This window comes from Photorhabdus hindustanensis, assembly GCF_002968995.1.
GTDB classification, from domain to species: Bacteria; Pseudomonadota; Gammaproteobacteria; order Enterobacterales; family Enterobacteriaceae; genus Photorhabdus; species Photorhabdus akhurstii.
Genome location: NZ_PUWT01000030.1, coordinates 1 through 57,671 on the forward strand (window position 1 = coordinate 1; position 57,671 = coordinate 57,671).

Annotated in this window: 61 protein-coding genes and 3 pseudogenes (1 of these 64 running past the window's edge); 23 read left to right on the plus strand and 41 right to left on the minus strand. The window is 42.8% G+C overall.

What is annotated here, in order from left to right:
- The 9 genes from C6H66_RS12620 to fkpA form a co-directional block, all read right to left on the minus strand.
- A partial coding sequence (locus tag C6H66_RS12620; protein WP_146111050.1) for a GTP-binding protein occupies positions 1 to 570 on the minus strand: 570 nt, incomplete at its 3' end.
- A gap of 71 nt (positions 571 to 641) precedes the next feature.
- The gene (gene fusA, locus C6H66_RS12625) at positions 642 to 2,750 is read right to left on the minus strand and encodes an elongation factor G (RefSeq protein ID WP_046395806.1); all 2,109 of its coding nucleotides are present in this window, start codon (positions 2,748 to 2,750) and stop codon (positions 642 to 644) included.
- Between the two features lie 81 nt (positions 2,751 to 2,831).
- Entirely contained in the window at positions 2,832 to 3,302 is a 471-nt protein-coding gene (rpsG, locus tag C6H66_RS12630; protein WP_011144816.1) for a 30S ribosomal protein S7, read from the minus strand.
- 97 nt (positions 3,303 to 3,399) lie between these two features.
- Positions 3,400 to 3,774 (minus strand): 30S ribosomal protein S12, encoded by a 375-nt coding sequence (gene rpsL / locus C6H66_RS12635; RefSeq protein ID WP_011144815.1) that lies wholly within the window; start codon positions 3,772 to 3,774, stop codon positions 3,400 to 3,402.
- Positions 3,775 to 3,909: 135 nt separating this feature from the next.
- Positions 3,910 to 4,197: a sulfurtransferase complex subunit TusB gene (gene tusB, locus C6H66_RS12640; RefSeq protein ID WP_046395805.1), complete on the minus strand. Its 288-nt coding sequence runs from the start codon at positions 4,195 to 4,197 to the stop codon at positions 3,910 to 3,912.
- 20 nt (positions 4,198 to 4,217) lie between these two features.
- Positions 4,218 to 4,577 (minus strand): sulfurtransferase complex subunit TusC, encoded by a 360-nt coding sequence (tusC, locus tag C6H66_RS12645; RefSeq protein ID WP_046395804.1) that lies wholly within the window; start codon positions 4,575 to 4,577, stop codon positions 4,218 to 4,220.
- Positions 4,578 to 4,586: 9 nt separating this feature from the next.
- Positions 4,587 to 4,982: a sulfurtransferase complex subunit TusD gene (gene tusD, locus C6H66_RS12650; RefSeq protein WP_046395803.1), complete on the minus strand. Its 396-nt coding sequence runs from the start codon at positions 4,980 to 4,982 to the stop codon at positions 4,587 to 4,589.
- Positions 4,982 to 5,704: a helix-turn-helix transcriptional regulator gene (locus C6H66_RS12655; RefSeq protein ID WP_036779966.1), complete on the minus strand. Its 723-nt coding sequence runs from the start codon at positions 5,702 to 5,704 to the stop codon at positions 4,982 to 4,984. The genes tusD and C6H66_RS12655 overlap by 1 nt, the downstream gene beginning before the upstream one ends.
- A gap of 288 nt (positions 5,705 to 5,992) precedes the next feature.
- On the minus strand, positions 5,993 to 6,757 hold the full coding sequence (gene fkpA / locus C6H66_RS12660) for an FKBP-type peptidyl-prolyl cis-trans isomerase (RefSeq protein ID WP_044467018.1): 765 nt from the start codon (positions 6,755 to 6,757) through the stop codon (positions 5,993 to 5,995).
- A 296-nt stretch (positions 6,758 to 7,053) separates the two neighbouring features.
- On the opposite strand from fkpA, the gene C6H66_RS12665 reads away from it, so the two are divergent.
- Positions 7,054 to 7,272 carry a protein SlyX gene (locus C6H66_RS12665; RefSeq protein WP_036779968.1) on the plus strand — a complete coding sequence of 73 codons (219 nt, stop codon included), beginning with the start codon at positions 7,054 to 7,056 and terminating at the stop codon, positions 7,270 to 7,272.
- Between the two features lie 102 nt (positions 7,273 to 7,374).
- Here C6H66_RS12665 and slyD read toward each other — a convergent pair whose 3' ends face one another.
- The 4 genes from slyD to kefG all read right to left on the minus strand — a co-directional run bounded on the left by slyD (position 7,375) and on the right by kefG (position 10,620).
- Complete coding sequence (gene slyD / locus C6H66_RS12670; RefSeq protein ID WP_105395784.1) at positions 7,375 to 7,953, minus strand: peptidylprolyl isomerase; 579 nt, start codon at positions 7,951 to 7,953, stop codon at positions 7,375 to 7,377.
- 88 nt (positions 7,954 to 8,041) lie between these two features.
- Positions 8,042 to 8,245 carry a YheV family putative zinc ribbon protein gene (locus tag C6H66_RS12675; RefSeq protein ID WP_036813523.1) on the minus strand — a complete coding sequence of 68 codons (204 nt, stop codon included), beginning with the start codon at positions 8,243 to 8,245 and terminating at the stop codon, positions 8,042 to 8,044.
- A 14-nt stretch (positions 8,246 to 8,259) separates the two neighbouring features.
- Complete coding sequence (gene kefB / locus C6H66_RS12680; RefSeq protein ID WP_105395785.1) at positions 8,260 to 10,065, minus strand: glutathione-regulated potassium-efflux system protein KefB; 1,806 nt, start codon at positions 10,063 to 10,065, stop codon at positions 8,260 to 8,262.
- 3 nt (positions 10,066 to 10,068) lie between these two features.
- The gene (kefG, locus tag C6H66_RS12685) at positions 10,069 to 10,620 is read right to left on the minus strand and encodes a glutathione-regulated potassium-efflux system ancillary protein KefG (protein ID WP_046395800.1); all 552 of its coding nucleotides are present in this window, start codon (positions 10,618 to 10,620) and stop codon (positions 10,069 to 10,071) included.
- Between the two features lie 121 nt (positions 10,621 to 10,741).
- Here kefG and C6H66_RS12690 point away from each other — a divergent pair, with 121 nt between their 5' ends.
- Positions 10,742 to 12,667: an ABC transporter ATP-binding protein gene (locus tag C6H66_RS12690; protein ID WP_036813518.1), complete on the plus strand. Its 1,926-nt coding sequence runs from the start codon at positions 10,742 to 10,744 to the stop codon at positions 12,665 to 12,667.
- Between the two features lie 207 nt (positions 12,668 to 12,874).
- Here C6H66_RS12690 and C6H66_RS12695 read toward each other — a convergent pair whose 3' ends face one another.
- The 11 genes and pseudogenes from C6H66_RS12695 to C6H66_RS12735 all read right to left on the minus strand — a co-directional run bounded on the left by C6H66_RS12695 (position 12,875) and on the right by C6H66_RS12735 (position 18,084).
- The gene (locus C6H66_RS12695) at positions 12,875 to 13,765 is read right to left on the minus strand and encodes a LysR family transcriptional regulator (protein WP_105395786.1); all 891 of its coding nucleotides are present in this window, start codon (positions 13,763 to 13,765) and stop codon (positions 12,875 to 12,877) included.
- Between the two features lie 540 nt (positions 13,766 to 14,305).
- Positions 14,306 to 14,708 (minus strand): annotated as a pseudogene (locus C6H66_RS12700) (DUF1240 domain-containing protein).
- A gap of 47 nt (positions 14,709 to 14,755) precedes the next feature.
- Positions 14,756 to 14,854, minus strand: coding sequence for a DUF1240 domain-containing protein (locus C6H66_RS27445; protein ID WP_339416696.1), 99 nt, complete (start codon positions 14,852 to 14,854; stop codon positions 14,756 to 14,758).
- A complete protein-coding gene (locus C6H66_RS27450; protein ID WP_339416698.1) occupies positions 14,844 to 15,014 on the minus strand; it encodes a DUF1240 domain-containing protein in 171 nt (56 codons plus the stop codon). Before C6H66_RS27450 ends, C6H66_RS27445 begins: the two co-directional genes overlap by 11 nt.
- 161 nt (positions 15,015 to 15,175) lie before the next feature.
- Positions 15,176 to 15,578 (minus strand): annotated as a pseudogene (locus tag C6H66_RS12710) (DUF1240 domain-containing protein).
- A gap of 47 nt (positions 15,579 to 15,625) precedes the next feature.
- Positions 15,626 to 15,850 (minus strand): DUF1240 domain-containing protein, encoded by a 225-nt coding sequence (locus C6H66_RS26805; protein ID WP_248000667.1) that lies wholly within the window; start codon positions 15,848 to 15,850, stop codon positions 15,626 to 15,628.
- Positions 15,851 to 16,078: 228 nt separating this feature from the next.
- Positions 16,079 to 16,479 (minus strand): annotated as a pseudogene (locus C6H66_RS12720) (DUF1240 domain-containing protein).
- Positions 16,480 to 16,526: 47 nt separating this feature from the next.
- Entirely contained in the window at positions 16,527 to 16,625 is a 99-nt protein-coding gene (locus C6H66_RS27455) for a DUF1240 domain-containing protein (RefSeq protein ID WP_339416702.1), read from the minus strand.
- Positions 16,615 to 16,821 carry a DUF1240 domain-containing protein gene (locus tag C6H66_RS27460; protein ID WP_339416741.1) on the minus strand — a complete coding sequence of 69 codons (207 nt, stop codon included), beginning with the start codon at positions 16,819 to 16,821 and terminating at the stop codon, positions 16,615 to 16,617. Before C6H66_RS27460 ends, C6H66_RS27455 begins: the two co-directional genes overlap by 11 nt.
- Positions 16,822 to 16,921: 100 nt before the next feature.
- A complete protein-coding gene (locus C6H66_RS12730; RefSeq protein ID WP_248000668.1) occupies positions 16,922 to 17,791 on the minus strand; it encodes a hypothetical protein in 870 nt (289 codons plus the stop codon).
- An 80-nt stretch (positions 17,792 to 17,871) separates the two neighbouring features.
- Positions 17,872 to 18,084, minus strand: a complete 213-nt coding sequence (locus tag C6H66_RS12735; RefSeq protein ID WP_036780271.1) for a hypothetical protein — start codon at positions 18,082 to 18,084, stop codon at positions 17,872 to 17,874.
- A gap of 343 nt (positions 18,085 to 18,427) precedes the next feature.
- Here C6H66_RS12735 and C6H66_RS12740 point away from each other — a divergent pair, with 343 nt between their 5' ends.
- From C6H66_RS12740 to murP, 3 genes are all read left to right on the plus strand, one after another.
- Positions 18,428 to 18,907, plus strand: a complete 480-nt coding sequence (locus tag C6H66_RS12740) for an Hcp family type VI secretion system effector (protein WP_105395787.1) — start codon at positions 18,428 to 18,430, stop codon at positions 18,905 to 18,907.
- A gap of 285 nt (positions 18,908 to 19,192) precedes the next feature.
- Positions 19,193 to 20,098: an N-acetylmuramic acid 6-phosphate etherase gene (gene murQ, locus C6H66_RS12745; RefSeq protein ID WP_105395788.1), complete on the plus strand. Its 906-nt coding sequence runs from the start codon at positions 19,193 to 19,195 to the stop codon at positions 20,096 to 20,098.
- Positions 20,099 to 20,128: 30 nt separating this feature from the next.
- Positions 20,129 to 21,580 (plus strand): PTS N-acetylmuramic acid transporter subunit IIBC, encoded by a 1,452-nt coding sequence (gene murP, locus C6H66_RS12750; protein WP_105395789.1) that lies wholly within the window; start codon positions 20,129 to 20,131, stop codon positions 21,578 to 21,580.
- Here murP and tauD read toward each other — a convergent pair.
- From tauD to C6H66_RS12775, 5 genes are all read right to left on the minus strand, one after another.
- Positions 21,572 to 22,456 (minus strand): taurine dioxygenase, encoded by an 885-nt coding sequence (gene tauD, locus C6H66_RS12755; protein WP_105395790.1) that lies wholly within the window; start codon positions 22,454 to 22,456, stop codon positions 21,572 to 21,574. The two genes, murP and tauD, sit on opposite strands and share 9 nt — an antisense overlap.
- Positions 22,449 to 23,297, minus strand: a complete 849-nt coding sequence (gene tauC / locus C6H66_RS12760) for a taurine ABC transporter permease TauC (protein ID WP_105395791.1) — start codon at positions 23,295 to 23,297, stop codon at positions 22,449 to 22,451. Before tauC ends, tauD begins: the two co-directional genes overlap by 8 nt.
- Positions 23,294 to 24,061 (minus strand): taurine ABC transporter ATP-binding subunit, encoded by a 768-nt coding sequence (gene tauB, locus C6H66_RS12765; protein ID WP_105395792.1) that lies wholly within the window; start codon positions 24,059 to 24,061, stop codon positions 23,294 to 23,296. The genes tauC and tauB overlap by 4 nt, the downstream gene beginning before the upstream one ends.
- Positions 24,048 to 25,076 carry a taurine ABC transporter substrate-binding protein gene (gene tauA, locus C6H66_RS12770; protein ID WP_422615610.1) on the minus strand — a complete coding sequence of 343 codons (1,029 nt, stop codon included), beginning with the start codon at positions 25,074 to 25,076 and terminating at the stop codon, positions 24,048 to 24,050. The genes tauB and tauA overlap by 14 nt, the downstream gene beginning before the upstream one ends.
- A 114-nt stretch (positions 25,077 to 25,190) precedes the next feature.
- Entirely contained in the window at positions 25,191 to 25,799 is a 609-nt protein-coding gene (locus C6H66_RS12775) for a LysE family translocator (RefSeq protein WP_105395794.1), read from the minus strand.
- 104 nt (positions 25,800 to 25,903) lie between these two features.
- Here C6H66_RS12775 and C6H66_RS12780 point away from each other — a divergent pair, with 104 nt between their 5' ends.
- From C6H66_RS12780 to C6H66_RS12790, 3 genes are read left to right on the plus strand one after another with little or no spacing between them, the layout of a single operon-like run.
- The gene (locus C6H66_RS12780) at positions 25,904 to 26,884 is read left to right on the plus strand and encodes a hydrolase (protein WP_046395789.1); all 981 of its coding nucleotides are present in this window, start codon (positions 25,904 to 25,906) and stop codon (positions 26,882 to 26,884) included.
- Positions 26,881 to 27,099, plus strand: a complete 219-nt coding sequence (locus C6H66_RS12785) for a YheU family protein (RefSeq protein ID WP_046395788.1) — start codon at positions 26,881 to 26,883, stop codon at positions 27,097 to 27,099. Before C6H66_RS12780 ends, C6H66_RS12785 begins: the two co-directional genes overlap by 4 nt.
- 18 nt (positions 27,100 to 27,117) lie before the next feature.
- Positions 27,118 to 27,987, plus strand: coding sequence for a phosphoribulokinase (locus tag C6H66_RS12790; protein WP_036813473.1), 870 nt, complete (start codon positions 27,118 to 27,120; stop codon positions 27,985 to 27,987).
- Positions 27,988 to 28,112: 125 nt separating this feature from the next.
- Here the strand turns inward: C6H66_RS12790 and C6H66_RS12795 are convergent, their stop codons facing one another.
- Complete coding sequence (locus C6H66_RS12795; protein ID WP_105395795.1) at positions 28,113 to 28,520, minus strand: OsmC family protein; 408 nt, start codon at positions 28,518 to 28,520, stop codon at positions 28,113 to 28,115.
- Positions 28,521 to 28,838: 318 nt separating this feature from the next.
- Here C6H66_RS12795 and crp point away from each other — a divergent pair, with 318 nt between their 5' ends.
- Positions 28,839 to 29,471, plus strand: a complete 633-nt coding sequence (gene crp / locus C6H66_RS12800) for a cAMP-activated global transcriptional regulator CRP (RefSeq protein WP_010848517.1) — start codon at positions 28,839 to 28,841, stop codon at positions 29,469 to 29,471.
- A gap of 49 nt (positions 29,472 to 29,520) precedes the next feature.
- Here crp and argD read toward each other — a convergent pair whose 3' ends face one another.
- Together argD and C6H66_RS12810 are read right to left on the minus strand one after the other, a co-directional pair.
- Complete coding sequence (argD, locus tag C6H66_RS12805) at positions 29,521 to 30,732, minus strand: bifunctional acetylornithine/succinyldiaminopimelate transaminase (RefSeq protein ID WP_046395786.1); 1,212 nt, start codon at positions 30,730 to 30,732, stop codon at positions 29,521 to 29,523.
- Positions 30,733 to 30,854: 122 nt separating this feature from the next.
- On the minus strand, positions 30,855 to 31,430 hold the full coding sequence (locus C6H66_RS12810; protein WP_105395796.1) for an aminodeoxychorismate synthase component II: 576 nt from the start codon (positions 31,428 to 31,430) through the stop codon (positions 30,855 to 30,857).
- Between the two features lie 243 nt (positions 31,431 to 31,673).
- On the opposite strand from C6H66_RS12810, the gene C6H66_RS12815 reads away from it, so the two are divergent.
- The gene (locus tag C6H66_RS12815) at positions 31,674 to 32,024 is read left to right on the plus strand and encodes a YcgJ family protein (RefSeq protein WP_036780235.1); all 351 of its coding nucleotides are present in this window, start codon (positions 31,674 to 31,676) and stop codon (positions 32,022 to 32,024) included.
- Between the two features lie 86 nt (positions 32,025 to 32,110).
- Here the strand turns inward: C6H66_RS12815 and ppiA are convergent, their stop codons facing one another.
- Positions 32,111 to 32,680, minus strand: coding sequence for a peptidylprolyl isomerase A (gene ppiA / locus C6H66_RS12820; protein WP_036780232.1), 570 nt, complete (start codon positions 32,678 to 32,680; stop codon positions 32,111 to 32,113).
- A 307-nt stretch (positions 32,681 to 32,987) separates the two neighbouring features.
- Here ppiA and yihA point away from each other — a divergent pair, with 307 nt between their 5' ends.
- Positions 32,988 to 33,620 (plus strand): ribosome biogenesis GTP-binding protein YihA/YsxC, encoded by a 633-nt coding sequence (yihA, locus tag C6H66_RS12825; RefSeq protein WP_046395783.1) that lies wholly within the window; start codon positions 32,988 to 32,990, stop codon positions 33,618 to 33,620.
- Positions 33,621 to 33,701: 81 nt separating this feature from the next.
- Here yihA and spfP read toward each other — a convergent pair whose 3' ends face one another.
- A complete protein-coding gene (spfP, locus tag C6H66_RS27880; RefSeq protein ID WP_438361642.1) occupies positions 33,702 to 33,749 on the minus strand; it encodes a small protein SpfP in 48 nt (15 codons plus the stop codon).
- Between the two features lie 1,087 nt (positions 33,750 to 34,836).
- On the opposite strand from spfP, the gene C6H66_RS12830 reads away from it, so the two are divergent.
- Together C6H66_RS12830 and C6H66_RS12835 are read left to right on the plus strand one after the other, a co-directional pair.
- A complete protein-coding gene (locus C6H66_RS12830; protein WP_105395797.1) occupies positions 34,837 to 36,147 on the plus strand; it encodes an RCC1 domain-containing protein in 1,311 nt (436 codons plus the stop codon).
- A gap of 159 nt (positions 36,148 to 36,306) precedes the next feature.
- Positions 36,307 to 36,909 (plus strand): RCC1 domain-containing protein, encoded by a 603-nt coding sequence (locus C6H66_RS12835; protein WP_105395798.1) that lies wholly within the window; start codon positions 36,307 to 36,309, stop codon positions 36,907 to 36,909.
- Between the two features lie 90 nt (positions 36,910 to 36,999).
- Here C6H66_RS12835 and polA read toward each other — a convergent pair whose 3' ends face one another.
- The 3 genes from polA to C6H66_RS12850 form a co-directional block, all read right to left on the minus strand.
- Positions 37,000 to 39,789, minus strand: a complete 2,790-nt coding sequence (gene polA, locus C6H66_RS12840; RefSeq protein ID WP_105395799.1) for a DNA polymerase I — start codon at positions 39,787 to 39,789, stop codon at positions 37,000 to 37,002.
- A gap of 406 nt (positions 39,790 to 40,195) precedes the next feature.
- Positions 40,196 to 40,819: a thiol:disulfide interchange protein DsbA gene (gene dsbA, locus C6H66_RS12845; RefSeq protein ID WP_040149055.1), complete on the minus strand. Its 624-nt coding sequence runs from the start codon at positions 40,817 to 40,819 to the stop codon at positions 40,196 to 40,198.
- 20 nt (positions 40,820 to 40,839) lie between these two features.
- Positions 40,840 to 41,832: a serine/threonine protein kinase gene (locus tag C6H66_RS12850; protein WP_072165148.1), complete on the minus strand. Its 993-nt coding sequence runs from the start codon at positions 41,830 to 41,832 to the stop codon at positions 40,840 to 40,842.
- A gap of 325 nt (positions 41,833 to 42,157) precedes the next feature.
- Here C6H66_RS12850 and mobA point away from each other — a divergent pair, with 325 nt between their 5' ends.
- Positions 42,158 to 42,748 (plus strand): molybdenum cofactor guanylyltransferase MobA, encoded by a 591-nt coding sequence (mobA, locus tag C6H66_RS12855; protein WP_105395800.1) that lies wholly within the window; start codon positions 42,158 to 42,160, stop codon positions 42,746 to 42,748.
- Positions 42,745 to 43,263: a molybdopterin-guanine dinucleotide biosynthesis protein MobB gene (gene mobB, locus C6H66_RS12860; RefSeq protein ID WP_105395801.1), complete on the plus strand. Its 519-nt coding sequence runs from the start codon at positions 42,745 to 42,747 to the stop codon at positions 43,261 to 43,263. The genes mobA and mobB overlap by 4 nt, the downstream gene beginning before the upstream one ends.
- A gap of 20 nt (positions 43,264 to 43,283) precedes the next feature.
- On the opposite strand, the gene C6H66_RS12865 is transcribed toward mobB, so the two are convergent.
- The 4 genes from C6H66_RS12865 to C6H66_RS12880 form a co-directional block, all read right to left on the minus strand.
- Positions 43,284 to 44,675: an amidohydrolase family protein gene (locus C6H66_RS12865; RefSeq protein WP_105395809.1), complete on the minus strand. Its 1,392-nt coding sequence runs from the start codon at positions 44,673 to 44,675 to the stop codon at positions 43,284 to 43,286.
- Positions 44,676 to 44,989: 314 nt separating this feature from the next.
- Positions 44,990 to 46,342 (minus strand): glutathione-disulfide reductase, encoded by a 1,353-nt coding sequence (gorA, locus tag C6H66_RS12870; protein ID WP_105395802.1) that lies wholly within the window; start codon positions 46,340 to 46,342, stop codon positions 44,990 to 44,992.
- 111 nt (positions 46,343 to 46,453) lie between these two features.
- A complete protein-coding gene (locus C6H66_RS12875; protein WP_046395776.1) occupies positions 46,454 to 47,296 on the minus strand; it encodes a 23S rRNA (adenine(2030)-N(6))-methyltransferase RlmJ in 843 nt (280 codons plus the stop codon).
- A 638-nt stretch (positions 47,297 to 47,934) separates the two neighbouring features.
- Positions 47,935 to 48,453 carry an Hcp family type VI secretion system effector gene (locus C6H66_RS12880; protein ID WP_036780207.1) on the minus strand — a complete coding sequence of 173 codons (519 nt, stop codon included), beginning with the start codon at positions 48,451 to 48,453 and terminating at the stop codon, positions 47,935 to 47,937.
- Between the two features lie 923 nt (positions 48,454 to 49,376).
- Here C6H66_RS12880 and tssB point away from each other — a divergent pair.
- The 8 genes in view from tssB to tssK are tightly spaced (at most 23 nt apart) and all read left to right on the plus strand, a layout consistent with a single transcriptional unit that may run on beyond the window.
- Entirely contained in the window at positions 49,377 to 49,874 is a 498-nt protein-coding gene (tssB, locus tag C6H66_RS12885; protein ID WP_036813439.1) for a type VI secretion system contractile sheath small subunit, read from the plus strand.
- A 23-nt stretch (positions 49,875 to 49,897) separates the two neighbouring features.
- Positions 49,898 to 51,376, plus strand: coding sequence for a type VI secretion system contractile sheath large subunit (gene tssC, locus C6H66_RS12890; protein WP_036813437.1), 1,479 nt, complete (start codon positions 49,898 to 49,900; stop codon positions 51,374 to 51,376).
- Positions 51,377 to 51,382: 6 nt separating this feature from the next.
- A complete protein-coding gene (gene tssE, locus C6H66_RS12895) occupies positions 51,383 to 51,823 on the plus strand; it encodes a type VI secretion system baseplate subunit TssE (RefSeq protein WP_105395803.1) in 441 nt (146 codons plus the stop codon).
- Between the two features lies 1 nt (position 51,824).
- Positions 51,825 to 53,672 (plus strand): type VI secretion system baseplate subunit TssF, encoded by a 1,848-nt coding sequence (tssF, locus tag C6H66_RS12900; RefSeq protein WP_105395804.1) that lies wholly within the window; start codon positions 51,825 to 51,827, stop codon positions 53,670 to 53,672.
- Positions 53,636 to 54,688 carry a type VI secretion system baseplate subunit TssG gene (gene tssG, locus C6H66_RS12905; RefSeq protein ID WP_040149039.1) on the plus strand — a complete coding sequence of 351 codons (1,053 nt, stop codon included), beginning with the start codon at positions 53,636 to 53,638 and terminating at the stop codon, positions 54,686 to 54,688. Before tssF ends, tssG begins: the two co-directional genes overlap by 37 nt.
- 5 nt (positions 54,689 to 54,693) lie before the next feature.
- Positions 54,694 to 55,980 carry a type VI secretion system-associated FHA domain protein TagH gene (gene tagH, locus C6H66_RS12910; RefSeq protein ID WP_046395772.1) on the plus strand — a complete coding sequence of 429 codons (1,287 nt, stop codon included), beginning with the start codon at positions 54,694 to 54,696 and terminating at the stop codon, positions 55,978 to 55,980.
- Positions 55,980 to 56,546, plus strand: a complete 567-nt coding sequence (gene tssJ / locus C6H66_RS12915; RefSeq protein ID WP_044467020.1) for a type VI secretion system lipoprotein TssJ — start codon at positions 55,980 to 55,982, stop codon at positions 56,544 to 56,546. Before tagH ends, tssJ begins: the two co-directional genes overlap by 1 nt.
- A gap of 2 nt (positions 56,547 to 56,548) precedes the next feature.
- Positions 56,549 to 57,671: the 5' portion of a type VI secretion system baseplate subunit TssK gene (tssK, locus tag C6H66_RS12920; protein ID WP_046395771.1), read on the plus strand. 230 nt of this gene lie beyond the right edge of the window; the window shows 1,123 of its 1,353 coding nt (coding positions 1–1,123); its start codon is at positions 56,549 to 56,551; its stop codon lies off the right edge, out of view.

Below are 57,671 nucleotides of genomic sequence, written 5' to 3' on the forward strand. Positions count from 1 at the left end.
CAGGATTTTGCTTTCCCACTCGGCATCGCCTTCCAGCGCTTTCAGCGCAGAACCACGGATAACCGGAGTGTCGTCGCCTGGGAAATCGTACTGAGACAGCAACTCACGCACTTCCATCTCAACCAGTTCCAGCAGCTCTTCGTCGTCTACCATGTCACATTTGTTCAGGAATACGATGATGTAAGGAACGCCTACCTGACGACCTAACAGGATGTGCTCACGAGTCTGTGGCATTGGGCCATCAGTCGCAGCAACTACCAGGATTGCGCCGTCCATCTGAGCCGCACCGGTGATCATGTTTTTCACATAGTCGGCGTGGCCTGGGCAGTCAACGTGCGCATAGTGGCGGCTTGGGGTGTCGTATTCTACGTGAGAAGTAGAGATGGTGATACCACGCGCTTTTTCTTCTGGCGCGTTATCGATTTGGTCGAATGCACGAGCGTTACCACCGTAGGTTTTAGCCAGTACAGTAGTGATAGCAGCAGTCAGGGTAGTTTTACCGTGGTCAACGTGGCCGATAGTACCAACGTTAACGTGCGGTTTTGTACGTTCAAATTTTTCTTTAGACACGACTCTATTCCTTAATATCGCTCCCTCATCATAGGGGAGGGAGCTGAATCTAGATATTAAACCCGAAAAACTTATTTAGCTTTACGAGATTCGATAATAGCCTGAGCGACGTTGCTCGGCGCTTCATTGTACTTCAGGAACTCCATAGAGTAAGAAGCACGACCTTGGGTCTGAGAACGCAGGTCAGTAGCATAACCAAACATTTCAGATAATGGTACCTGAGCACGTACGATTTTGCCGGTAGTCATATCTTCCATACCGTCAATCATACCACGGCGGCGGTTTAGGTCACCGATAACGTCACCCATGTAGTCTTCTGGTGTTTCAACTTCAACTTTCATGATAGGCTCCAGCAGAACTGGTTTCGCCTTCATAAAGCCTTCTTTGAAGCCCATAGAACCTGCGATTTTGAACGCCATTTCAGAAGAGTCAACTTCGTGGTAAGAACCATCGAACAACGCCACTTTAACGTCAACAATCGGGTAACCGGCCAGAACACCATTTTTCATTTGTTCCTGAATGCCCTTATCTACTGCCGGGATATATTCTTTAGGAACAACACCACCAACAATTTCGTTAGCGAATTCGTAGCCTACGCCACCTGGTTCCATTGGCTCAATACGCAGCCATACGTGACCAAACTGACCACGACCACCAGACTGACGAACAAATTTACCTTCTTGTTCAACAGTAGAGCGGATGGTTTCACGGTAAGCAACCTGAGGTTTACCGACGTTCGCTTCAACTTTGAATTCACGACGCATACGGTCAACCAGGACATCCAAGTGAAGCTCACCCATACCAGCGATAATAGTCTGACCAGATTCTTCATCGGTAGACACGCGGAATGATGGGTCTTCCTGAGCCAGACGGCCTAAAGCGATACCCATTTTTTCCTGGTCAGCTTTAGTTTTTGGCTCGATAGCAACAGAGATAACTGGCTCTGGGAACTCCATACGCTCCAGAATAATTGGTGAGTTGATATCACACAGCGTATCACCAGTCGTCACGTCTTTCAGGCCAATCGCAGCGGCGATGTCACCTGCACGAACTTCTTTAATCTCTTCACGTTTATTAGCATGCATCTGAACGATACGGCCAAAACGCTCTTTTTTGTCTTTCACTGGGTTAAGAACGGTATCACCGGAATTAACTACACCAGAGTAGACGCGGAAGAAAGTCAAGTTACCAACGAATGGGTCAGTCGCGATTTTAAACGCCAGCGCTGAGAATGGTTCGTTGTCGTCAGAATGACGCTCTGCCGGCGTATCTTTACCGTCTGGCAGAATACCTTTAATAGACTCAACATCCGTTGGTGCTGGCAGGTACTCAACAACCGCATCCAGCATTGCCTGAACACCTTTGTTCTTAAATGCAGAACCACAGGTAACCAGGATGATTTCGTTAGTCAGAACACGATGACGCAGACCAGCTTTGATCTCTTCTTCAGTCAGTTCTTCACCGCCAAGGTATTTTTCCATCAGCTCTTCTGATGCTTCCGCAGCGGCTTCAATCAAATTGTTACGCCATTCTTCCGCCAGATCTTGCATCTCAGCCGGGATATCTTCATAAGTGAAGGTGGTTCCCTGATCTTCATCGTTCCAGTTGATGGCTTTCATTTTCACCAGGTCAACAACACCGGTGAAAGCATCTTCTGCGCCAATGGCTAATTGCAGAGGTACTGGGTTTGCCGCCAAGCGAGTTTTGATCTGTTCAACAACGCGTAAGAAATTCGCTCCCATACGGTCCATTTTGTTAACGAACGCGATACGTGGAACTCTATATTTATTTGCCTGACGCCATACGGTTTCGGACTGTGGCTGAACACCACCAACCGCACAATAAACCATTACCGCACCGTCAAGAACACGCATGGAACGTTCTACTTCGATAGTGAAGTCAACGTGCCCTGGGGTGTCGATGATGTTGATACGGTGCGCGTCAAACTGCTTAGCCATACCTGACCAGAAAGCAGTTGTTGCTGCGGAGGTGATGGTAATACCACGCTCCTGCTCCTGTTCCATCCAGTCCATAGTAGCAGCGCCATCATGAACTTCACCGATCTTATGGTTTACACCAGTGTAGAACAGAATACGTTCGGTAGTGGTGGTTTTACCGGCGTCGATGTGTGCACTGATACCGATGTTACGGTAACGTGCAATGGGTGTTGTACGAGCCATTTGATTCCTCTATATCCTAGGACGTTCAATGTAAATCTGGGTGGCAGAACCGCCACCCAGGGCATCATCACTACGATGGGATTACCAACGGTAGTGTGCGAACGCCTTGTTAGCTTCTGCCATACGGTGAACGTCTTCACGTTTCTTAACGGCAGTGCCTTTATTTTCGGCTGCATCAGATAATTCGTTCGCCAGGCGCAGAGCCATAGATTTATCACCGCGTTTACGAGCAGCTTCAACGATCCAGCGCATTGCCAACGCATTGCGACGAACCGGACGAACTTCAACTGGTACCTGATAAGTAGAACCACCAACACGGCGGGACTTAACTTCCACGGTTGGACGCACATTATCCAATGCAAGTTCAAACGCTTCCAGATGTTCTTTACCAGAACGCTGAGCCAGGGTCTCAAGCGCACTATATACAATTGCTTCCGCAGTAGATTTTTTACCATCTACCATCAGGATATTGACAAATTTGGCCAGTAATTCAGATCCGAACTTTGGATCTGGCAGAATTTTACGCTGACCAATTACACGACGACGTGGCATGGAAATACTCCGTTTCGAATTCAGGGTTGTCCAAAACTCTACGAGTTTATTTTGACATTAAAGTAAATAATGTTTGGCCTTACTTAACGGAGAACCATTAAGCTTTTGGCTTCTTCACACCGTACTTAGAACGACCTTGTTTACGGTCTTTAACACCGGAACAGTCCAGTGCGCCGCGAACAGTGTGGTAACGCACACCTGGCAAGTCTTTAACACGACCGCCACGGATCAAAATTACGGAGTGCTCTTGCAAGTTGTGGCCTTCACCACCGATGTAAGAAGAAACTTCGTAACCGTTAGTCAAACGCACACGACATACTTTACGCAGTGCAGAGTTTGGTTTTTTAGGGGTGGTGGTATATACACGAGTACATACGCCACGCTTCTGCGGGCAAGCTTCCAGAGCAGGAACGTTGCTTTTTGCAACCTTCATGCTACGGGGTTTGCGCACCAGCTGGTTAATAGTTGCCATTATTAAAAAAACTCCTGGTTTTTTTGCTTCGTAAACACGGATTAAATCTCTTGTCTGCCCAACGGCGAAACACGAGGACGCAGAATTTTATGGCTGACTCGTCAGGGTGTCAAGAAATATACAGCGTTTTCTCAACTACCAGGCGAATTGTTGATGGTGTTTTACCGTCAGGTTAACAAAGTCAGTATAGTCGATCACTTGCACTTTGTCTGAAACCTGCCCGTTCAATCCCCGCGCCTCGATATCTTCTTTCAGCGCATACAAGGCAGCGCCACAACTGATCAGATTCGGCAGATAACAATTACCGTCAATTCCTGCCAGTACGCCATCCTGAATAAACAGGATGTCATCACCACGGGCAAGCAGCTTGAATATCGCATTGAAATCACATTGATAAGGCGATCGGCCAACAGTATATAGCATATTATTGTCCTTCCAATAGCTCAGAATGTCAGCACAACATCATAGTCAACCAACTTCTCACGGATTGTTTCTGCGGGTATCACTTCCGTATCCAGAACAAAACGATTGATTGAGCTTAACCCACGCATCATAAGGTCTTCCTGGCACAAATAACATTCTTCAATATCGTACAAAGGCAACACCTTAAAAGTAGCGATATAGTTTCTGGCAAGGATTCCGTCAGGCTGCTGATTCGGTAGTAGTTGGAGTACGCCGTCAGAAATAAAAAATACACCTATCTTTTCTGTTAATGCCGAAGTTGCCAGCAATGCGTCTAAGCCTTCTCTACCTCCTGCATCACCATGAGGCGCTTTAGTGAAGACAAAAGCAATTTTTTTCATTTTCGCCTCTCAGAATTGCACCACACGGTCACAAGTCAACATAGCCTCAGCCAGTGTTCCCAATCCACTTAATTCAAACCCTTCAGCCAGGTTCGCTACCGGTAAATTCAACTCATTCGCCTGCTGAGCATCAAGAACACCACGACGCAGGGCAGCGGCAATACAAATATGCATGCCAAACCGATGCTCTTTTGCCATCACTTGCCATGCGCTAACCAAGTTGAACTCATCACCGGCTGGTACAGTCAACTGATTGCCGTTATAAACCCCTTCCCGATAAAAAAATACGGTATTAAGTTTATGCCCCATCGTAATCAAGGCTTGTGCGAATTGGTAAGCGCTGCTGGCTTGCTGGGTGCCATATGCAGGCCCCGTAACCAGCAGACAATAAGACAACGAAGACATTACCGCTCAGGCCCTAAACATTCACCATTTTTAAACTGACGAATATAGAGATAAACAGTATGTTTAGAAATATTTAAACGCTCTGCAACCTGATTGATTGCATCTTTAATATCAAAAATGCCTTTCTCATAGAGATTCAGAACCACCTGCCTATTCTTGGCATTATTGGATACACTGCGATCAATATTGACTTCTTCAATAGTATATTCCAGCGTTTGCGCGACCAAATCATCCACGGATGAGGCAAAATTTACATTTGGTGCGACATCATGTGTTTCCTCTGGAATAAATGTTTGAATAATTTCAGAGAAAGGAACATCAAGATTCATATTAATGCACAGGAGGCCGATCACTCGGCGATTCCGATTGCGGATCGCAATCGTGACTGATTTCATCAATGAACCGCTTTTCGCGCGAGTAAAATAGGCTTTGGATGCACTACAATCTTCATCTGTAATGTCATGCAGCATGCGCAACGCAAGATCAGTGATAGGTGAACCTATTTTACGACCTGTATGTTCTCCGTTAGCTATTCTGACGGCTGAACATTTAAGATCTTCCAATGAGTGAAGGACAATCTCGCAATGCCCACCAATCAGCATAGCCAAGCCATCAACTGCGGCTTCATAAGATTTTAAAATTTCGTGGTCCGTTTCAGTAAACGGTTGGTTTTCCAGTAAATCGACATCACTGATATCACCAGATAATAACGGGTTAGACATTCAATACACCATCCTTCAAACGCAGACAACGACGTCTTGCTAAAAACACAACGTGATAAACCTATAAAAATTTCTTGTGAAAACTCAATTGTTGCAGCTTAACAGAGATCCTAATCAAAGATCTTTGCATTCACATGAAATATTGACGTTAAAACCACATGACATCATCGTCAAGCCATTGCAGCTCAGACATTTGGTCTCTATCACAGCTTTCAGTAACAAAAAACCGTTGACAGAATCTCTACCAACGGTTTTATCCGTATTGATCAAAGATATTTAGCTGACAGCTTACTTGGCTTTGGTATCCGCTTTAATATCCAACAACTCAATATCAAATACTAATGTAGAATTTGCAGGAATACCCGGCAGATCCGCTTTACCATAGGCCAACTCTGGTGGAATAACCAGTTTAATTTTTCCACCTTTTTTCACATTCTGTAAACCTTCTGTCCAACCTGGAATAACGCCATCCAGACGAATAGAAAGCGGCTCATTACGCTTATAGGAACTATCGAATTCTTTACCATCAATCAATGTTCCTCGGTAGTTCACAACTATCGTGTCGCTTGCCACAGGTTTCTTACCACTGCCGTCCTTCTCTATTTTATACAAAAGGCCGGTTTTGCTCTTAACGACGCCTTTTTCCTTAGCAAATTCTTCACGATATTTAGCGCCTTTAGCTTCATTCTCGCGAGCTTCTTTTTCCATCTTAGCTTCAGCGGCAGACTTCACTTTCCCTTCAAATGCACGCAGCGTATTTTCAATTTCGCTGTCAGTCAGTTTGCTTTTGTTATTAAAAGCATCCTGCACACCCGATAACAATTGATCTTTATCCAATGGGATACCCAGAGATTTCTGTTCTTTCAGGGTGTTTTGCATATAACGCCCTAAAGATGCACCCAGAGCATAAGCATTTTGCTGATCTTCTGTTTTAAATGCGCTGTTCAATTCTGTGCTACTCTGACTATCCGCTTTAGCCGCCAACACCTGAGGGGCGCTGAAAGCCATCGCTAATGTGGTAGCAAGCAGGGTAACTTTAAACAATGATTTCATCTGTTTCTCCAATAGCTTTGGGGGATTTTACCGTCAGCAAAAGTTATGCAATCAAGCCACTATAACTGCCTACAGGAGCACAACACAATATTTGTTGAACACAATGTTTGTTGAACATAATGTTTATTGAACACAATATTTGATGTTTTAGTGCCCCAAACCTATTAGGACAACATAAATGGCAAGAGGTTTCATAATAACCGCATTTCACAGAATATTCTGGGCATAGTAGGCTACTCTTAATTAATATGGGGCATTTAACACTGGCAATACAGGGCCTGAAATGGGAGGAGATCATGGATCTGTCAGAATTTGAGCAACGGCTTGAACATTTGGAAAGTCGAATTGCCTTTCAAGATATAACTATCGAAGAATTAAATCAGGTAGTAACTGAGCAACAAAGGGAGATCGCCAGATTAAAAGAGCATTTGCGGTTGATGACAGAACGATTAAAAGCCACTCAACCCTCAATGGTCGCTTCACCATCTGAGGAGACGCCTCCGCCTCATTACTAGAAAAACATTAAATTACAATAAATCAGGGCAAGCATCGAAACTGAATTCTCCGAACTTGCCCCACTTTTTTAAATATTAAAATGCACTATCCGCTTTAGCTTATCAGTGGCAACTGCCGCCACCGCAGCATCCGTGTCCTTCATCATGATGGTGGTGATGACCGTCGTCATGGCCGTGACCACCACAGCAACCGCCCTCGCCATGCTCGTGACCATGAGCGCCATGAACATGACCATGAGCCAATTCTTCTTCAGTCGCTTCACGAATGGCAATGACTTCAACATTGAATTTCAGGTTCTGACCCGCCAGCATATGGTTGCCATCAACCACAACATGCTCATCTTCAACCGCTGTAATTTCTACGGGTACTGGCCCCATATCGGTATCAGCCAGGAAACGCATGCCAACTTCCAGCTCATCAACACCAACAAAGACATCTTTTGGCACACGCTGAACCAGATTGTCATCATACTGACCATAGGCGTCATCAGCCTGTACGCTAACATCAAAAATCTCACCAGCCTCACGGCCTTCTAGCGCCTTTTCCAAACCGCTAATCAATGAACCACGGCCATGCAGATAGTCCAACGGCGCACTCGCCGGTGACTCATCAACTAAAACACCATCTTCTGTTCTTACTTGATAAGCCAGGCTGACTACCAAGTCTTTTGCTACTTTCATGACATCTCCTACCCGTGGGTCTAAAAATTTTTACCGATTGTAGCGGAATTTTCAGTCTCTGTACTCACTCGCGCTAATATTCACATAATTATTGTGGGGTAAAAATACCAATAACCTGCTCTTGCTTTCTGACATGAGAGGTCACTTTCTCATCAGTCTGGCGTTGTTGGTGACCACAATGGACACATTCCACCACATCTACCTGATCTTCTTGCCACATTGCTAGTGTGTCCTGAGAGTGACATTCTGGGCAGACAGCACCAGCAATAAATCTTTTACGACTTACTGACATGATTTGCTCCGCTATTATTCATGCTCATTCCAACCATCCGGTTGGCGGCGTTCATTGAGCATTTCCCGTTCGAACAGCTCTTCCAGTTCCCGCCGCGCCTCTTTTATACGAGATATGTGAGCCACATCACCCTGTAGCTGCGGCATAAGTTCTCTCAGCATCCGCATATCTAACCGCTGGAAATGTTGTTTTGCGCGATTAGCTTTATGCGGATGCATTCCCAATTCAACTAAGGCTTTACGCCCCAGTTCCAGAGCACTGGAGAAAGTTTCACGGGTGAAATTTTTTACTCCATTTTGCAGCAGTTCATGCGCTTCCAGACGTCCTCTGGCCCGCGCCATGATATGCAGATTCGGGAAATGTTTCTGGCATAAATGAACGATCATCATGGTATCTTCCGGCTCATTACAAGTGATGACTATCGCTTTGGCTTTATCCGCACCCGCCGAACGTAGCAACTCCAATTCAGCCGCATCACCATAATAAACTTTATAGCCATAACGCCGCATAGTACTCACAGCGCTGACATCACGCTCTAACACCGTTATACGGATTTTATTCACCATCAGAAGACGACCGATTACCTGTCCGAACCGGCCAAAGCCCACTAAAATCACCTGCGGATCATCATTTTCCACAAAGGGCTGTTCATCAGTCTCCTCTTGGGCATTAAAACGGCGTGCCAGAATAGCATCTATCAATTGCATGACAAGCGGCGTTGTCATCATCGATATTGTCACCACGACCAGCAGCAAAGCCATCTGCCCGCTGTTGAGCACATTCTGGCTCAGCGCGGCGGAAAACAGAACAAAGGCGAATTCTCCCCCCTGACTGAGTACGCCGGAAAATTGCAGGCAGGATGCTCCTCGTAAGCCTGCGCTCATTGCGATAAGATAGAGCACAATGCCTTTCACAATCACCAAAGCCAGCACACCAAGTAATACTTCGGACAAATGTATTAGTAGTACTCCAAGATTCAGAGACATACCGACTGAAATAAAAAACAGCCCCAACAGTAATCCTTTGAACGGCTCTATGGATATTTCCAGTTCATGGCGATATTCGCTATCTGCCAATAATACTCCTGCGATAAAGGTTCCCAGCGCCATAGAAAAACCGAGCGCTTCCATAAATAGCGCAGAGCTAAGTACCACCAGTAATGCCGCCGCCGTAAATAACTCACGTACTCCAGCCCTGACGACTAAACGAAACAGCGGACGTAACAGATAACGGCCACCGAGCAACATGCCAGCAAAAGCAGCAATTTTTAACGCTATGCGATACCAGTCACCGGATGCTGTTCCCCCTGCCAACAGCGGAATCAATGCCAAAGCCGGGATGACCGCCATATCTTGAAATAGCAAAACCGAGAAACCAAGCTGTCCGCCTTCATTGCGGTTCATACCCTTCTCTTTCATGAGTTGCAGGGCCATTGCCGTTGAGGACATCGCCATACCGATACCGCCAATAACCGCCGCTTGCCATGAAAAATCAGTCAGATAAAGCAGCACGGCCAGCACACTCGCCGTGAAAATAACTTGAGCCGCACCGACACCAAAAATAGATCGCCTGAGTTGCCAGAGTTTAGCCGGATTAAGTTCAAGCCCGATGATAAACATCAGGAAAACAATCCCCAACTCAGAGAAATGAAGAATATCATCAACATCCCTGATAAAACTCAACCCCCACGGCCCCAGGACAATCCCCGCCAACAAATAACCTAATACGGCTCCAATCTTGCATTTCTGTGCGATTGGCACTGCCACAACGGCAGCAAATAAAAACAATACACCGGCGCTCAATTGCGCTGAATGCTCCATAACTTATAGCCCTCCTAGTGACAATGGCGATTTGAGCCATTCACGATAATCATTAGCATGGATGGCAAGAAGTTCAGGTTTTTGGCGACGCGCCCAATAAATAATAATCGGTGATAACCAATACATACGGCACATCGCTGCGGTGAGTTCAAAAGGACGAAGGATCTCTTCCATTGGATAGAGATTATACCCATCGGCCCGGAAAGTGCTTTCCGGTTCCCCTGTAGTAATCACTGAACGCCAATATTTTCCCTGTAATGCCAATCCAGTAATACCACTGGCAAACCCCCGAGTCAGTACACGATCCATCCACTCCTTTAATAAAGCGGGACAACTGTAGGTATACAGTGGGTGTTGAAAAACAATCACCTGATGCTCTCGAAGCAGTTGCTGCTCATAATGAACATCAATAAAAAAATCTGGATAAGCTCCATATAAGTCGTGAACTGTGACATGCTCTAAACCCTGCACAGGTTGTAACAAAACACGATTTGCTACTGAATCCTGTGGCTCAGGATGGGCATACAGCAGCAGGACTTTAGGCGGCTGTAACATCGTTCCCTCCTCAAGAACGTGTCAGGACACGTATTTTCCGTTAACATGCATACAAAGTTATAAAATAAGACGCTTATTATCTGTTACTGCTAATTTAACATATTTTATACAAACGATACTTATGATTGTTTTCTCTTCATTACAAATTCGTCGCGGAACCCGTGTCTTGCTGGATAATGCCGGCGCCACTATTAATCCCGGACAGAAAGTGGGTCTGGTAGGGAAAAATGGCTGTGGCAAATCTACCCTACTTGCATTATTAAAAAATGAACTTCAGGCTGAGGCAGGAACATTCACTTTTCCCAGTAACTGGGCGCTGTCTTGGGTGAATCAAGAAACGCCCGCCCTAGAAATACCTGCTCTGGAGTATGTTATTGATGGTGATCGTGAATTCCGCCAACTGGAACAACAACTGCGGATAGCCAATGAAAAAAACGACGGCAATCTGATTGCTCACCTGCATAGTCAACTGGACACAGTTCAAGCCTGGACAATCCGTTCAAGAGCATCAAGTTTGTTGCACGGCTTAGGTTTCTCTCAGGAGCAACTTGATCAACCGGTACGTGCCTTTTCCGGTGGATGGCGTATGCGCCTCAATCTAGCTCAAGCACTACTCTGCCGTTCTGATTTGCTGTTGCTTGATGAACCAACTAACCATCTTGATCTGGATGCAGTTATCTGGTTGGAAAAATGGCTGAAAAGCTACCCCGGAACATTAATCCTTATCTCCCATGATCGGGATTTTCTCGACCCTATTGCCGATAAGATCCTCCATATAGAGCAACAATCTCTATTTGAGTACAGCGGCAACTACTCATCTTTCGAACGCCAACGCGCGACCAAGCTAGCGCAACAACAGGCCCTTTATAAAAGTCAGCAAGAGAAAGTCGCCCATCTGCAAAGTTATATTGACCGTTTCCGAGCCAAAGCCAGCAAAGCTAAACAGGCTCAGAGCCGTATCAAGATGTTAGAACGGATGGAGTTGATCGCCCCTGCCCACGTTGATAACCCGTTTCATTTCAGTTTCCGTAAACCAGAGAGTCTGCCCAACCCACTTCTGAAAATGGAAAAAGTCAGCGCAGGCTATGGCGAACGGACTGTTTTAAACTCCATCAAACTGAATCTGGTTCCCGGCTCTCGCATTGGTCTGCTTGGCCGTAATGGCGCAGGTAAATCCACGTTGATTAAACTGTTAGCTGGAGAACTGCAATCTCAGAGTGGAACGGTAGAATTAGCTAAAGGGATCAAACTGGGGTATTTCGCCCAGCATCAACTGGAATATTTGCGTGCTGATGAATCACCATTACAGCATTTAGTCCGCATTGCGCCACAGGAAACAGAACAACAACTCAGAGATTATCTGGGAGGCTTTGGTTTCAAAGGCGATCAAGTGACTGACCCAAGTGGACGTTTCTCCGGGGGAGAAAAAGCGCGTTTGGTTTTGGCATTAATGGTCTGGCAACGCCCTAACCTTCTGTTACTTGATGAACCAACAAACCATCTCGACTTGGATATGCGTCAAGCACTGACAGAAGCTTTGATCGACTTTGACGGTGCATTGGTTGTAGTTTCCCATGACCGACATCTATTACGTTCAACAACAGATGAATTGTATTTGGTTCACGATGGCCAGGTAGAATCGTTCAATGGCGATTTAGAAGATTATCAACAATGGCTGACAGATCAACAACGTCAACAAAATCAGCAACTACGTGAAAACAACGACAAGGAAAAAGAGTCATCCAGCCAAAGCGCTCAGGAAAGAAAAGATCAAAAACGGCGTCAAGCTGACTTCCGTAACCAAACGCAACCATTGCGCAAACAGCTTGCTGATCTGGAAAAACAGATGGAGAAACTGGGTAACGAGCTAGTTGCACTAGAAAACCAACTTTCAGACAGCGCTATCTATGATAACAGCCGTAAAACCGAATTGACTGAATATCTGCAAAAGCAGAATCAGACCAAATCAAAATTGGAAGAAATTGAATTATCATGGATGGAAATTCAGGAACAACTTGAAAAAATGACGCAAGAGTTTGAAGGATAAATGATTTCATAAATTATCATTCAATAAAAATAGAGCGGAGAAAATAATCCGCTTTATTTTTCGATAATAGTCATATTATTTCATTTAAAACAGCAATAGATAAATCCAACCATAATACCCCATATATATTTCATCTTTATCCACAATAATATCACCACACAATTTCAATATAATCATCCCTATATAAATAACAGCTATCTTTCTGATTCACATATTATCGATTAATGAAGAGAATAATTCCGCTTCACTTACCAACTCATAATCGATAACAGGACTCCATAAGATACCAAAGTCAATCTCCATATCAGTTTTCAACACCTCTAATGAATCCAGATATTGTGATGGAATTGAGCGAATAACTTTTTCCGGCACTAAAGAAAAACCATTGCGTTTAATGATCAACTCAATCATGACCATAATATCATTAGTTCTTAACATTAAATTCATACTATTATTATAAATAGAAAATGTACTAATACCATCGGTAAAATCAAACGACATATCACCCTCATTAGTATCAATAAAGTGATATAATGACATTATTTCCTTATTTAACTCAGCAAAATTCTGATTCCAATCACTGCCTTTTTTAAAAAGATAAACAAGTTTTTCAGTAAAAACCTTCCTTGGCATAAGTGATGAAGTTAACGGTAGAGGAACAATGGCGATATGTAATAGACCTGAGTTTAATAGATTCATTTGCTGCTCAAATGTCAGCCCCGTCATTAGCACAAGCACAACCTTTTCCTTACTACCTAGAAAAAGCCGCTCTTCCATTTTCCCGGAATCATAAATAGGAAAACAAGAGCTAACATAGAGGTAATGTGGCGAATCATATTGCAAATCATGACTAACCTGAGTCTGAAACTGCTCAAAATGACCTAATAACTTCTGAGCACTCTCAAAGGTCTTTTGCCCAAAATCAGTCAATCTAGTACCATTCGGCCCTCTGGAAAACAAAGAAGCCCCAAATTCTTCTTCCAGCGCATTAATTTTCTTAGTCAACCCAGGTTGTGAAATATGTAGTATTTGAGAAGCCTGATGATAATTAAGTGTTTCAGCCAACACGATAAAAGCTTTGAGATTACGTATATCCATATCTCCACCATTCGGGTTTATCTTTCAAACTTTGCTTGCGTTATTATTTCAACAATAGACTAAATGACTTAGACTTAACTGAAATTAATTAAATAGAGATTAAACAACAATTATAAGATGATCAATTAATTTATTATAAAAATGTTGATAAAAATTTATTTATACCATAATTCCTTTCTACTCCTTGAGGTAAATGACTAAATAATCCATCTAAATTAAACGCTTTAAAATATAATGAATTTTACGCTTTTTAGGTGTTTTACCTATAGCAATCCCTATACATCCTGTGACATACATTCGCTACTACACAAGGTAGATAAATATATCCAGTGAATACCATTATGAAAACATCGCCATTAGCCTTAATTTTTAAATAACATAACTAAAGTCAGCGATAATATGGAGGTATTTATTATCTATAAATGATGATATATCATAAAATACGCAATTATAGATAAATCACTATTTGATTCTTATTTTTTCGATAAACAATAATAAAATGGCATCGTATAAAAATACTCCTATATAACCAAACTAATATTAATCACACAGTTTAATATCTTTCACATAGGTATTAGGAGATTTCCATGATATTCTTTTACATACCAAGTAGTTCTCACTTTTTAATTTATAATCCACATAGAAAGATATGGGGAAACTTAGAAAAAGCGCGACAATAGCTATCGAAAAGAAATATTTAACAAAATTATCATGATGCTTTGGATAATGACCAGTCACAGTAAAGAAAATAATAATGAATGTAGCATAAGAGATCAAAGGAAAAGAAAATAATATTATAAAAACACTACCTGAGAATGTTATTTTTTTTATTCATTCTAACTAAAGAAATTAAATTTTCTCCTGTCAAAAAGAAAGCGAATAACATCAAAATAAAAATAGCAAGAGCGCCGAGGATCTGTATAATCTTTTTTTTAGTTTCCATAATCACCCCAATTATTAAGAGATTAATTAGAATCAAAATAAACAATATCAATCACATAGTTTAATATCTTTTACATATTTATTCGGTGACATCCAAGATATCTTTTGGCATATCAAGTAATTCTCACTCCTCAGTTTATAATGCACATAAAAAGATACAGGAAAACTCAAAAAAAAATGCAACAATAGCTATCATACCAAGATATTTAACATAAACATCATGATATCTCGGGATACGCGTTGTTAAATTTAAATAAATAGAACAAATCAAGAAATAAAAAACCAACGGGAAGAAAAAAAAACGCAATTATTATACTATTGGAAAAAGAGATTACCTCAGCCATTGTAATCAATGACAATAGACCATCAACAGAAGCAAACATACCCAGAAACACCAGAAACAATACAAAAATCGCCAAAATAATATGTATTATTCTTCTTTTTTTATCCATAACCCTATCACTCATATCAATCACATAGCTTCATATCTTTCACATAAGTATTCGGCGACGTCAAAGATATCCTTGGACATACCAAATAATCATCACTTTTTAACTTATAATGCACATATAAAGATATGGGAAAACTTAAAAAAAGTGAAATAATAGCTATTGAACCAAAGTATTTTATGAAACTATCATGGTATTTTGGGCAACAGTTTGTTATGTTAGAGAAAATAATAGAAACCATACAATACAAAATCAAAGGAGAAAAAAAGAATATAATAATAACACGACTTGAGAATATTATTTTCTCATCCATTTTAACTAAAGAGACTAAATTTCCCCCTGTCAAGAAAAAAGTGAATGACGTTAGAATGAGAAAAAAAAAGAGCGCAGATGATATGTATAGCCTTTTTTTTATTTCCCATAATTCCCCCAGTTACTAAGAAATTGATTGAAGTCAAATATAACAATATCAATCACATAGCTTCATATCTTTTACATAAGTATTCGGAGACATCCAAGATATTCTTGGACATACCAAATAATTATCACTTTTTAACTTATAATGCACATACAAAGATGTAGGAAAACTTAAAAAAAGTGAAATAATAGCTATCGTCCCAAAATACTTATTAAAACTATCATGATGTTTTGGATAACGGCCAGTTATATTAACAAAAATAATAAAAAAAAACATAATAAAAAACCAAGGGAGAAGAAAAAAAATATCATAAAAATACTGCCTGAAAATATTATTTTCTCATCCATTTTAACTAAAGAGACTAAATTTCCCCCTGTCAAGAAAAAAGTGAATGACGTTAGAATGAGAAAAAAAAAGAGCGCAGATGATATGTATAGCCTTTTTTTTTATTTCCCATAACTCCCCCAGTTACTAAGGAATTGATTGAAGTCAAATATAACAATATCAATCACATAACTTCATATCTTTCACATAGGTATTCGGAGACATCCAAGATATTCTTGGACATACCAAATAGTTATCACTTTTTAACTTATAATGCACATACAAAAATGTAGGGAAGCCTAAAAAAATGAAATAATAGCTATCGTCCCAAAACAGTTAACAAAACCATCATGATGTTTTGGAGGACGACCAGTTATACTGACAAAAATAACTGCAACCATATAATATAAAATCAAAGGAGCAGAAAAAAATATTATAACAACACCACCTGAGAATGTTATTTGTTCATCCATTTCAATTAAAGAAATTATATTTTCCCCTGTCAAGAAGAAAGTAGATAAAGCTAAGAGAAAAATAGCAAGAGCAGCGATGATATGTATAATCTTTCTTTTATTTCCCATACCGCCCCCAATTATGAAGAAATTAGTTGAAATCAAATACAACCATATCAATCACATAACTTCATATCTTTCACATAAGTATTCGGCGCCGTCAAAGAGATTCTTGGACATACTAAATAGCCATCACTTTTTAACTTATAATGCACATACAAAGATGTAGGAAAACTTAAAAAAAAGTGAAATAATGGCTATCGATCCAAAATATTTATTAAAACTATCATGATGCTTAGGATAGCGACCAGTTATACTGACAAAAATAATAAATAATAGAGAATAAAGAATCAAAGGAGAAAAAAAGAATATAATAATAACACGACTTGAGAATATTATTTTCTCATCCATTTTAACTAAAGAGACTAAATCTTCCCCTGTCAAAAAAAAAAGTGAATGACGTTAGGATGAGAAAAAAAAAGAGCGCAAATGATATATATAGCCTTTTTTTTTATTTCCCATAACTCCCCCAGTTATTAAGAAATTGATTGAAATTGGCTTCTGGAATTCTTGGTTTCCTCTCCATTTCTTTTCTAATTAAATTAATAACAGTTTCGCTAATTTTAAATCTTTTATCTATAGCATCAAGTGCGTATGTCATTCCAAAACCTATACCAAACACAATACCAGCTACGACAACTACGCTAGCACCAGAAGCAGATATAGCTAACATCAAAGACCCAAAAGTCCAAGAAGCAAAGGCTATTACTGCCGTCTTAGCCAGATCTACCGCAATATTACCTAGAAAATCAGCCAGTGTGTATTCATCCTTAAACATAAGTTCAACCGTTCGATAAGCCGCGGAAAAGAATATACTGAACTTCATTCCTTTAACTATGCCGCTATTTAGTCCTTTCTGCCCAATCCCCATAGATATCACCTTCATATTAGAAGCTTTGTATCTTGAAGCAGTGATGATCTTTCTAACTCCCGCATAACCTGATATTTTAATATATCTGTTTCCATCTTTACCCACATACTCTGTGGCTTTAATTCCTAATGTTTTAAACTCACCTATAACATTAAAGAGATCAAAAGAATCATGTATGTTACCTGCATAAGGTGATATGGGATCGGTAATCTCAAATATCTTCTTTATAAATGGACTTTTTGGCTTCGGCGAATCAAGCTCCTCCAGAACATCTTTCGCTTCTTCTAACGATAGCAGCGCAATATAGGTTGTATTCTCTCTTAACTGCTTTTCAAGACCAATGGCATCAAAGAATTCATGCTGAGGTTTTAATTGGTTAACCCCAACCTGACCTCTCAGGAAATCCCCCATATAGCCCTCTGGCGAGGGGTTGTATTTTTTATATGTCATTGTGAAACCCTTTTAATATTCTTACTGCCTATCCCAATAAGACCATTGGGATAGGCACTTTAAAATCAAAAATCATCACATCAGTGTTTAACCGCCGGAGCTTCCATTTCCAATTTGAGTGAAAGGACGCGGCCATCTGAAGTCTTCATATCAATCGCACTGGCTTGAGTTGACAATAATAGCTGAAAACACTGCATCATCATCATTGCCAGTTTTTCCTCTGGGATTAACGGACTATTCATTAATACGTCGGTGAGCTGTTGTAATAACTGTTGTCTATCTCTATCGTTCATACGGCTAATCCCATTAACAATTAAAGGTTCAAATACCGCACTATATTACATAAGAAATAGCCATGTCGACCATATAATAGCAAAAAATTAAACAACCGTAGAATACCAACAGTTAAGTTCCTGTATAGCAATACAAAAATAACAGCTGATGTTTAAGCGTGAAAGTAATAAATACATCATCGAACAAAGAATTTTTTATTCTTTATCACTGCTTCTATCCTTTAATAAAAAAACCAACATTGAACTCTTAATTTCTTTATATTTTAGTGTTAAGGTCGTATCTTGACAGCCTAAACATATCGTTTTAGGTAACTTAAATAAAGAATTTGTATGGTAATCGCTTATGTCACATATAATCTATTTATCGTTAAATGGTAAGAAGCAAGGTTTAATTTCTGCCGGTTGTTCAACGCTAGACTCTATAGGGAACCGATATCAAAATGGTCATGAAGATCAAATACAAATATTGAGTTTAAAGCACTCGATAACTCGCCAACAACATGTCGATCATCACCCTATACAATTTCTCAAACCAATAGATAAATCATCCCCGCTGTTAGCCTCCGCAATATCTTCAAACGAGCTAATCAATGCGATTTTCTTCTTTTACAGAACAAATATGGCTGGACAATTAGAACTTTTCTATGAGGTCAAATTAACAGAAGCGAGTATTACTGATATTGCTTGCGTTTACCCGCACTCAATAAATGATCATGAAGTGATGCCGTACGAAAAAGTCTTTCTCAAATATAGATCCATATCCTGGAATCACATAACCGCCGGCACATCTGCTTACAGTATATGGGATGATAGAGTTTATTGAAAATAAACCGAGTTAGGCATATATATTTATATATGCTTAACTCTACCCACTCACACATTAATTATTTTAATAATTATAGCGACAACACCGCTTTCGTTTCTTTTTTCCAATAAATCCAACTCTATTCTGATAACTCAAGTTCAACCAAAAAATACAACGTTTTTAACTTCGAGCGGTATAACGCCCGGTAAAAATTTCAAACAATTAACACCGTGATAATAATCACATTTTAAGAATAAATGATTTTTTATTATCAATTACAGAATGCTCCCTTAGGAAAATAACATGAAAATCAATCTCAACAGTATGGTCACTGAAAGCCGCAATCCCGCCAGTGCCAATATTGATACTTTGCCGACCCTTGAAATGCTAAAACTGATTAACGATGAAGATAAAAAGGTCGCACTGGCTGTAGAGCAAACTTTGCCGAAAATCGCTGAAACGGTAGATAAAATTGCCGAAGCTTTCCATCAGGGAGGCCGTTTAATTTATATCGGTGCCGGGACATCGGGCCGATTAGGGATTTTGGATGCCAGTGAGTGTCCGCCTACTTATGGCGCCAAACCGGAACAAGTGGTTGGATTAATTGCCGGCGGGCATCAGGCCATCCTAAGCGCCGTTGAAAATGCAGAAGATAACCAACAACTGGGCGTAAATGATCTTCAAGCGCTAAACTTTAATGCAAAAGATGTACTGGTTGGCATTGCCGCCAGCGGCCGTACACCTTATGTCTTGGGTGCAATGGCGTATGCGAAATCCGTCGGCGCCACCGTCGCCTGCATTAGCTGTAACCCGGAAAGCCCGATGACACAAGCAGCCGATATCGCCATTACACCGATAGTTGGGCCGGAAATTGTCACAGGTTCGTCACGTATGAAAGCCGGTACCGCACAAAAGCTCATTCTGAATATGCTAACCACCGGCGCTATGATTCGTACAGGCAAAGTTTATCGCAACCTGATGGTGGATGTAGAAGCAACCAACGCCAAGCTGGTTGAAAGGCAGAAAAATATCGTTATCGCCGCCACAGAATGCAATCGTGAACAAGCTGAGCAAGCACTGGCTGAATGTGATGGACATTGTAAAACCGCCATTGTGATGATTCTGGCTGGAGTTAGCGCTCAACAAGCAAAGGATTTACTGGAAAAACATCACGGTTTTATTCGACCGACGATCTCAGCCATTCGGTAACGATTTCCCTGCTGAGAAGGAGTAAGCAAGATGGCTCAAATTAATCAGACAATCATTGCCCAGATTCTTAAAGCTATCGGCAATGCGGATAATGTGGCGCAATGCGGTAACTGTATGACCCGTCTGCGATTGACATTGCATGATAATACTCTGGTGGATAAAGCCGCGTTAAAACAGATCCCCAATGTGTTAGGTATTATTGAAAGCGATGATCAGTTTCAGATTGTGCTTGGGCCGGGAAAAGCTCAAGCAGGGGCTGAAATAATGAATGAATTGCTAAATTCTTCTACCCATACAGAACCCTCAAAACCGAACGGCGCTGATTTAACCAATATTGCTTCTGCGAATAAAAAGCAACTTAAAGAGAAACAGGTGAGTGCGGTACACAAATTCCTGACCAAGTTCGCGACCATTTTTACGCCATTAATCCCCGGTTTTATTGCCGTTGGCTTGCTTCTCGGCTTTGCCACTTTATTTGAACAGATAGCTATTCAAGGCGTTAAACACCCTAATACTGTTTTGGTTGAAATCATCGGCTATATGAAAGTTTTCAGTAAAGGCATGTTCAGCTTTCTGAGTATTCTGATCGGTTATAACGCGCAAAAAGCATTTGGCGGTTCAGGAATAAATGGCGCCATTATCGCTTCGCTGTTTGTACTCAGTTATAACCCAGACGCCACCAGCGGTTTCTATTCCGGTATTTCCACTTTCTTTGGTTATGGCATCGATCCACGCGGCAATATTATCGGCGTTCTTATCGCCGCTATTCTGGGAGCATGGGTAGAACGGCAGGTTCGTAAGATTATTCCAGACAATCTGGATATGATCCTTACCTCGGCTATTACGCTGCTAATCGTGGGAGCAATCACCTTTATTATTATCATGCCATTGGGGAGTTATCTGTTTAGCGGCATGTCATGGTTATTCCTTCACCTTGACGGTAATCCTTTTGGTACGGCGATATTGGCCGGGCTATTTTTACTCGCGGTTATGTTTGGTGTTCACCAAGGGTTTGTTCCGGTCTATTTCGCACTGATGGACGCACAAGGCTTTAATTCTCTGTTCCCAATCCTGGCAATGGCAGGCGGAGGACAAGTTGGTTCAGCGCTGGCGCTGTATGTCAAGGCGAAAAAAGACTCTCTGCTACGCACGCAGATAAAAGGCGCCATTATTCCAGGCTTTCTCGGCATCGGCGAACCCTTGATTTATGGCGTCACACTCCCACGGATTAAACCTTTTATCACCGCCTGTTTGGGCGGCGCCGCCGGTGGTTTCTTTATCGGTTTGGTAGCTTATTTAGGATTACCTGTCGGGCTGAATACGGTTTTTGGCCCATCTGGATTAGTAGCACTACCACTGATGACCTCAAACAGTGGTATTTTTGTCGGAATGGCTGTGTACGCCGCCGGACTGGTAGTTGCTTATACCAGTGGCTTTGTTATGACTTTGCTATTTGGCAGTAAAAATGTCGATTTAACCTGATGATAGTGAATGACTTTCTTTATTGGCTTTATAAAAATAACGCGGTTTGTCACCCAGAATCGTTGCTCGGTGCATAATCCTGCGCTGAGGCAGATAATCCGCGTTGGCGTAGTGTTGAGTCACCCGGTTATCCCAGATAGCGATGTCATTCTCCTGCCAGCGCCAACGCACCTGAAATTCAGGTTTTGTGACATGGGCAAATAGAAAGTTCAAAATCGCTTCACTCTCCTTATCACTGAGACCAACAATCCGGGTTGTGAAGCCTTCATTAACAAACAGCGCTGAACGACCAGAAACGGGATGTGTTCTGACAACCGGATGTAACAAAGGCGGGTTTTTCTCTTTACCTGCTAGCCAGCGCTGATGTTGCTCTTTAGAACCACGATGCCGATGTTCAGGAAAAGACTTAGTGAAATCATGTTCCGCCTCAAGCCCTATCAGCAATGTTTTGAAAGGCTCTGACAATGCTTCGAACGCCGCGATACCACTGCACCACAGGGTATCTCCACCAAACGGAGGAACTTTTTTAGCCGCCAGAATGGCGCCCATCGGTGGTGTTTCAATGAAAGTCACATCCGTATGCCAGTTATCATTATCCGGCGGATTGTTGTCATGAGTATCCAAAACAATAATCTCTTCACTTTCTGGCGTATGAGGATAGACCGGGTGAATATGTAAATCACCAAATTGCCCGGCTAAATCACGTTGCTGTATTGGCGTAATAGGTTGATTACGAAAGAATAATACCTGATGCTTTAGCAGTGCGTGATACAGTTGTTCAAACTGAATATCCGTCATCGGTTTAGTGAGATTCGTCTGTTCCACCAGTGCGCCAATATAAGGTCCTAACGGGACGATTTTCAGACGTTCATTCATGACTGTTTACCCCGTGCCACGGCATTAAGTGACGTTGAATGGCCCGCAATCCCAGCTCCAAGCCACATGCAATTAACGCAATGACAATGATTCCCGCCACCACCATATCCGTTGCCAGAAACTCCCCCGCCGATTGCACCATAAAGCCTAATCCCTGTGTGGCGGCAATCAGTTCTGCGGCCACTAAAGTCGACCAGCCAACACCAAGCCCGATACGCAGACCTGTCAATAGCTCCGGCAAAGCATTAGGAAGAATAACGTGTTTCAGCAGTTGCCAGCGACTGGCGCCCAACGCCTGTGCTGCCCTGATTCGCACTTGCTCAACATTTTGTACCCCCACCACGGTAGATAACGTCACCGGCGCGAAAATTGCCAGCCAGATCAGTAAAACCTTTGAGGTTTCTCCGATTCCAAACCAGATGACAATCAAAGGTAAATACGCCAACGGAGGAACAGGTCGGTACAGCTCAATCAAAGGGTCCATCACCGCTCGGATTTTTTCATTCAGCCCCATTGCTATTCCTACCGGAATAGCAATAGCTACCGCAGCTAATAAAGCCAGTAATATTCTGCTCAAACTGGCGGCCAAATGTTGCCACAACGTCGCCCCCATAAACCCTTGTTCACTCGCTGCGGTTATGAGTTGATGTACCACCTGACCCGGCGCCGGTAATAATACGGATTCAATCAAGCCGAATGTTGTCACCAACCACCAGATAAATAATAAAGTAACCACGGTAATTAATCGCCATAACACCCCGACAGGAATCGGTTTAAAACGTCTTTTACTATTTTTCAGCAATGCCACCACACCGGCTTCCTGTTCCTGATAAAGAGTCATACCAAAGCCCTCCGGTATCTGAACACGCGTTCCAACACGTATTCACGGCAGATAATAAAATTGGGATCAGATTTAATGCTGCGGCTACATTCTCCATTTGCAAATCGTCGGCCAAAGTCGAGGGTAATCCGTTCAACAATTCTTCCCGGTGAAGATTCCATTAAATAGAGATCAGTTGCCATAAATATGGCTTCTTCAATATCGTGAGTAATCAGCAGGCACTGTTTTTTACTGTCACGCCAGATGGTCAGCAAAAGTTCCTGCATCTGTTCTCTGGTATAAGCATCAAGCGCTGCAAACGGCTCATCCAGCAGTAATAGTTGAGGCTCCACCGCCAATGCACGCGCAATACCCACCCGCTGTCGCTGGCCGCCAGACAGTTGCCAAACATATTTATCTTCATAATCACTCAAACCAACTTGATGAATGATCTGCCGAGCGATCTCCAATCTCTGTTTTTTAGGCACACCGGCAAATTTCAGCCCCAAAGCCACGTTATCCAGTACCTTCAACCACGGCATCAATCCTTCATGTTGAAACACCACACCACGCTCTACACCGGGGCCAGTTACCGGTTTACCATTCAGCCAAATATCACCGGAGAAAGGGGTGAGAAAACCCGCGATCAGATTTAACAAGGTTGTTTTGCCACAACCAGATGGCCCTAGGATCACCACAAATTGCCCGGCGGTCATATCAAAACTGATATCACGAAGAACTTCTTGGTTCTGATATCTGGCGGTTAAGCCACTAATTTGTAGCATCGTTCCCTCCAGCCATTGTTGATGGAATGATCGCCTTGATAAATTTATCCGTCACATAATCCTGATAATTATCAGCAACCTGTGAAACTTTACCCTGTTGTTGTAGAAATCTAGCCGTATCACGAATCACTTTCGCCATTTCTGACTTTAATAAACTCAACTGCTGATCAGCATTCAGATAACGATTGGTGAGTATCCATTGACTGATTTTGTCTTCCGACAAGCCACTCAATCTCGATACCGCAGCAATATTCTTGTTATTTGCCAGCCATGTTTCAGGAGAAGTCAGATAGCGCTGATTTTCATCCAGTACACTTTTCACGAATATGGTGACCAATTCAGGATGTTGTTCCGCGAAATCATTACGGACAACCCATACGTCCAGCGTTGGCGCTCCCCATTGGGCAATTTGCGCTGCATCGGTCAGCACGCGGCCTGTTGCAGCTAATTCATTCACGGCCGGTAACCAGACAAAAGCGCCATCAATATCACCGCGCTTCCATGCGGCAACAATCGCCGGTGGTTGTAGGTTAATAATCTGGATCAGCTTTGGATCTATCTGCCAGTGATGCAATGCGGCTAACAGGCTGTAGTGGGCGGTGGAAATGAAAGGAACAGCAATTCGCTTGCCGATAAGCTGAGAAGGCTCGGTGATTTTTTGATTAACAATCAGTGCTTCCGATTGCCCTAACTGGGAGGCAATGAGAAAAATCTTCACCGGCAGTTTTTGGCTGGCAGCAACCGCTAACGGGCTGGAACCCATATTGCCTATCTGCACATCACCAGAAGCTAACGCTCGCAGCACAGCAGAACCACTGTCAAATTTTCGCCATTGAACATCAGCACCCGATTGCCGGGCAAAATCGCCGTTATACTGAGCGACTTTTGCCGGCTCTGGTGAAGTTTGATAAGCAATCGTTACTTGCTGACTGTTCGCCTGAACAGCGGGAGCCAATAGCAAGAGCGCCAGAAAAAAAAAGATAAACCACAAGAGCGGATCTACCCACTTAAACACCTCCAATGTCATAAAAAGACGAGGTACATCAGAATAAGTGTTGTAGATATTTGCCAAAGTAAAAAAGAATAAAATAATATTTTCTATAACTAAAAATGCAATTAACTGACTGAATTACCCAAGCCAAATCAGTGGCACACAAGTTGCCGTCAATATGCCCATCATGATATTGAAAATAAACCAGGCATTACGACTACGGAGTAACGTCCCTATCAGCGAACCAAAACCCGCCCACACCATGCCGCACAAGAAATTAATAAACATCACCGCGATACTGATCACGATGATGGAATAGAGGTAGTGATCACCGGCAATACTGTAGCTGCCAACAGCTCCCAACCCCATCAGCCAGGCTTTCGGATTTAAAAACTGCAATAACCAACCTTGGTACCACCGAACCGGCTTGACAACAGCGCTGTCTTTGGTATCCAGACGCCGGTAACTGGCCGTTGCTGTTTTCCATGCTAACCACAGCAAATAGAGGCTACCTGCTATTTTCATCACCGTGTGAATAGCAGGATAGACCAACAGCAATGCCGCTATTCCGAAAGCAGCCAGATATAAAATCGTCTGCATGCCCAGAACAACGCCAAAGAGCAACCCCAAAGAGCGGGTAAAACCGAAGTTAGCGCCCGATGAAGTCAGCAACATGTTGTTTGGACCCGGGGTAATGGCAGAAATAAACAAGAAAGTCGTTAATGAAAAAATCAGGCTTGCTGTCATGAAGAGTTACCTTTCATCCTGAATATTGGCGTTTCCCTTTCACAGAAAATATCAGTATGTTATTCACCATACAAGATAACTAATCAATTTAACTCGAAACCATTATGACTGATATCTTTCGTCCTCTAACCGGAGCCAGTAATCCGCATTTGCAGACACTACTCCCGCGTCTGGTGCGGCGGTATCCTGAACTGCAACCATATTGGCAACGACTTAATTTACCGGATAACGATTTTGTTGATCTGGCGTGGAGTGAAGATCCCGCCACCGCAGCACAGAAGCCACGGCTGATCCTATTTCATGGTCTGGAAGGCAGTTTCCACAGCCCTTATGCCCACGGTTTGCTTCATATCTGCCGGGAAAAAGGCTGGCTTGGGGTTGTCATGCATTTCCGCGGATGCAGTGGTGAGCCGAACCGCCAAAAACGTCTCTATCATTCTGGCGAAACAAGCGATGCCCGTTATTTTCTGAGCTGGTTAAAACAGACCTACGGTGATGCGCCCACCTCAGCCGTAGGTTATTCAGTCGGCGGTAATATGCTAGCCTGCTATCTGGCAGAAGAAAAAACAAATGCCCAGATCAATGCTGCCGTTATTGTTTCCGCCCCTTTAATGCTGGCAGCCTGTTCCCTTCGGATAGAAAAAGGATTTTCTCAGGTTTATGAACGCTATTTACTTAATAGTCTGAAACGTAATGCCACCCGTAAATTGTTACGCTACCCCGGTTCCCTCCCCATCAATCTGTCTCAGGTAAAAAGATTGAAACATATTCGAGAATTTGATGAAATTGTAACCGCAAGAATCCACGGCTTTAAAAATGCAGCGGACTACTACCGCCAGTGTAGCGCTCTGCCGCGTCTGCCTGATATTACTGTGCCACTGCTGATTATTCATGCTAAAGACGATCCCTTTATGACACCGGAAGTTGTTCCTGATCTCAAAATGTTACCCAAGAATATTGAATACCAAATGACAGAATATGGTGGACATGTGGGCTTTGTCAGTGGTTCGTTGAAGAAACCACAAATGTGGCTGGAACAACGCATCCCAAATTGGCTGTCATCTTATCTGGAGCAACCACAATGATTATTCCGTGGCAACAACTGGAGCCAGAAACTCTGTTAAATTTGATAGAGAGTTTTATCCTGCGGGAAGGCACTGACTATGGCGAAGATGAAAAATCGCTGGAACAGAAAGTCGCTGACATACGCCGTCAGTTGGAACAGGGAGATGTTATGCTGGTGTGGTCTGAACTGCATGAGAGCATCAATATTGTGCCAAAAGAAATGTTCCATTCTTAACATTATGGAGTTTACTGTATGTCTGCCAAACATCCGATTATCGCAATTACCGGCTCCAGTGGTGCCGGAACCACCACCACCAGTTTAGCGTTCCGTAAGATTTTCCAGCAACTTAACATCAGTGCGGCACAGATAGAGGGAGATAGTTTCCACCGCTACACCCGCCCTGAAATGGATGCCGCAATCCGTAAAGCCAAAGAGCAAGGCAGGCATATCAGTTATTTTGGGCCGGAAGCCAATGATTTTGGCATGCTGGAAAAAACCATGATTGACTACGGTGAAACCGGTGAAGGCCGCCGTCGGAAGTACCTTCATACCTATGACGATGCCGTCCCTTACAACCAGCTCCCCGGTACATTTACGCCGTGGGAATCTTTACCCAAGCAGACTGATGTGCTGTTTTATGAAGGTCTGCACGGCGGCGTTGTCACACCACAACATAACGTTGCCAGTCATGTTGATCTGCTAGTGGGAGTCGTGCCGATTGTCAACCTTGAATGGATACAGAAACTGATCCGCGATACCGGAGAACGAGGGCACTCGCAGGAAGCTGTGATGGATTCCGTCGTGCGTTCTATGGATGATTATATCAACTACATTACGCCACAATTCTCGCGAACACATATCAACTTTCAACGTGTCCCCACCGTTGATACATCCAATCCATTTTCAGCTAAAGCCATTCCATCATTGGATGAAAGTTTTATCGTCATCCGCTTCCGTGATCTGACTCAAATTGATTTCCCATACTTGTTAGCCATGTTACAAGGCTCATTCGTTTCAAGCATTAATACCATCGTGGTCCCCGGCGGAAAAATGGGATTAGCAATGGAGCTAATTATGACGCCATTGGTACAGCGGCTGCTGGAAGGGGGAAAAATTAGTTAATCAGCGCCTGAGATAAATCGAAAAAATCCGGCAGTTAAAATTTACATCTTATATTATTCAGTTAAAAAAACAGGTAACTGAGATATTAGTTACCTGTTGTTATTTTCTAATCAAGAAATAATTTTTCAATCTATATCTTTAATTTCAAAACTGTGGGTAATTTCAACCGATTTCCCCAACATCAATGAAACAGAGCAATATTTTTCCGCAGACAGCATGACCGCACGTTCAACCGCTTTATCTGTCAAATCCTTACCCGTAACAATAAAATGCAGATTAATATGAGTAAACAAGCGTGGCACCTCTTCACGACGGCGGGAAGTTAATTTTACTTCACAATCTCTTATGTCATACCTGCCTTTCTGCAAAATAGAAACTACATCAATCGTACTACAACCACCGGCTGCCATTAATACCATTTCCATTGGACTTGGCGCCTTATCTCCGGCATTACCATCCATCATGACCTGATGACCGGAAGATGACTCCCCCAAAAGAGACAATCCTTCAACCCATTTTACCCGCGCTTGCATAAATACCTCTTAAGTCGTTCTTTGCATCCAAGCCTACTCTTTCAGTATTAAACTGGCAATCTAATGAGCGGTTTATTATGCTGAAACAATACAAGACAAGACAGAATCCTTTTCCTGTGTTAAAAACAGAAACGGTCCAGGTATATAGGTTAAGCTCAATACGTAAGGTTCAAATTTCAGATAACCTATATAAAACCCTTATCTGTCGGTTTTTCAACAAACTAATATGTTAAGCTAGTGTCTTTATAAGCCAGCCTGACGAGAAACTTTTAGATTCTCGTGTTATTTAGGCAGCGATAACAACAGAGGATGAAACGAATGGTTCTCGGCAAGCCACAAACAGACCCGACTCTTGAATGGTTTTTGTCACACTGCCATATTCATAAATATCCATCTAAAAGTACGCTTATTCATCAAGGCGAAAAAGCAGAGACGCTTTACTACATCGTAAAAGGCTCTGTTGCGGTTTTGATTAAAGATGAAGAAGGCAAAGAGATGATCCTCTCCTATTTAAATCAGGGAGATTTCATTGGTGAACTTGGATTATTTGAAGAGGGGCAAGAGCGTACAGCCTGGGTACGGGCCAAAAGCGCCTGTGAAGTGGCTGAAATCTCCTATAAAAAATTCCGTCAACTGATTCAGGTAAACCCGGATATTTTGATGCGTTTATCTGCCCAAATGGCAAACCGTTTACAAACAACTTCTGAGAAAGTCGGTAATTTGGCTTTCCTGGATGTTACCGGCCGGATTGCCCAAACTTTATTGAATCTGGCGAAACAACCAGATGCAATGACCCACCCGGACGGAATGCAAATCAAAATCACGCGTCAGGAAATTGGTCAGATTGTCGGCTGTTCCCGCGAAACGGTTGGCCGTATTCTGAAAATGCTAGAAGATCAAAACTTGATCTCCGCACACGGTAAAACTATTGTTGTTTACGGTACACGTTAACGCTTGATTAATCAGCGCATAATCCTGCGCTGATTTTTCTTGTACTTAATTACACCATCTGATTAATTGCCTGTTCCAGCCGTTCCATGCCCTGAGCAATCTCTTCTTCACTGATAATCAACGAAGGCGTGAAACGCAATACATCACCACCCGCACTCAACAACATCAAACCATTGTCAGCCGCTAGTTGCAGAATATCTTTAGCTTTCCCCTGATACGGCGCTTTGAGTTCCGTCCCAATCAGCAGGCCCTTTCCTCGGATTTCACCAAATATCGAATATTTTTGATTGATCTCATTCAGAAAATTCACCATCAAATTATGGCGTTTTTCAACTCCCTCCAGAACTGTTGGTGTATTAATAATATCAAAAGCCACATTTGCAACTGCACAAGCCAACGGATTACCGCCATAAGTTGTACCGTGAGTTCCCGGCGTCATCGCTGAAGCAATATTCTCTGTCGTCAGCATAGCGCTGATAGGAAAGCCATTTCCCAATGCTTTTGCCGTGGTAATGATGTCCGGCGTAACATCATAATGCATATAAGAAAATAGCTTACCGGTACGTCCCATCCCACTTTGCACTTCATCAAACACCAACAATACCTGATGCTTATCACAAAGCTCACGCAACCCACGAATAAATGCCGGTGCTGCCGGCGTAACTCCCCCTTCTCCCTGAACAGGCTCCAATACAACAGCACAAGTATGGTCATCTATGACGGCTTTCACTGCGTTTAAATCATTAAAAGGCACATGAATAATATCCGCGGGTTTTGGCCCAAAACCATCAGCATATTTCGGCTGACCACCCACAGAGACGGTAAATAAGGTACGACCATGAAAACCCTGATGAAATGCGATAATTTTGGTTTTATAGGGGCTGTGACGAGTAATTGCATAGTGGCGAGCCAGTTTAAATGCCGCTTCATTCGCTTCCGCGCCTGAATTGGCAAAAAATACCCGTTCAGCAAAAGTAGCATCAATCAGTTTCCGCGCCAGAATCAAAGCCGGTTCATTGGTGAAAATATTACTGATATGCCAAAGTTTCTCCCCTTGCTGCTTCAAGACATCCACTAACGCAGGATGACAATGGCCCAAAGCCACAACAGCAATCCCACCCGCAAAATCAATATATTCTTTCCCTTGCTGATCCCATACACGGCTACCTTGCCCTCTCACCGGAATAAACTGCGCCGGTGAATAAATTGGCAACATAACTTGATCGTATGTGTTTCTATCTACTGCGGCATGCCCCTTCATTTTCCCACCCGTTTTTATATATACACCATTCAAAAGTGAAATTATAATCACTAAATATGCATAAAAAATCAAAGATGGGCAAATGAAAAAGGTGGATAAATGAAGAAATTATCGGTATCTGGTTAATATCTCAGAAAGTTGCTCAGTAATTGGTGACCTTGCTCACTGAGAATACTTTCAGGATGAAACTGCACACCTTCCAATGGTAGCGTGCGATGACGAATGCCCATAATCTCATCGACGTCACCGTTATGCTGGCTCCATGCGGTGACTTCAAATGAGGCAGGTAATGTCTCTGCGGCAATCACCAATGAATGGTAACGCGTCGCGGTTAATGGTCGGTTAAGACCTTTGAACACACCTTGCTGATTATGGTGAATAGCAGAAGTTTTTCCATGCATCACTTCCCTGGCTTTTACCACGCTGGCGCCAAACGCCTGCCCAATTGCCTGATGCCCAAGGCAAACACCAAGAATCGGCAATTTATCCGAAAAATGAGAAATCGCCGCCAGAGAAATTCCTGCTTCATTTGGGGTACAAGGACCTGGGGAAATCACCAAATGAGTAGGCATCAATCTCTCAATATCTTCAAGTTGCAATTCATCGTTGCGCTTAACTAAAACATTTGTACCCAATTCACAAAAATATTGATATAAGTTATATGTAAAAGAATCATAGTTATCTATTATTAGTAACATAGGAGTCTATCCTACTCATTTTCATCGCTGTATTTGTTGCCCTGCCACTCCTGCAATTTGTTTATCCTGCACAACATGGCTCCAGGTAAAACGGCCTCGCGACAACGGGGCGGCTATCATAGCACATCAATATTTGTAGCATAGTATAACAAAATAGATGGCTATTTTTTCCTCAATCAACTTACTTCATACCCTACAAAACATAGGCTCTATTTTGATATTCAATAAGTAAAGGTAATTGTTATGAAGACAAAACTGATTATAGCATCTCTTTTTTTACTGTCCTTCTCCACGCTGGCTGTGACTAAAACTGCCAACATTTTCTTCCCGGAAAAAGGGGTGGTTTGTGATAAAAAAGGAAAATATTGCGCTGATCAACAAGGGGTATCGATAAAATTAACCGAAAGGTATTTAGGGAAAAAAGCCGCAGGACGCCTGAAAAAAGAGTTTGGTGATGGGCAATATATTGACTTTTCATCTTACACTTTAAGTAATGGGGTACATTGTGAGAGTAAAGAGAAAAAATGTTACAAAGACAGATATTATCCACAAACCGAAGTAAATAAAGAATTTACCCAAAAGATGTATGAATAACGGCGAAACTGGCCTTCATTTAATGCAGGCCAGTTTTACAATCTGATGAGAGTTAACTAGAAACTACCACAATCAAGATAATAAAATTAAGGAATAATCTCCGCAGACAGAATAACGACAGGCTTAACCGGTACATTCTGATATGGACCAACGTTTCCCGTTTTGACTTGAGAGATTTTATCCACAACATCCATGCCTTTTACGACCTTACCAAATACTGCATAACCAAAGTCACGCTGACCGTGATCAAGGAAAGCATTATCCGCTACATTAATAAAGAATTGGCTGGTAGCACTGTCTTTATCGGCGGTACGTGCCATAGAGATAGTTCCGCGTAAATTACGCAGCCCATTATCTGCCTCATTTTTAATAGCGGCTTTAGTCGCTTTCTGCTGCAAATCTTTGGTAAAACCGCCACCCTGCACCATAAATCCAGGGATTACCCGATGGAAGATTGTATTGTTGTAATAACCCTCATTGACGTATTCAATAAAGTTTTTCGTTGTAATTGGTGCTTTCTGGTCATTTAATTCCAGTTCAATATTACCCTCCGTTGTGGTCAGCTTCACATGGGTTTCTCCCACAGCCAAAGCCAGAGGCGCCATTGCGCTCAGAGAACATGCAGTTACAAGTGCTACTAAAATACGTTTAAACATTCTGGGTTCCTATATTATTAAGGTCAACAACACAAATTAAATCAATTCTAATAATCTCTTCAACATCGTGCTCAATATTTACCTACATTTACGCTATCAATCGACGGGGGCTTTAAAGAAAAATTTATCCTTTCAATAATAGGTTAGATTTTATTTCACAAACCGGGTCATCATCGGTAACAAAATAGCAAGCTCGGTTCAACCCATCAGAAATATGTCATTATTTTTAATCCTGTCAACCAACAGTGGCTATCGGTATAATCTCCTTTGCCATATATTCAGTGCATTTCTCAGGGAGATAATCATTTTGACCATCAAAAACCACAACTATCATATGACCCGTTTTATCACGAGTGCACCTGATATTCGCCATCTGCCTCAAGATATGGGCATTGAAGTCGCGTTTGCCGGTCGCTCAAATGCAGGTAAATCTAGCGCTCTGAATGCTCTGACAAAACAGAAAAGCCTCGCCCGTACCAGCAAAACCCCTGGCCGAACTCAACTCATCAATCTATTCGAAGTAAAAGAAGGTATTCGCCTAGTTGACTTACCGGGTTATGGCTATGCCGAAGTGCCGGAAGAGATGAAACGCAAATGGCAAAAAGCATTGGGTGAATATCTGCAAAAACGTGAATGCCTGATCGGACTGGTCGTACTAATGGATATCCGTCACCCATTGAAAGATCTTGATCAGCAGATGATCCAATGGGCAGTTGCAATGCAGGTACCGGTTATGGTGTTGTTGACTAAAGCCGACAAATTGGCGTCTGGCGCCCGTAAAAGTCAACTGAATAAAGTTCGTGACGTCCTACTGGCGCTTAATGGGGATATTCAAGTGGAATATTTCTCGACCCCGAAAAAAATCGGTATCGATAAACTACAACAAAAACTGGATATATGGTTCAGCCAGAAAGCCGTTCAAGTTGAAAACCACAGTTAATCCATCCTTTCTTTATACACTTACGTGTTAAATTCAGTTGAAAAAAATGCCCCAGTCAAAATTGACTGGGGCAGCTAATATTCAGCTAAATCCGATTACGTGAAGTAAAAGGTCTGAAAGATAGAACATCTTACCTCTGTACCCTACGCCAATAACTCTACCCTATTTTATTTCTTAGAAAAAGCCTTTTTGTAATTTATTTTCAGAAATTACCTCGATTCAGCCGGTAATTTTGTTCATTTTGACGCCATTAAATGTAGTTTAATTACATATTTATGCGATCTGGATCTAATATGCATTACATGGACAACAAATCAGTACTAATGAGTACAAAAAATATTACATTAGTTATGTTGACTTTACAGCAATACATAAACTTAAAACCGTCCAGTAACCTTTTCACATTACACTTATCTACCTCTCTACCTCTCTACCTCTCTACCTCTAGGCCAGTAATATTGCTAAATGGAAAAACAAAAATTGCTCTGTTTCATCCACAACTGAAACCATTTTTTAATGTCATCACTGAGATAGTAAACAAAAAAATGTAAAATTCTTATTACAAGAATACATATCCAAACAACTATATGAATAACTACCCCTTTCATTCTGCAATTGTTCAGCTACAAGATATAGGTTGAAGAAGGAGAAGCCATAAGCATAAAGACCAAAATTGAAATTGGATCACATAGAACCACAGACATTCCGAGATAATATCAGTGTAAAAACATGTAAGGATGATTCAAAAAGAAGAAATTTATATGATTTATCTGCTTCTTAGCTGATATGCAAAAAAGTTATTCTTAACGATGAATTCTAAATTTATGCGGGAGTAGGAATGATGATTTACATAAATATTATTTAAATGAAGAAACTAACATAACGTTAAAACAAAAAAGTCTAATTTAGAAACAACCGTTATATCTTCCAAGCCGGAAGACTAGGGAAACACGAAGAATCAGAATATAACTTGATTTTTTTCAAAAACTTAAATAAATACCAAACATAATATCACAGCTCATGAGAGCTTTATTTTGCAAAAATATATAAGCCATATAATCATCTGATAGCTTTTTCCTATTACACTTTTTTGCATTAATACATTAATATTTTTTAATTAAAGTAGTCATCTAACTTACCCACAAGGGATAGGTTTCACTGCACAAACTCCCTATGGGCAAAGGTAAATCCGATACGACCTTATCAGGAGAGTAATATGAACCAACATGATAACTCATCACCGAACACAAGTAATGATAATAACTCTTCTTTAGGAAGATATGCATTTGAAGATAATTGGAAAAAATATTCATCGAAAAACAATAACAGCTCTATTGTATCTACTAGCATCCTAGCAACTGCCATGCTATTGAAAAATGGCAATGTCATCGCCTGGGGGGATATAATGTCTGGCGGCTATGTTCCGCCTGAAATTGCTCAACTACGGGATATCGTCAGCCTGAGTTCAACCCTTTATGCTTTCGCAGCGCTACGGACGGACCGTAGCGTAGTTGTCTGGGGAAATAAGGGTTTCGGTGGCCTGATCCCACCCGAAATTGCCCAACTAAAAGATATTGTCAGCCTGAGTTCAACAACTTTTGCTTTCGCCGCGCTACGGGCAGACCGTAGCGTAGTTGCTTGGGGACGTGATGAGTACGGCGGTCAGATACCACCCGAAATTGCCCAACTAAAAGATATCGTCAGCCTGAGTTCAACAGGGGAGGCATTTGCAGCGCTGCGGGCTGACCGTAGTATGGTTGCTTGGGGAAATGATAGGTACGGCGGTCAGATACCACCCGAAATTGCCCAACTAAAAGATATCGTCAGCCTAAGTTCAATTCTTGAGTATTTTGCAGCGCTACGGGCAGACCGTAGCGTGGTTATTTGGGGAGGAGCAGGTTACAGACCAATTCCCGAAGTTACCCAACTAAAAGATATCACCAGCCTGAGTTCAACAGGGCAGACATTTGCAGCGCTACGGGCGGACCGTAGCGTGGCTGTTTGGGGAAATATAATTCCACCAGAAATTGCTAAGCTGAACGATATTGTCAGTCTAAGTTCAACAAATCAAGCATTCGCGGCGCTACGAGCAGATCGTAGCGTGGTTACTTGGGGAATTCCGGATCATAATGTCCGTATCCCACCCGATATTGCCCAACTACAGGATATTGTCAGCTTGAGTTCAACCGTCTATGCTTTCGCAGCTTTGCGGGCGAATCGTAGCATAGTTTTCTGGGAAGATTCGAATAAAGATAAGCAATTACGAATTCCATACGAGATTTCCCAATTACAAGATATCGTCAGCCTGAGTTCAACCCTTTATGCTTTCGCAGCGCTGCGAGCAAACGGTAGTGTAGTCGCCTGGGGACCCGGACAATATGGTGGTTATGTTCCCCCCGAGATCGAAAAGTTAAAAGATATTGTTAGTCTGGATTCAACAGCCACTGCTTTTTCAGCTTTGCGGGCGGACGGTCGGAGAGTCGGCTGGGGCGGTGGAGATCTTTTAGAACATGGAGAATATAACTAGCTGGCTATTAGACATTATTTTTTCATCGCAAATAAGAAAATCATTAATATTCCTAAACAAAATCGCTCCCTAGCTTAGCCCGTAAAGGTAATAGGTTTCACGACAACAAACTCCCTATGGGCAAAGGTAAATCCGATACGACCTTATCAGGAGAGTAATATGAACCAACCCAATAATTTCTCGCCAGATATAAATACTGACAATAGTTTTATTAAACAACACTGTAAATCTGCAAGATATAGTAATTACAGTAATAATGATCATTATAACTATATTGTCACCAATGATAGAGTAACCGCCATGTTATTACAAAATGGCAGTGTAACCGCTTGGGAAAACCCTTTTTCCTCGTGGGACGTGAACAACCTTGGCAGTCAAATCCCCCCTGAGATTATTGTATTGCGAGATATCATCAGCTTGAGTGCAACTAGCACTGCATTCGCCGCGCTACGGGCAAACCATAGCGTGGTTGCTTGGGGAGATGAAAATTATGGTGGTCAGATCCCACCAGAAATTGCCCAACTACAAGATATCGTCAACCTGAGTTCAACACGCGGAGCATTCGCAGCTCTGCGGGAAGACCACAGTGTGGTTTCCTGGGGAGATCTTTATTCAGGCGGACGCATGCCGTCCGATATTGCCAAATTGAAAGATATTATCAGCCTAGGTGCAACACAACTGACATTTATAGCCATACGGGAAAATGGCAAGAGAGTGGCTTGGGGAGGCGGTGACACCAGAGCACATGGTGACTATGATTAGCAGAACCATTAAACATTACCATTTATTGTGAACAGTTCAAAAAAGGCTGAGCCAAATACACAGCTCAGCCATCACTGTTAATTCAAAATATCAATGCGCCTGATCCCAATTGTCACCGATACCTACATCTACTTTCAATGGAACATCAAGCACCATACTCTTCTCCATCAATTCACGGATTTTCTGTTCTGCATTTTCAAGTTCTGATTCATGGACCTCAAATACCAGCTCATCGTGAACCTGCATAATCATACGAACTTTCGGTTCTTCACTGACAATCCAATCATCCACCGCAATCATGGCTTTTTTGATGATATCCGCCGCAGTTCCCTGCATTGGCGCGTTAATAGCTTCACGTTCTGCTGCCTTACGGCGCATGGCATTGCGAGATTTGATATCTGACAGATAAAGACGACGGCCATCCAGCGTTTCAACGTAACCCTGCCCTTCCGCTTGCTTACGAGTACGCTCCATATATGCCAATACCCCCGGATAGCGTTCAAAATAGAGATCCATATAGCGTTGAGCTTCACCGCGAGGAATACCCAACTGACGGGAAAGGCCAAATGCACTCATTCCATAGATCAAACCAAAGTTAATCGCTTTGGCACTACGGCGCTGCTCACTGGTTACCTGTTCCAGTGGCAAACCAAAGACTTCCGCCGCCGTTGCCCGGTGAATGTCTTGCCCCTCAGCAAAAGCCTTCAACAACCCTTGATCTTGAGATAAATGGGCCATTATCCGCAACTCAATCTGAGAATAGTCAGCGGCCATAATCCGGTAACTTTCAGGTGCCACAAATGCCTGACGAATGCGGCGGCCCTCTTCATTACGGACAGGAATATTTTGCAAATTAGGATCACGTGAAGAAAGACGCCCGGTTGCCGTTACCGCTTGGTGATAGGAAGTATGCACCCGTTTGGTCAGCGGATGGACCATCTGTGGTAATTTATCGGTGTAAGTGGATTTCAATTTTGCCAACCCACGATGCTCCAAAATCACTTTCGGCAACACATGATTATCCGCTAACTCTTCCAGCACTTCTTCATTCGTAGATGGAGCGCCGCCCGGCGTTTTCTTTACCACTGGCAATTGCAGTTTTTCAAACAATATCGCCTGTAACTGTTTTGGCGAAGCCAGATTGAAAACCTCACCTGCCAATTCATGTGCTTCTTTTTCCAACTCATCCAAACGGGCTGTGATCTCTTTTGAATGTTCAGCCAAAATATTCGCATCAATTAGCACACCTGTACGTTCCATACGGGAAAGCACCATGACCAGTGGCATTTCTGTATTCAGGAATACTTTTTCTAGCGTTGGCGCTTTCTCCAATTGCGGCCACATGGCCTGATGCAACAATAAAGTAACATCTGCATCTTCTGCGGCGTACATTGCGGCCTGTTCCACCGGGACTTGATTAAAAGTGAGCTGATTTTTACCTTTACCGGCAATCTCTTCAAAAGTCGTGGTCTTATGATTCAAATGGCGTTCAGCCAGGCTATCCATATCATGCCGACCCATGCCTGCAACGCTATTAAGTACGTAAGATTCCAGCATGGTATCGTAAGCAATGCCTTGCAGTTCAATGCCGTAACGCGCCAACACGCCACGATCAAACTTAATATTCTGACCAATTTTCAGCAGGTTACTATCTTCAAGCAGCGGTTTTAATGCAGCCAACACAACTTCTCTGTCAAGTTGTTCAGGCGCGCCCAGATAGTCATGGCCTAGAGGTAGATAAGCCGCATCGCCAGCAGAAATCGCAAATGACATTCCCACCAAATTAGCAGTCAAAGTGTCAAGGCTGTCAGTTTCAGTATCAAAAGCAAAAACCGGCGATTTTTTCAGTTTCTCAATCCACTCATCAAAGCTTTGCTGATTAAGAATAGTCTGATAATTATCAGAAGAGAGTGTAGCCGCAGCAGATTTATCTTCCGTCGGAGATGATTCACCATTGCCAGTGGATACCGGTTTTTTACCTTTCTCTGCCAGCCAATCGCCGTTTGCCACATCACTTAACCAACGTTTGAACTCATAACGGGAAAACAACTGATGCAGTTTCTCCGTATCAGGCTCTTTAACTGACAAAGCAACGCAGGTTTTATCCAACTCAACATCGGTTTTGATAGTTGCCAGTTGATAGGAGAGATAAGCGACATCTTTATGCTGCTCCATCTTATCCGCCAGCGTTTTCGCCCCACGGAAACTGAGCCCGGCAATTTTATCCAGATTGGCAAAGATATCATCCATGCCACCAATCCCTTGCAGTAACCCCAGTGCGGTTTTTTCTCCCACCCCAGGTACGCCAGGAATATTGTCAGAAGAGTCTCCCATCAATGCTAGAAAATCGATAATCAAATCTGGCGGAACACCATACTTTTCAACGACTTCTTCCGGTCCCAAGATGGTGTTATTCATGGTATTGATAAGCGTGATATTCGGCGTTACCAGTTGCGCCATATCTTTATCGCCAGTACTGATAAGTACCGCACGCCCCTCTTTTTCTGCCTGTAACGCCAAAGTCCCGATAACATCATCAGCTTCTACTCCTGGCACCACCAGCAATGGTAATCCCATAGCTTCGACCATCTGATGTAGCGGTTCTATCTGAGTACGCAGATCATCCGGCATAGGAGGACGATGAGACTTATACTCAGCGAACAATTCATCACGAAAAGTTTTGCCTTTAGCATCAAATACCACCGCTACATGGCTTGGTTTATACTGCATTATCAAGCTGCGTAGCATATTCAATACACCATACATGGCTCCGGTCGGCTCTCCTGCGCTATTCGTCAGCGGAGGGAAAGCATGATAAGCACGATAAAGGTATGAGGAGCCATCAACCAAAATCAGGGGATTGTCTGCTATCTGAGCCATAAATCTTCTTCATTATCTGTATTTATTACGGGTGTGATAAGGAACTAGGATGCCACAGCAAGAAGTAGGAAACGAATTTTATGTGAATTTTCTTTGCTGAAACCCGATTCAGATATTCACACTCTACTATAAATTCTGTGGATAACTTTGTGTATAGATATTACAAGTTTTATTTAGGTAGTGATCGTTGATAAAAAAAACTTATCAACCTCTGGTAAAAAATCAATGACTTATAATCTTAGTCATCAAACTGTCATATTGCCTTATAGATCACAGAGTTGTGGATATAACCAGAGTTTGTCTTACAAAAAAGTCTTTCTGACATGCAAGTCTTTCTGACACACATTGTGCCAAAGGTTCTCACTCCGGCACATGCTTACGTCATTCTATTTCAGCACCATCAACATTACTTCTGATTTAACAGGAAGTTAACCACGTCTGAATAGGATTTTGCATAGTTATCAGCAGAAGAGGCATCAATGCCGTCATTTTTCACCATATACTTGCCGTTAACAAACATTGCCGGTACACCTCGCAGTTGCAAATCCTGAGCGGCTTTTTGCTGCTTAACAACTAAGGATTTCACCACAAAACTACTCATGGCAGCATCATAATCCTCAGCCGTCACCCCAGCTTTGATAAAGGCATTGCGAATATCATTCGTAGTCTTAATAGCCAGTGTTTTCTGAATACCCTCAAACAGCACTGGAGTCACTTTGTCTTCAACCCCCATTGCCATTGCCGCAGCCCAGGCAGTAGTCAATTCTTTACCCAGTGGCCCTAAAAAATCCACATGATAACGGACAAGTTTTGTCCCTTCCGGTAAATGCTGTTTCACCGTCTGAGGAACTTTAAAAATCTCTTCAAACTGATAACAGTGGGGGCAATAGAAAGAGAAGAACTCTAACACCGGTGGTTGATCCGCCACCGGCGACTTCAATTCAGTATACTGTTTTCCTTCGGTAAAATTGGCGGCAGATGCGCTAAATGCCATCACCATTCCGACTAAAGCTAACCAAAACTTCTTCATAACTATCTCCATGATAAACATTAATACATCGGGTTAAGCTGCAAAGGTGGTTCCTGCAACAGCTTAATCTGTTCAGAAAAAAGTGACGTCTGTTTTAACCAAAAATCGGTATCTGTCATCCAAGGAAATGCTTTAGGGAAAGCAGGATCCTGCCAACGTCGGGTAACCCATGCTAAATAATAGACCATCCGCATGGCACGTAATGGCTCTATCAATGACAACGCCTTTGGATCAAAATCTGCAAATTCACTATAGGCTTCCAACAGTGTATCTAACTGCAATAGTTGTTCCTGACGGGAGCCATGAAGCAGCATCCATAAATCCTGAATTGCCGGACCGTTACGCGCATCATCAAGATCAACAAACCAAGCTTCGTCACGCCACAAGATATTACCCGGATGACAGTCACCATGAAGCCTCAATATTTGCCAATCATCGCGCCAATATGATGCTACGACATCTATCAAATCATCCAATACTGCCAAAAATTGCCTTTTCTGTCCCTCAGGAATCAACTCACATGCAGCCAAATCCTGTCGTGGTTGATGCAGATACTCATTTAACCCGATAGTTGGACGATAAGTGAATTTTTGCCGACGGCCAATCTGATGAATTCTCCCTAGCAAACGCCCTACATCTTCTAACTGAAAGAGATTATCGGATTCATACTGACGCCCCCCAATGCTTGGAAAAACGGCAAAAAAGAAATCCTTAAACGTCAGTAAAGTTTGCTTATTAAATACCAAAGGTGCCGCAACAGGTAAATCAGCCTGTTGTAACGCCAAAGCAAAATCGTGCTCTTCCTGAATCTGCTGCTGGTCCCAACGTAGTGGCCGGTAAAATTTCACAACATAACGTTTACGATCTTCATCCGTAAACTGATAAACACGGTTTTCATAACTGTTTAATTCTGTCAGCCCGGAATCGACATACAGCCCGGTCTGCACCAATGCATCCATAATCAAATCCGGCGTTAACTCCCGGAAATTAAAAGCAGACTGGTTTGTTAGCACATTCTATTCTCTTGATTAATCTGTAATAACGCCACGGCACGCAATAGCGCAGTTTGAAAATCCACTTGGTAATCCTTATTTCAGCCATTATCCAACACAGATAAACGACATTTCATACCGAATCCCTCACAAATAAAGCCTATACAAATTAACAGGGATGACCGCCTAGAGAAAGGATTGCTCTGTCAATAAGCGTAAAGATGACTCTTTTATCAGCAAGTTATCCCGTGCTCCTATTTTAAAAACACGTGGCTGAGCCCAAATAATCAAGCTAAAAGAGGTTATATTAGCGTTGATAACTACCTCAGTTGATAACTTGAACATTATGCAACCAAAAATAAGCGGAGTGATCCTTGCAGGAGGTCGCGCCACCCGTATGGGCGGCAATGATAAAGGGTTAATTTTTTTAAATAAAAAACCACTGTACCAACATATTGCGGATAGGCTACTTCCACAAGTAGATGAATTAATTATCAACGCCAACCGCAATCTGGATATTTACCGACAAAGTGGTTATCAAATTATTCCAGATTTAACGCCAGACTTCTTTGGCCCCCTTTCAGGAATGCTGACAGCCCTAAAATCAGCTAGTCACGACTGGGTTATGTTTGCTCCTTGTGATGTACCAAATCTCCCTACTGATTTGGTCACTCGCTTATGGCAAGGAAAACAGCAAGCATTAGCAACCTATGTAAATGATGGCAACCGGGCTCACCCTACCATCGCTTTACTACACCGCAGTCTTTTTCCTCAATTAGAAAATTATCTGGCTGATGGTGAGCGCAAATTGATACTGTTTATGCATAAGATCAAAGCGATAGCCGTTCAGTTTGATGACAATCCTACTGCCTTTACTAATCTGAACACACCGGAAGATTGCCAACATTGGGAGCATATACAGGAGATCAGAAAATGAGTACAAAACCGCTTCCGCTACTGGGTATAACAGCCTATAGCGGAACAGGAAAAACAACACTTCTCAAACACGTGATCCCACTATTACGTCAGAGGCAAATCCGGGTCGGTCTGATAAAACACACCCATCACGATATGGATGTGGATAAACCGGGCAAAGACAGTTATGAGCTGCGCAAAGCTGGCGCAGAGCAAACTCTGGTTGCCAACCAGCAACGCTGGGCATTAATGACGGAAACGCCAGATTTGCAGGAATTAGATTTGAACTATCTTGCCAGCCGTTTTGATCCAAATTCACTGGATCTGATTCTAGTGGAAGGTTTTAAAGATGAACCAATCAATAAGATCGTTCTATACCGCAAAATTCTTAACCACCGATTAAACGATCTGCTTGATCAACATGTGATTGCTGTTGCCAGTGATGAAAAATTGGAGACTATTTTGCCACAATTGAATATCAATCAGCCTGAACAGGTGGCTGATTTTATTGTCGAATGGCTGAAACTGGAGCGCTAAATAGTTGTACTTTTATTTGATCACGCCTTAACTATCGCTCCAGACACCAAACACCCTTTATGGAACGTTGCCTGACGGGCAGGTAAGCGTGCCACGGCCTCGGCAGAACAACTAGCTGTCACCAAGACAAATTCAGCCTTATCACCTACTCGCGGCCAAATACGCTGCCCTTGGTCATTAAGGGGCAACACACCGCCAGTAGCAATAGCCATAGAGCGGGAAAGGTGAAATTCATCTGAGCCGCGGTACAATTGTGCGTACAAATTCGCTTTTTCCAACATATCGCCGGTGCCAAACGGCGACCAGTGATCAATCACACTATCAGTACCGGTCATAATAAATACCCCTTTATCTCTGAGTTGCGGCAACGGCATCATTAAGCTACCGATCGGCACTGTAGAAGCAATCGTGATTTGCTGTTCCGCCAAGCGGGAAGCAGTCTCTGTTAGTTTCCCCTCATCCAATGTGGTCAGGGCAAAAGCGTGACTGATAGTGACTTTGCCCCGCAAAGCGGATGTTTTTTCCACTATATCAATCATGTAGTTGATAGCCGCAACACCTGCTGGACTTGTCTCATGCAGATGAATATCCACACCTGCGTTATTATCGAGAGCAATCTGGAACATGGTATCCAGTGATTTCTCCATCGCAGCATCTACATTAGTAGGATCTAGCCCACCAACATACTGTACCCCCATTTGCATCGCCTCACGCATCAGCCCCTCCACTTTAGAGTGCAGCAAACCGTGTTGAGGAAAAGCAACGATTTCACAACTGAAATCATCACGGTGATTATCTAATGCATACTGCAAATGCTCCAAACTCTTCAAACCACTAACCGGATCAATATTACAATGGCTACGGGCTACCGTACTGCCCTTCGATTGCAACAGAGCGATCAAACCCTCTGCTCGCTGCTGAGAGGTAGGCAACAGCTTGGGGATCAGAGTTTGTTCTTGAGCGATCATATCCATAATGGTTTTACCCTGGCGAGGTAACGGTGCCTGCCACGGACCACCGTAGAAAGTCTTATCTAGATGGATGTGCATATCACGAAAAGTAGGCAACAACAGTTGTCCCTGCGCTTGATAGCACGGCAAATGCGTATTTAGTAGCACACTCGCAGCATGGATTGCAGCGAGCCGACCATCTTTAATTTCCAATGTATATAATGCGGTATGCGTGCCAATCACAGTATCGCCATTATATTCAAACCCATCCTCCAATAGCACATCTCTCAGATAGTAATGGCTATCAGTAAGGGTAGTCTGCATCAATGATGTATTAGCGGCAGTGGTTGATGGTATAGCCTGTACGATCCCCCCGGTCAAGGAAACCGCTGCACAAGCGGTAGTGAATTTACCCGTTTGGCTAAGAAAAGCTCTTCGGCTTTGCTGTTGAGTTTTTTCCACATTTAAGTCCTTATTTGAATCCTCAAAAAAGCTCACTGAATGTGACTGCTTCCTACCCTATCGAGGGTTTACGGCAGTTTTTACTAAAGAATTAGACATTGAATAACAAGATGATTGCAGTATTTAGCCAACCACGTCAATCAGCCTGTAATGAACAGGTATAATGTTAAATCTACACAAATAATATGCGCTTCCGTGTGTTTCATTCGTTTGTGCGCAAATCCTTACACCTAACTCTGATAAGAGAGATTGGTAAGAGAAAGGCCGAATGGAATCGGCCTTTAGAAAAATATTATAGATAGGGTTCAACAATATCACCGCATCGTTACAAACTCTTCCGCCGCAGTGGGATGAATCGCAACCGTGTTATCAAAGTCTTTCTTCGTTGCCCCCATCTTCAATGCAACAGCGAAACCTTGCAACATTTCATCCATTCCGAAGCCGATACCATGAATGCCAACAATTTTCTCTTCCGGCCCGACACATACCAATTTCATCCGGCACGGCTGGCGATGTTGAGTAACAGCGGTATACATTGCAGTAAAAGAAGATTGATAAGTTTTTACCTGTTCTTCACCAAATTGCGCTTTCGCCTGAGGTTCAGTCAACCCCACAGTACCAATAGGCGGATGGCTGAATACGACGGTTGGAATATTGGTGTAATCCAGATGTTCTTCTGGTTTACTGTTAAACAGACGCTCAGACAGACGACGACCTGCGGCAACCGCAACGGGAGTTAACTCCACTGCACCAGTGTTATCGCCCACTGCATAAACACCTTTCACATTCGTGTTCTGGTATTTATCAACTTTGATATAACCTTTTTCATTCAACTCAACACCGGCTACAGACAGGTTCAGATTATCCGTTGCGGGTTCACGGCCAATAGCCCAGATTAGGGTATCAACGATTTGTTCTTTGCCGTTCTGCAATTGCAAGGTCAAGCTGCCATCCGCATTTTTACATACTGATTTTGGCACCGATTCTGTATGCAAAGTAGGTCCTTCGGTATTGATAACTTCCAAGAGTGTTTCAACAATCATCGGATCAAAAGAGCGCAACGGTGCATGTTGACGCACAAATAGATGGGTTTCACTACCAAGCGGATGCAATACACCGGCAATTTCTACAGCAATATAGCCTGCGCCAACAACTGCAACCCGCTTTGGCATCTCTTCCAATGCAAAAAAACCGTCAGAATCAATACCATATTCTGATCCTGGTATATCAGGCCGCACAGGACGGCCGCCTGTCGCAATCAGAATATGATCTGCGGTGATTTTTTCACCATTCACTTCAACAGTATGTGCATCAACAAAACGGGCAAACCCTTGGATCACATCAACTTTATTGTTACCCAAGCCACGTTCATAAGACTGGTGGATACGATCGATATAAGCAGTGCGACTGGCAATGAGCGTCTTCCAGTTAAAGCGGTTGATTGTCGTATCAAAGCCATAATCTGGCCCATATTGGTGGATAGATTCAGCAATTTGCGCCGCATGCCACATCACTTTCTTCGGCACACACCCCACATTGACACACGTTCCACCCAATGCCTTGGCTTCAATTAAGGCACATTTCTGCCCGTACATAGCCGCACGGTTAATTGATGCTATGCCGCCACTGCCACCACCAATCGCTATATAATCGTAATGTTTGCTCATCCGGATTGTTTCCATCTAATCAATTCAAGGGAGTTAATACCCAAAGCCTAATTATGGCAAAAAATATCAAGCAGTCGCGATGGTTCTGGCTCTCGCTGCCATTGCTAAAAACTATTCTGGCGCCACCCATTTAACCAAGGTGTGACCAATTCCTTCCGGCACCAGAACCTGATGTAACCACGGCAACACCGATTTCATCTGCTGTTCCAGTTTCCAAGGCGGGTTAATCACGATCATGCCAGAGGCGGTCATTCCTCGTTGATCGCTATCAGGCCGGACAGCCAACTCAATTTGTAAAATACGGCGAATGCCCGTTGCTTCCAGCTCTTTAACCAGCCGTTTGATCTGCTGGCGTAATACCACTGGGTACCACAACGCATAAACACCGGTTGCAAAACGCTTATAACCTTCCTGAATTGCCTGTACAACCGCCTGATAATCCGATTTCAGTTCATAAGGCGGATCAATAAGAATGAACCCACGGCGACTCGGCGGCGGCAATTGTGATTTTAATTGCTGATAACCATCTTCACGCACAACCCTGGCGCGGTTATCGCTGGAGAATTCATTACGTAATAAAGGAAAATCACTCGGATGCAGTTCTGTCAGATTGAACTTATCATCCTGCCGTAGTAAATGGCGGGCGATAAAAGGCGATCCCGGATAGTAACGTAAGTTGCCACTCTGATTCAGTGCGGCCACTGTACTTATATAAGCGTTCAATTCCTGCGGTAAATCTTCACGCTGCCAAACGCGGGCAATCCCTTCCAAGTACTCACCAGTACGCTCAGCATGTTCACTGCTGAGTTGATAGCGCCCCGCACCAGCATGAGTATCCAGATAGAGAAAAGGTTTTTCTTTTTCTTTAAGAGATTCAATGATTAAGCTTTGTACAGTGTGCTTGAGCACATCGGCATGATTACCAGCATGAAAACTGTGGCGATAACTTAGCATTAATTTCAGACCCCAGAGCAGAGAATAGGTTGATTGTCAGATAGAGTACCTGACAACTAAAAACCCATCCCAGTAGATGGGACAGATAGTAAGGCCCTATTATAGCCCCATTAACGACAAAAATGTCAGGCTCCTCATCTTTCTCCTGACGATCCCTTTAATCATATTAATAAAAATTTAGGATAAGTGAAAAACTCTGCCCAGACCAACACGATGTTTAATTAAGTAATACTATTTACATTTTCACTGATAATCATAAGTAATACTTACGTAATTACAAACAATAAGAATTGTGCAATTAAAAAAACAAGACATCAAACGAACAATTAAATATACGAGATTTTATGTTAATGCTCACGAAATCACCAATCAGGAACAGAGATTGGAAAATGTTAACTCTCGCTTATGGAAAAATAATCAAAAGAAAAACCAGAAAAAATAACTTAATGTTATCGAGACTATTAAGCAATATCGTTAAATAGTACGTGTAAAAAATTGAAGGGAAAATAAAGAAGAAAATCAAAAAAGCTGAAAAAAGTTGAAGACAGTTATTAGAAATCTTCAACTTAAAATAAAGAAAAATTAAGTGTTTCAGCCAATGAAGAGATATTTCATTGGCTGAATAATTATATTACCTATTAGGCAACAATAGGCGCACGCCAATCATCTGCGCCGGAAGTACCTGCGGTTGTATGCTCCCAGTTAATCTTACGATAAGACAGAGAAACACGAACCAACTGAGTAAATTCAGCTTTTGTTGGGTCCTGGCAATGAGGCATATTGCAATCGATGTCGATAATAGTGGCATCTTCCAACTGCGTCGTGAAGAAGTGTTCTTGTTTCCCTTCAACCGAAGTGCGATACCATTTCAATACTACACTTGTCAGCATTTCACCCGAAGCCAATGCGTTATAAAGCAATGGAACAGATTTATTTAATGCCACAGTAAAACGGAATGGTTTATGAGCACGCTGACCTGATGGCTGACCTGATTGAGGATCAGTTGGTACGGTGACGACATGATCAAATGCTTGAACCAGCATTTCATCTTCATGGCCCTGAACATAAATATTACCCACTGATTCAGCAGTGAATGAACCTGCGGTAATATTACCCTGTGTTTTTCCAGTGATGGAAATATAACATGGAGTTGGCATTGCAAATATCCTTTATAGAGATTGTGTCAACATTAAGGTAACGCTCATATTACTTTCAATAGTGATTATTTCATCTTGGAAAAAATCACTTACAATGTATTGAACGCTGAAACGAATAATAAATACCAACCAGCTCATTTCAAAATAAAATCTAAATTGCAAAATTATCAACCTATCATCAACAAATGAAAATATTATAATTAATGCCATTTTAAAAAATAAATTTAAAATTGGCTATATTGATAGAATAACTAACTGTTCACACTCATTTAATTTAAAGATGAAATGACATATCCATATGAAATACAACAATTTTAACAATGCCAATCTAAATTATATTTTGATCAATCAAAAATTGAGATCTGGGTCAAAAAAAATAAGCCCATCCACTTAGTTAAGTGCAAAACTAATATTTACAAGATGAAACTAATTCTAAAATGTAAACAAAAATACATTTAGAAATACTTTGTTACACAATGAAACAAAAAATCACAAATACAAAAAAATAGATGATACTCAATAACTATATAGAGTTCTTTTACCAATAAACAGCTTAAGAAAACACCTAATTGTAACTTATTGCCAAATATCATAAAATCATCAAAATGCCGAATAGGGGGTATACCTATATATATTTTAGCTTTACAATAAAAAAACAAAATGCGAGACTTTGCTTTGCAAAGTGTTCTATATTGATGCTATTGTTCGATGAGTAAGAATATTCTGAATTTCGTATTTATCTATATGCTCATAGAAAGTCAGCTTACTATCCAATTCAATGCAGTGAATCTCCCGCTCCTTAATCCGGGAGAATTTTATGGTCTCCGTCACATATAGGTAGGTATCTAAGGGCAACTCTCTCATCCAATATTGTTATCAGATAATTCCTAATTGCCTAATTGTATTACCCAAAGGATTCTAATATGAGTAAAGATAGTTCAGGTAGCGTAGCGCCAAAAGAAAGGATTAATATCAAATACGTTCCGAATACCGGTGATCAAGTAGCCGAAATTGAATTACCTCTCAACCTGCTTATCGTCGGTGACCTTAAAGGAACAAAAGAAGATATGCCAATTGAAGAACGGCAAGCTGTTTCTGTGCACAAAAATAACTTTAATGCCGTGATGAATGAAGCCAATATCAATCTCACTTTTAGTGTCCCCAATCGCCTCAACGATAATAACGGAGATGACCTGCCGATTAACCTGGAAATAAAATCACTCAATGATTTCTCACCCGACAACGTAGCGAAGAAAGTGCCTGAATTAAATAAACTTTTAGAGCTACGTGAAGCGCTTGTCGCACTAAAAGGGCCATTAGGAAATATTCCGGCATTCCGCACCCGCTTACAGGAATTATTGGGTGATGAGAAAGTCCGCGAACAACTTCTAAAAGAGCTTGAAATCGTCAATCAAAAGTAATTGACTGAAAAGGAGTTTTTAACATGTCCTTGCATGAAGAGAGCAGTACAACATTAACCCCAGGGTCCACTACCTCTTTGCTTGACGAGATTATGTCTCAGGCAAGAATGACGCCGGAAAATGATGGCTACCACATCGCGAAACAGGGTGTAGCCGCTTTTATCAGCAGCATTTTGGATACCGGTACTAGCGAAGAACCTGTCAACAAGCTTGTTGTTGATAGAATGATTGTTGAACTTGATAAAACACTCAGCACTCAAGTTGATGAAATTATGCATGCCAAAGAGTTCCAAGAACTGGAGTCATCCTGGCGTTCGCTGAAATTGCTGGTTGATCGTACCGATTTCCGTGAGAACATCAAAATCAACATCATCCACGCGACCAAAGAAGAGTTACTGGAAGATTTCGAATTTTCACCAGAAATCATTCAATCAGGCTTATACAAACATGTCTACTCGACAGGTTATGGCCAGTTTGGCGGCGAACCGGTCGCCGCGGTCATCGGTAACTATGCATTCAGCAATAGCTCACCCGATATCAAACTAATGCAATACGTCAGTGCGGTTGGCGCAATGGCTCACGCGCCATTCCTCTCTTCCGTTTCACCTGATTTCTTTGGTATCAGCAGCTTCACCGAGTTGCCAGCGATTAAAGATCTGAAATCTGTCTTCGAAGGTCCGGCACACACTAAATGGCGTTCGCTGCGCGAATCGGAGGATGCGCGTTACCTAGGTCTGACAGCGCCGCGCTTCTTGTTGCGTCTACCTTACTCAACTGTCGAAAACCCAATTAAAAACTTTAACTATCAGGAAGATGTCAGCAAAGATCACGAACATTTCCTATGGGGTAATACCGCTTATCTGCTAGCGACGTGTTTGACTGACAGCTTCGCCAAATATCGCTGGTGTCCGAACATTATCGGTCCACAAAGCGGGGGGACTGTCAGCGATCTACCGGTTCACCTATTCGAAGCAATGGGACAGATCCAAGCCAAGATCCCGACAGAAGTTTTAGTTACCGATCGCCGTGAATTCGAATTGGCAGAAGAGGGCTTTATCACCCTGACAATGCGTAAAGGCAGTGACAACGCCGCATTCTTCTCTGCCAACTCAGTCCAGAAGCCAAAAGTTTTCCCGAATACTCGCGAAGGGAAAATGGCTGAAACCAACTACAAACTGGGTACTCAACTGCCCTATATGTTCATCATCAACCGTCTTGCACACTACATCAAAGTGTTGCAACGCGAGCAGATTGGTTCCTGGAAAGAGCGTCAGGATTTGGAGCGTGAACTGAACACCTGGCTGAAACAGTACATTGCCGATCAGGAAAATCCGCCAACGGATGTCCGTAGCCGTCGCCCTCTGCGTTCTGCCCAAATTCAGGTTTTGGATGTGGAAGGAGATCCAGGTTGGTATCAAGTGGCAATGCAAGTTCGCCCTCATTTTAAATATATGGGAGCCAGCTTTGAGTTGTCACTAGTAGGCCGTTTGGATAAGGAGTAATGGGTCATGGCTACGCTGTACAGTTGGAATAGAGAAGGCTCTGCCAGCTTGTTCGAGCGTATTCAGGGGAAGAACTCCGGTTCTTCCCGCCAATCAAGAATGCGTGAACTGCTCAATTCCATAAAACGGCACCTGAATCATGTTCTCAATACTCATCCGGGTGCTTGTCAGAGTGCGGTTGATCTTGGCGTCATTGATCTCAATGACGCCACAACCACGGCAACGGACTTTAAACAGAGTATTGAGCAAGCAATAGTGCATTGCATCACAAATTATGAACCAAGAATATCGTCAGTCACTGTCAGTGCAATTCATGATGATAGTGATCCGTTGTTGTTACGTTTTCACATCAACGCGCAGGTATCCCTGGATGATATTCATGACGCTGTTGAATTTAACATTCAACTGGATAACAACCGGCGTTATTGCCTAGAGAGGACTCAATAAAATGTCACTTGAAAAATATTTTAGAGAGGAATTGGATTACATTAGGCAATTGGGGCGGCAAGCCGCAATTGAACATCCTCACCTCGCCTCATTTTTGTCTGAACAAGGCTCTGACCCGGATGTTGAGCGTTTACTAGAAGGATTCGCCTTTCTCGCGGGCAATTTGCGGGCAAAAATTGATGATGAGTTCCCTGAACTCACTCATGGATTATTGCATATGCTCTGGCCAAATTACCTGCGGCCAACGCCTAGCATGACCATTATCCAATATACACCTAATGATAATGCCATCACAAAAGCAACGCAGATCCCGCGTGGAACTCAAATCAAAAGCCGTCCGCTGGCGGATGATAGCGAAAATGATGAGGATGAAGATAATTACTTAAGCAATGCCAATACTCAAAAAACAGACCAAGACAATCATCGCTGTACTTTCACTTTATGCCGTGATGTCTGGCTGTTTCCGATGTCTATCCGAGACATTTCGGTCAATAATAGTAATGAGCAGGGTGTCATCGGCCTGAATTTCACCTCAAAAACAGAGCTTAACTTACAAGAACTACAACTTGATAAACTGCGTTTTTATCTAAGCGGCGATGATTACAGCAGTACACAACTCTATTTCTGGCTCAGTTACCATCTTGAAGACGCAAAACTTGTCGTAGGCGATACCACGATTTCATTACCGGATTTCGACTTCGTTCCAGTGGGTTTCAATCGGGAAGACGCCCTATTGCCGTACCCCAAAAATGCCTATATGGGTTATCGCGTCTTACAAGAGTACTTCTGTTTTTCTGAAGGTTTTCTGTTTTTCGATGTCATTGGTTTCCCTAAGTTACCAGCAGATCTTAAAGCCAAAGATTTCACGTTGAATCTCTATTTCTCAGAAGCACTACCACCAGAAATCAAAATCCGTCAGGATACTTTCCGGCTGCATTGTGTCCCGGCAATCAATCTCTTCCCGATGGATAGCGAAGTTATTCAACTAAATGGCAGTCAGTCTGAATATCCATTAAGAGCCAGCTATAGTCATCCCAATCGTTACGATATTTTCTCTGTGGATAAAGTAGAAAGCTGGCTAGTCGGACCTGATGGTAAACCCAAACCAAGCCGCGATGGCAGACGGACTTATGTACCATTTGAAAGCTTTCATCATCAGATCGAACATGAAAGCGAGCTCAATACTCGCTATTTCCGTATCAGAATCAAAGAATCTCCATTTCGTAAAGGTCTTGAACACTACATCTCTTTTGTCCGTGGTGATGAATCTCAGCTTCTACTAAGTGAAGAAAATGTCTCTATTCAACTGACTTGCACCAATCGCGAACTGCCACTGCAACTCCGGGTAGGTGATATTGATTATCCTTTATCGGGAAGCTCGTCATTTGCGACATTCCGCAACATAACCCGCCCATCCGTTCCACTCTATCCATTGATGAGCGGTGAGTATCACTGGTCGCTTATTTCCAATATGTCACTGAACTATATGACATTATTGGACAAAGACGCACTAAAGGCGGTACTAAGAACTTACGATCTCCCCAGCCGATATAACCGACAATCCTCACGCTCATCCCAAAAACGGCTAGATGCAATTGAACGGATTGAAACGAGGCAAATAGACCGACTATTTAAAGGTCTCCCGGTACGTGGTTCGGAATCAACATTGTATATCCGGCAACAGGCTTTCTGTTCTGAAGGCGAGCTTTATCTGTTCTGCAACATACTGTCACGCTTTTTTGCCTTATATGCCAGCGTTAACTCCTTCCACATGTTGAAGGTGATCAATTTAGATAATCAGGAATGTTATCAATGGCCGGAACAGACAGGTCAACATGCGTTGATGTAGCGAGCGAAAACTCGCCAGAAAATCAGACACTGGATGTGTCAAGGTATAACTTTTATCAGTTGGTTGAGTTACTCAACCAACTGGCGGTAGCGTGGGAAAAAACCGGGCAAACCAACCGCCCGGACCGTGAAGCAATCCTATTTAAATCCAGTGCAAGCTTGGCTTTCCCAACCAGAGACATTACCTCTGTGAAACGTTCTAAGGAGGGTCGCTTCCAGGTGGAAGTCTCTTTTCTTGGACTACATGGCAGCCAATCACCTATGCCAGGTTATTACCTTGATTCGTTGGCATGGGAAGACGCTCAGGATGAAAATCGACTGACTGATTTTCTGAATATTTTCAATCACCGTTCAGTCGTCATGCTTCATCAGATTTGGCGAAAATATCGCTATTACATCTGTTTTGACAAAAACGGGCAAGACGGATTTTCTCAGCGCATGTTTGCGCTGGTGGGACTTGGTAGTGATGTTAATCGTTCTCACTTGAATATCAATCACAGCAAAATGCTGGCCTATGCCGGTTTGTTAGCCAGCCCTGGTCGATCACCAGCAGTGATATGCAGCCTGGTTTCACACTGTTTTGATCTACCCGATGTAACGGTACGCGGTTTGCAGATCAGAAAAGTCGCTATTGAGCCATCGCAACAAAATCGCCTAGGTGGAACACTGAAAATAAAGGGACGGAAACAAAAGGTTGAACAATCCGTAATGGGAAAGAATTTTTTCCTCGGTTCATGGGTGAGAAGCTGCGATAGTAAATTTACTTTATGTATCAATAATCTATCACGAGAACACTTCCTATCATTTCTCCCGGACGGTAAGAATTTCCTGCCACTAGTGATGTTTCTCTGTTTTGTCCTACGTGATCAATTGGCCTGGGATCTGCGTCTTGGTCTGGCCGAAAACCAGGCAGGCGGCATGGTACTTGGCACGAAACTAAACAATAACCTAGGGTGGACCAGCTTTCTCGGCGAGCCGGAAAAGAAACCCTTTATCACGATTTCAGTGAATGGATAAAGACGATGGAAAAACAACAGCCAACTCTCTCATTACGAGTGATCAACAGCGATCAATTGGAAAGCGGCAAAGCGGCTAGCTGCCTATTCTCGACTCAAGGTGGCACAGTTGGCAGCAGTGAAAGCCATCTTTGGTCCGTTCAGGATCTGCAAGGAAATATCAATCCATCACAATTTACTATCCAGTGGCGTGATGGTGCATTCTGTCTGCAAATGATTGCGGGTCCCCTGTTTGTGAATCAGTCACCCCTGACTGCTGACGCTGGTTTCATCCGCCTGCAACAAGCGGATGAAATTACCATTGGTAAACTAGTGATCAAAAGTTATATCAGTTTTTCCGATGCAGATCGCATTGATCCCATGACGGTATCACCGGAATCACTGGTTTCCAGCTATAGCAATCCACTGGACGCTATGATGGAAAAAGATCCCGCTCAAGATTCCGCTTTCACTGATCATGGTTCTTTGGCCCCCACGATCAAACACGATTTCAGCCATGATCCACTCAAGGTTCTCGATAGCGAAAATCTGACCACTCTGGACCAGACGTCAGTGAGTAACGAGGTAGACCAAAGCCTGCAACAAGACCACTACCGCACCCCATTATTTTTTTCTTCCCTCTCAGATAACAGAGGCAATGCTATGGATCAGGATTTTGTTGATTTACCCGGTATCTCTTCGCCTTTTAATGAACAGTATCAGGACATGGAACAGCAACATGTTGCTATCACACCATTGATGCGAGGATTGAACACACAGTTGCCTTTGCATAACAGCCAACAGGCCAACGACTTTCTGGAAGAAATGGGTAAGACCATGAAAGCGGCAATTGAAGGTCTACTGGTACTGCAACGTACACAGCATGGGCTGCGTGATAAGCAATTGCGTCCTATCGAAGATAATCCGCTACGGCTGAACATGGACTACAACACCACTATGCAGGTGATGTTTGCGGATCAAAAAAGCCCAGTCCATCTCTCTGCTCCTTCCGCTGTCGCTGAAAGCTTACATAACCTGCAATTACACTATCAGGCTAACCGGATTGCGATCACTGCCGCATTGAACACCATGCTGGATGCTTTCTCACCGGAACACCTACTGAGTCGTTTTGCCCAATACCGCCGCAGCAATGAGACACAGGAAAAAAATGCAACCTGGGCATGGGAAATGTACACCAGTTACTACCGCGAATTGGCTTCCAGCCGCCAACAGGGATTCGAAAAACTGTTCGGTGAAGTCTATGAACAAGCTTATGACCGTGCTCTGCGTCAAGGTTTAGAGGATAGCCAGTAATGAAACGCTCCGGCTGTAACACCTCATGGTCCGGTAGTTATACCGTATGGTTCGTATTGCTGGCAGCGCTAATATTAAGCGGCTGTAGCAGTGCATGGCAAGCAACGAAGAAAGTCGGACAGGTAGTCTGGGACCCATCAACTCCTGTTGGTCAACCTGCGAACTTACCTTCCACCGTCGCGATCACTTTGCTGGCAGAACCTGATATTAACCCCAATAAAAATGGAGAAGCCACTCCGGTTGAAATGCATCTGCTCTATCTCAGTGAAGATTCCCGTCTACTTGCCGCTGATTATGACCAACTGGCGAGTGACAAACTGGATAAAGCGCTGGGGAAAAATTACATCGACCATCAGGATTACACCTTATTGCCGGGGCAGTACAAACCACTGCCAGTCATCCCGCTGGAAAAAAATAGCCGTTACATCGGCGTTATCGTTCGCTATGCCGATATTAATCAATCCGAATGGAAAAAGGTCATCCGTGTGAAAGACACAGGACAGCAATACCACATTCTGGTGCACATCAGAGCGAACGAAGTTGAACTTAGAAAAGAGGAACAATAACTATGTCAGGTAAGAATCGGGTGATTTGGCGTGAAGGATTATTCATCAAGCCACAACACTTTCAGCAACAACAAAAACATAATGACTATCTGGCTCATAGTCGCCAGACCTCCTTAACCAGTTATAGTTATGGCTTCAGTTCTTTGACGCTGGACGAAGACCTTCTCGCTCTGGGACGCATCGGTATCATCGAAGCCAGCGGTATCATGCCAGACGGCACAGTGTTCTCTATTCCTCATCAGGATGCAACTCCTCAACCGCTTGATGTTGTGAATATTCACGAAAACAACAGTAAAAATATCTATCTGGCACTGCCAATAGCCAACGATATTCTCAATGAAATCTCTCATTCAGAATCCAATCGTGCAGGAGCTATGCGCTACCGTGAACACATGGAAGATATCCGTGACCTGCATACAGATGGCGGTGATATCTGCCAAGTCATGCTGGCACAACTGACGCCGATTCTGAAACAGGGCTCAGAAGATCTCAGCGCTTTCTCCGCACTACCGCTATGCCAGATAATAGAAAAGCGCCCTACCGGAACTATCATACTGGATGAAGAGTTCATACCAACCTGTACATCGATCAGGGTCTCTACTCAATTAAAAAATTATATGGATGAAGTGGATAGGGCGATGACAGAACGAGGTAGATCACTCGCTAACCGGATTGGTTCTCCCGGCCAGCAAGGGGTCGCTGATGTTGCTGAATTTATGATGCTCCAGCTAGTTAACCGAGTTCAGCCGTGGTTTACCCACTACGCCGGACAAGCCATTTTACATCCGCAAGATTTTTTCACTCAGTTGATCCAAACCTGTGGTGAACTGAGAACATTTACTCATGAATCCCGTCAGGCCGGCGATATGCCGATTTACAAACACGACAACCTGACGGAAACATTCAAGGAAGTCATGATCCTCATGCACGAAGCAATGGGCGTTGTACTGACTCCGCGGGCGATCCCAATTAAGCTACAAACTCAAGCCAATGGTATCCGGGTGGCGCACATCCATGATCGCAATGTTTTGACAAACGCGGAATTCATTCTGGCAATCCGCGCACAGGTTCCGCATGATCAATTACTCCGCCAGTTTGCCCAACAGACTAAAGTTACATCGGCTG

Excerpts from the sequence above, each read along its gene's own strand:
- fusA (WP_046395806.1), bottom strand. The coding sequence starts at position 2,750 with ATGGCTCGTACAACACCCATTGCACGTTACCGTAACATCGGTATCAGT.
- rpsG (WP_011144816.1), bottom strand. The coding sequence starts at position 3,302 with ATGCCACGTCGTCGTGTAATTGGTCAGCGTAAAATTCTGCCAGATCCA.
- rpsL (WP_011144815.1), bottom strand. The coding sequence starts at position 3,774 with ATGGCAACTATTAACCAGCTGGTGCGCAAACCCCGTAGCATGAAGGTT.
- tusB (WP_046395805.1), bottom strand. The coding sequence starts at position 4,197 with ATGCTATATACTGTTGGCCGATCGCCTTATCAATGTGATTTCAATGCG.
- tusC (WP_046395804.1), bottom strand. The coding sequence starts at position 4,577 with ATGAAAAAAATTGCTTTTGTCTTCACTAAAGCGCCTCATGGTGATGCA.
- tusD (WP_046395803.1), bottom strand. The coding sequence starts at position 4,982 with ATGTCTTCGTTGTCTTATTGTCTGCTGGTTACGGGGCCTGCATATGGC.
- C6H66_RS12655 (WP_036779966.1), bottom strand. The coding sequence starts at position 5,704 with ATGTCTAACCCGTTATTATCTGGTGATATCAGTGATGTCGATTTACTG.
- fkpA (WP_044467018.1), bottom strand. The coding sequence starts at position 6,757 with ATGAAATCATTGTTTAAAGTTACCCTGCTTGCTACCACATTAGCGATG.
- C6H66_RS12665 (WP_036779968.1), top strand. The coding sequence starts at position 7,054 with ATGGATCTGTCAGAATTTGAGCAACGGCTTGAACATTTGGAAAGTCGA.
- slyD (WP_105395784.1), bottom strand. The coding sequence starts at position 7,953 with ATGAAAGTAGCAAAAGACTTGGTAGTCAGCCTGGCTTATCAAGTAAGA.
- C6H66_RS12675 (WP_036813523.1), bottom strand. The coding sequence starts at position 8,245 with ATGTCAGTAAGTCGTAAAAGATTTATTGCTGGTGCTGTCTGCCCAGAA.
- kefB (WP_105395785.1), bottom strand. The coding sequence starts at position 10,065 with ATGGAGCATTCAGCGCAATTGAGCGCCGGTGTATTGTTTTTATTTGCT.
- kefG (WP_046395800.1), bottom strand. The coding sequence starts at position 10,620 with ATGTTACAGCCGCCTAAAGTCCTGCTGCTGTATGCCCATCCTGAGCCA.
- C6H66_RS12690 (WP_036813518.1), top strand. The coding sequence starts at position 10,742 with ATGATTGTTTTCTCTTCATTACAAATTCGTCGCGGAACCCGTGTCTTG.
- C6H66_RS12695 (WP_105395786.1), bottom strand. The coding sequence starts at position 13,765 with ATGGATATACGTAATCTCAAAGCTTTTATCGTGTTGGCTGAAACACTT.
- C6H66_RS26805 (WP_248000667.1), bottom strand. The coding sequence starts at position 15,850 with ATGTTTTTTTTTATTATTTTTGTTAATATAACTGGCCGTTATCCAAAA.
- C6H66_RS27460 (WP_339416741.1), bottom strand. The coding sequence starts at position 16,821 with ATGGATGAGAAAATAATATTCTCAAGTCGTGTTATTATTATATTCTTT.
- C6H66_RS12730 (WP_248000668.1), bottom strand. The coding sequence starts at position 17,791 with ATGACATATAAAAAATACAACCCCTCGCCAGAGGGCTATATGGGGGAT.
- C6H66_RS12735 (WP_036780271.1), bottom strand. The coding sequence starts at position 18,084 with ATGAACGATAGAGATAGACAACAGTTATTACAACAGCTCACCGACGTA.
- C6H66_RS12740 (WP_105395787.1), top strand. The coding sequence starts at position 18,428 with ATGTCACATATAATCTATTTATCGTTAAATGGTAAGAAGCAAGGTTTA.
- murQ (WP_105395788.1), top strand. The coding sequence starts at position 19,193 with ATGAAAATCAATCTCAACAGTATGGTCACTGAAAGCCGCAATCCCGCC.
- murP (WP_105395789.1), top strand. The coding sequence starts at position 20,129 with ATGGCTCAAATTAATCAGACAATCATTGCCCAGATTCTTAAAGCTATC.
- tauD (WP_105395790.1), bottom strand. The coding sequence starts at position 22,456 with ATGAATGAACGTCTGAAAATCGTCCCGTTAGGACCTTATATTGGCGCA.
- tauC (WP_105395791.1), bottom strand. The coding sequence starts at position 23,297 with ATGACTCTTTATCAGGAACAGGAAGCCGGTGTGGTGGCATTGCTGAAA.
- tauB (WP_105395792.1), bottom strand. The coding sequence starts at position 24,061 with ATGCTACAAATTAGTGGCTTAACCGCCAGATATCAGAACCAAGAAGTT.
- C6H66_RS12775 (WP_105395794.1), bottom strand. The coding sequence starts at position 25,799 with ATGACAGCAAGCCTGATTTTTTCATTAACGACTTTCTTGTTTATTTCT.
- C6H66_RS12780 (WP_046395789.1), top strand. The coding sequence starts at position 25,904 with ATGACTGATATCTTTCGTCCTCTAACCGGAGCCAGTAATCCGCATTTG.
- C6H66_RS12785 (WP_046395788.1), top strand. The coding sequence starts at position 26,881 with ATGATTATTCCGTGGCAACAACTGGAGCCAGAAACTCTGTTAAATTTG.
- C6H66_RS12790 (WP_036813473.1), top strand. The coding sequence starts at position 27,118 with ATGTCTGCCAAACATCCGATTATCGCAATTACCGGCTCCAGTGGTGCC.
- C6H66_RS12795 (WP_105395795.1), bottom strand. The coding sequence starts at position 28,520 with ATGCAAGCGCGGGTAAAATGGGTTGAAGGATTGTCTCTTTTGGGGGAG.
- crp (WP_010848517.1), top strand. The coding sequence starts at position 28,839 with ATGGTTCTCGGCAAGCCACAAACAGACCCGACTCTTGAATGGTTTTTG.
- argD (WP_046395786.1), bottom strand. The coding sequence starts at position 30,732 with ATGAAGGGGCATGCCGCAGTAGATAGAAACACATACGATCAAGTTATG.
- C6H66_RS12810 (WP_105395796.1), bottom strand. The coding sequence starts at position 31,430 with ATGTTACTAATAATAGATAACTATGATTCTTTTACATATAACTTATAT.
- C6H66_RS12815 (WP_036780235.1), top strand. The coding sequence starts at position 31,674 with ATGAAGACAAAACTGATTATAGCATCTCTTTTTTTACTGTCCTTCTCC.
- ppiA (WP_036780232.1), bottom strand. The coding sequence starts at position 32,680 with ATGTTTAAACGTATTTTAGTAGCACTTGTAACTGCATGTTCTCTGAGC.
- C6H66_RS12830 (WP_105395797.1), top strand. The coding sequence starts at position 34,837 with ATGAACCAACATGATAACTCATCACCGAACACAAGTAATGATAATAAC.
- C6H66_RS12835 (WP_105395798.1), top strand. The coding sequence starts at position 36,307 with ATGAACCAACCCAATAATTTCTCGCCAGATATAAATACTGACAATAGT.
- polA (WP_105395799.1), bottom strand. The coding sequence starts at position 39,789 with ATGGCTCAGATAGCAGACAATCCCCTGATTTTGGTTGATGGCTCCTCA.
- dsbA (WP_040149055.1), bottom strand. The coding sequence starts at position 40,819 with ATGAAGAAGTTTTGGTTAGCTTTAGTCGGAATGGTGATGGCATTTAGC.
- mobA (WP_105395800.1), top strand. The coding sequence starts at position 42,158 with ATGCAACCAAAAATAAGCGGAGTGATCCTTGCAGGAGGTCGCGCCACC.
- mobB (WP_105395801.1), top strand. The coding sequence starts at position 42,745 with ATGAGTACAAAACCGCTTCCGCTACTGGGTATAACAGCCTATAGCGGA.
- gorA (WP_105395802.1), bottom strand. The coding sequence starts at position 46,342 with ATGAGCAAACATTACGATTATATAGCGATTGGTGGTGGCAGTGGCGGC.
- C6H66_RS12875 (WP_046395776.1), bottom strand. The coding sequence starts at position 47,296 with ATGCTAAGTTATCGCCACAGTTTTCATGCTGGTAATCATGCCGATGTG.
- C6H66_RS12880 (WP_036780207.1), bottom strand. The coding sequence starts at position 48,453 with ATGCCAACTCCATGTTATATTTCCATCACTGGAAAAACACAGGGTAAT.
- tssB (WP_036813439.1), top strand. The coding sequence starts at position 49,377 with ATGAGTAAAGATAGTTCAGGTAGCGTAGCGCCAAAAGAAAGGATTAAT.
- tssC (WP_036813437.1), top strand. The coding sequence starts at position 49,898 with ATGTCCTTGCATGAAGAGAGCAGTACAACATTAACCCCAGGGTCCACT.
- tssE (WP_105395803.1), top strand. The coding sequence starts at position 51,383 with ATGGCTACGCTGTACAGTTGGAATAGAGAAGGCTCTGCCAGCTTGTTC.
- tssF (WP_105395804.1), top strand. The coding sequence starts at position 51,825 with ATGTCACTTGAAAAATATTTTAGAGAGGAATTGGATTACATTAGGCAA.
- tssG (WP_040149039.1), top strand. The coding sequence starts at position 53,636 with ATGGCCGGAACAGACAGGTCAACATGCGTTGATGTAGCGAGCGAAAAC.
- tagH (WP_046395772.1), top strand. The coding sequence starts at position 54,694 with ATGGAAAAACAACAGCCAACTCTCTCATTACGAGTGATCAACAGCGAT.
- tssJ (WP_044467020.1), top strand. The coding sequence starts at position 55,980 with ATGAAACGCTCCGGCTGTAACACCTCATGGTCCGGTAGTTATACCGTA.